The organism is Enterococcus villorum (genome assembly GCF_007990225.1).
In the GTDB taxonomy this organism is placed as follows: domain Bacteria; phylum Bacillota; class Bacilli; order Lactobacillales; family Enterococcaceae; genus Enterococcus_B; species Enterococcus_B villorum.
In genome coordinates this window covers 1-57,671 of record NZ_BJWF01000011.1, presented here as the reverse complement: position 1 = coordinate 57,671, position 57,671 = coordinate 1, and the positions used below count along the sequence as shown (strand labels likewise).

The 57,671-nt window shown below is 34.3% G+C and carries 53 protein-coding genes, 1 pseudogene and 1 riboswitch (1 of these 55 running past the window's edge); of the genes and pseudogenes, 27 read left to right on the top strand and 27 right to left on the bottom strand.

Translation table 11 applies throughout. From position 1 onward, the window contains the following. The 10 genes from EVI01_RS06150 to EVI01_RS06120 all read right to left on the bottom strand — a co-directional run. On the bottom strand, positions 1–403 hold the 5' portion of the coding sequence (locus EVI01_RS06150; protein ID WP_010750889.1) for a ParA family protein. It extends 365 nt beyond the left edge of the window; only the first 403 of its 768 coding nucleotides appear in the window; its start codon is at positions 401–403; its stop codon lies off the left edge, out of view. Between the two features lie 11 nt (positions 404–414). Next, positions 415–1,128, bottom strand: a complete 714-nt coding sequence (rsmG, locus tag EVI01_RS06145) for a 16S rRNA (guanine(527)-N(7))-methyltransferase RsmG (RefSeq protein WP_010750888.1) — start codon at positions 1,126–1,128, stop codon at positions 415–417. 389 nt (positions 1,129–1,517) lie between these two features. Then, positions 1,518–1,670, bottom strand: coding sequence for a hypothetical protein (locus tag EVI01_RS13640; protein WP_155853992.1), 153 nt, complete (start codon positions 1,668–1,670; stop codon positions 1,518–1,520). A gap of 172 nt (positions 1,671–1,842) precedes the next feature. Continuing rightward, entirely contained in the window at positions 1,843–2,877 is a 1,035-nt protein-coding gene (locus EVI01_RS06140) for an FUSC family protein (protein WP_025480634.1), read from the bottom strand. Between the two features lie 523 nt (positions 2,878–3,400). After that, positions 3,401–3,571, bottom strand: coding sequence for a hypothetical protein (locus tag EVI01_RS13635; protein ID WP_010750886.1), 171 nt, complete (start codon positions 3,569–3,571; stop codon positions 3,401–3,403). A 734-nt stretch (positions 3,572–4,305) separates the two neighbouring features. Beyond that, positions 4,306–5,037 (bottom strand): hypothetical protein, encoded by a 732-nt coding sequence (locus EVI01_RS06135; protein WP_010750885.1) that lies wholly within the window; start codon positions 5,035–5,037, stop codon positions 4,306–4,308. Next, positions 4,985–5,416 (bottom strand): hypothetical protein, encoded by a 432-nt coding sequence (locus EVI01_RS14040; protein ID WP_010750884.1) that lies wholly within the window; start codon positions 5,414–5,416, stop codon positions 4,985–4,987. Before EVI01_RS14040 ends, EVI01_RS06135 begins: the two co-directional genes overlap by 53 nt. A 795-nt stretch (positions 5,417–6,211) precedes the next feature. Then, positions 6,212–6,538 (bottom strand): hypothetical protein, encoded by a 327-nt coding sequence (locus tag EVI01_RS06130; protein ID WP_010750883.1) that lies wholly within the window; start codon positions 6,536–6,538, stop codon positions 6,212–6,214. A 36-nt stretch (positions 6,539–6,574) separates the two neighbouring features. Next, positions 6,575–6,937 carry a zinc-ribbon domain-containing protein gene (locus EVI01_RS06125; RefSeq protein WP_010750882.1) on the bottom strand — a complete coding sequence of 121 codons (363 nt, stop codon included), beginning with the start codon at positions 6,935–6,937 and terminating at the stop codon, positions 6,575–6,577. Between the two features lie 40 nt (positions 6,938–6,977). Continuing rightward, on the bottom strand, positions 6,978–7,190 hold the full coding sequence (locus EVI01_RS06120; RefSeq protein ID WP_002376334.1) for a helix-turn-helix transcriptional regulator: 213 nt from the start codon (positions 7,188–7,190) through the stop codon (positions 6,978–6,980). 129 nt (positions 7,191–7,319) lie between these two features. On the opposite strand from EVI01_RS06120, the gene EVI01_RS06115 reads away from it, so the two are divergent. Further along, the gene (locus EVI01_RS06115; protein WP_010750881.1) at positions 7,320–7,652 is read left to right on the top strand and encodes a helix-turn-helix domain-containing protein; all 333 of its coding nucleotides are present in this window, start codon (positions 7,320–7,322) and stop codon (positions 7,650–7,652) included. Between the two features lie 163 nt (positions 7,653–7,815). On the opposite strand, the gene EVI01_RS06110 is transcribed toward EVI01_RS06115, so the two are convergent. Beyond that, the gene (locus tag EVI01_RS06110; RefSeq protein ID WP_010750880.1) at positions 7,816–9,234 is read right to left on the bottom strand and encodes a TOTE conflict system archaeo-eukaryotic primase domain-containing protein; all 1,419 of its coding nucleotides are present in this window, start codon (positions 9,232–9,234) and stop codon (positions 7,816–7,818) included. Positions 9,235–9,319: 85 nt separating this feature from the next. Beyond that, the gene (locus EVI01_RS06105) at positions 9,320–9,577 is read right to left on the bottom strand and encodes a helix-turn-helix domain-containing protein (protein WP_010750879.1); all 258 of its coding nucleotides are present in this window, start codon (positions 9,575–9,577) and stop codon (positions 9,320–9,322) included. Between the two features lie 427 nt (positions 9,578–10,004). Between EVI01_RS06105 and EVI01_RS06100 the strand changes: the two genes are divergently transcribed. Continuing rightward, positions 10,005–11,168: a site-specific integrase gene (locus tag EVI01_RS06100; protein WP_010750878.1), complete on the top strand. Its 1,164-nt coding sequence runs from the start codon at positions 10,005–10,007 to the stop codon at positions 11,166–11,168. 76 nt (positions 11,169–11,244) lie between these two features. Here EVI01_RS06100 and mnmG read toward each other — a convergent pair whose 3' ends face one another. From mnmG to EVI01_RS06085, 3 genes are all read right to left on the bottom strand, one after another. Then, positions 11,245–13,140, bottom strand: coding sequence for a tRNA uridine-5-carboxymethylaminomethyl(34) synthesis enzyme MnmG (gene mnmG / locus EVI01_RS06095; RefSeq protein WP_010750877.1), 1,896 nt, complete (start codon positions 13,138–13,140; stop codon positions 11,245–11,247). A gap of 15 nt (positions 13,141–13,155) precedes the next feature. Then, the gene (gene mnmE, locus EVI01_RS06090; protein WP_010750876.1) at positions 13,156–14,553 is read right to left on the bottom strand and encodes a tRNA uridine-5-carboxymethylaminomethyl(34) synthesis GTPase MnmE; all 1,398 of its coding nucleotides are present in this window, start codon (positions 14,551–14,553) and stop codon (positions 13,156–13,158) included. Positions 14,554–14,924: 371 nt separating this feature from the next. Continuing rightward, positions 14,925–16,073: a hypothetical protein gene (locus EVI01_RS06085; protein ID WP_010750875.1), complete on the bottom strand. Its 1,149-nt coding sequence runs from the start codon at positions 16,071–16,073 to the stop codon at positions 14,925–14,927. A 348-nt stretch (positions 16,074–16,421) separates the two neighbouring features. On the opposite strand from EVI01_RS06085, the gene EVI01_RS06080 reads away from it, so the two are divergent. Then, positions 16,422–16,760: a heavy metal-binding domain-containing protein gene (locus EVI01_RS06080; RefSeq protein WP_010750874.1), complete on the top strand. Its 339-nt coding sequence runs from the start codon at positions 16,422–16,424 to the stop codon at positions 16,758–16,760. A gap of 295 nt (positions 16,761–17,055) precedes the next feature. On the opposite strand, the gene EVI01_RS06075 is transcribed toward EVI01_RS06080, so the two are convergent. From EVI01_RS06075 to rpmH, 6 genes are all read right to left on the bottom strand, one after another. Beyond that, positions 17,056–18,618: an SH3 domain-containing protein gene (locus EVI01_RS06075; protein ID WP_010750873.1), complete on the bottom strand. Its 1,563-nt coding sequence runs from the start codon at positions 18,616–18,618 to the stop codon at positions 17,056–17,058. Positions 18,619–18,799: 181 nt separating this feature from the next. After that, complete coding sequence (gene bacL2, locus EVI01_RS06070) at positions 18,800–19,411, bottom strand: BacL2 family protein (protein ID WP_010750872.1); 612 nt, start codon at positions 19,409–19,411, stop codon at positions 18,800–18,802. A 526-nt stretch (positions 19,412–19,937) separates the two neighbouring features. Then, complete coding sequence (jag, locus tag EVI01_RS06065) at positions 19,938–20,741, bottom strand: RNA-binding cell elongation regulator Jag/EloR (protein ID WP_010750871.1); 804 nt, start codon at positions 20,739–20,741, stop codon at positions 19,938–19,940. A gap of 14 nt (positions 20,742–20,755) precedes the next feature. Beyond that, a complete protein-coding gene (locus EVI01_RS06060) occupies positions 20,756–21,577 on the bottom strand; it encodes a YidC/Oxa1 family membrane protein insertase (RefSeq protein WP_010750870.1) in 822 nt (273 codons plus the stop codon). Next, positions 21,574–21,930: a ribonuclease P protein component gene (gene rnpA, locus EVI01_RS06055; protein WP_010750869.1), complete on the bottom strand. Its 357-nt coding sequence runs from the start codon at positions 21,928–21,930 to the stop codon at positions 21,574–21,576. The genes EVI01_RS06060 and rnpA overlap by 4 nt, the downstream gene beginning before the upstream one ends. Before the next feature lie 116 nt (positions 21,931–22,046). Next, positions 22,047–22,181 (bottom strand): 50S ribosomal protein L34, encoded by a 135-nt coding sequence (rpmH, locus tag EVI01_RS06050; RefSeq protein ID WP_002293121.1) that lies wholly within the window; start codon positions 22,179–22,181, stop codon positions 22,047–22,049. A 532-nt stretch (positions 22,182–22,713) separates the two neighbouring features. Between rpmH and dnaA the strand changes: the two genes are divergently transcribed. From dnaA to rplI, 11 genes are all read left to right on the top strand, one after another. Next, positions 22,714–24,048, top strand: a complete 1,335-nt coding sequence (gene dnaA, locus EVI01_RS06040) for a chromosomal replication initiator protein DnaA (RefSeq protein ID WP_010750868.1) — start codon at positions 22,714–22,716, stop codon at positions 24,046–24,048. Positions 24,049–24,236: 188 nt separating this feature from the next. Next, the gene (gene dnaN, locus EVI01_RS06035; RefSeq protein WP_010750867.1) at positions 24,237–25,367 is read left to right on the top strand and encodes a DNA polymerase III subunit beta; all 1,131 of its coding nucleotides are present in this window, start codon (positions 24,237–24,239) and stop codon (positions 25,365–25,367) included. Positions 25,368–25,583: 216 nt separating this feature from the next. Beyond that, positions 25,584–25,826: a S4 domain-containing protein YaaA gene (yaaA, locus tag EVI01_RS06030; RefSeq protein WP_010750866.1), complete on the top strand. Its 243-nt coding sequence runs from the start codon at positions 25,584–25,586 to the stop codon at positions 25,824–25,826. Further along, complete coding sequence (recF, locus tag EVI01_RS06025; RefSeq protein WP_010750865.1) at positions 25,813–26,934, top strand: DNA replication/repair protein RecF; 1,122 nt, start codon at positions 25,813–25,815, stop codon at positions 26,932–26,934. Before yaaA ends, recF begins: the two co-directional genes overlap by 14 nt. Then, positions 26,935–28,881 carry a DNA topoisomerase (ATP-hydrolyzing) subunit B gene (gene gyrB, locus EVI01_RS06020; protein WP_010750864.1) on the top strand — a complete coding sequence of 649 codons (1,947 nt, stop codon included), beginning with the start codon at positions 26,935–26,937 and terminating at the stop codon, positions 28,879–28,881. Between the two features lie 19 nt (positions 28,882–28,900). Further along, positions 28,901–31,399 carry a DNA gyrase subunit A gene (gyrA, locus tag EVI01_RS06015; RefSeq protein ID WP_010750863.1) on the top strand — a complete coding sequence of 833 codons (2,499 nt, stop codon included), beginning with the start codon at positions 28,901–28,903 and terminating at the stop codon, positions 31,397–31,399. A gap of 197 nt (positions 31,400–31,596) precedes the next feature. After that, the gene (gene rpsF, locus EVI01_RS06010) at positions 31,597–31,896 is read left to right on the top strand and encodes a 30S ribosomal protein S6 (protein WP_010750862.1); all 300 of its coding nucleotides are present in this window, start codon (positions 31,597–31,599) and stop codon (positions 31,894–31,896) included. Between the two features lie 51 nt (positions 31,897–31,947). Continuing rightward, entirely contained in the window at positions 31,948–32,460 is a 513-nt protein-coding gene (gene ssb / locus EVI01_RS06005) for a single-stranded DNA-binding protein (protein WP_010750861.1), read from the top strand. A 25-nt stretch (positions 32,461–32,485) separates the two neighbouring features. Then, a complete protein-coding gene (gene rpsR, locus EVI01_RS06000; protein ID WP_002288370.1) occupies positions 32,486–32,722 on the top strand; it encodes a 30S ribosomal protein S18 in 237 nt (78 codons plus the stop codon). A 351-nt stretch (positions 32,723–33,073) separates the two neighbouring features. Continuing rightward, positions 33,074–35,047, top strand: a complete 1,974-nt coding sequence (locus EVI01_RS05995; RefSeq protein WP_010750860.1) for a DHH family phosphoesterase — start codon at positions 33,074–33,076, stop codon at positions 35,045–35,047. A 6-nt stretch (positions 35,048–35,053) separates the two neighbouring features. Then, complete coding sequence (gene rplI / locus EVI01_RS05990) at positions 35,054–35,506, top strand: 50S ribosomal protein L9 (protein ID WP_010750859.1); 453 nt, start codon at positions 35,054–35,056, stop codon at positions 35,504–35,506. 389 nt (positions 35,507–35,895) lie between these two features. Here the strand turns inward: rplI and EVI01_RS05985 are convergent, their stop codons facing one another. Continuing rightward, complete coding sequence (locus tag EVI01_RS05985) at positions 35,896–36,339, bottom strand: hypothetical protein (protein WP_010750858.1); 444 nt, start codon at positions 36,337–36,339, stop codon at positions 35,896–35,898. Between the two features lie 463 nt (positions 36,340–36,802). Continuing rightward, entirely contained in the window at positions 36,803–37,477 is a 675-nt protein-coding gene (locus tag EVI01_RS05980; protein ID WP_010750857.1) for a glycine zipper family protein, read from the bottom strand. Positions 37,478–37,937: 460 nt separating this feature from the next. On the opposite strand from EVI01_RS05980, the gene dnaB reads away from it, so the two are divergent. The 3 genes from dnaB to EVI01_RS05965 all read left to right on the top strand — a co-directional run bounded on the left by dnaB (position 37,938) and on the right by EVI01_RS05965 (position 42,175). Then, positions 37,938–39,305: a replicative DNA helicase gene (gene dnaB / locus EVI01_RS05975; protein ID WP_010750856.1), complete on the top strand. Its 1,368-nt coding sequence runs from the start codon at positions 37,938–37,940 to the stop codon at positions 39,303–39,305. Between the two features lie 404 nt (positions 39,306–39,709). Next, the gene (locus EVI01_RS05970) at positions 39,710–41,002 is read left to right on the top strand and encodes an adenylosuccinate synthase (protein WP_010750855.1); all 1,293 of its coding nucleotides are present in this window, start codon (positions 39,710–39,712) and stop codon (positions 41,000–41,002) included. A 309-nt stretch (positions 41,003–41,311) separates the two neighbouring features. Continuing rightward, the gene (locus EVI01_RS05965; protein ID WP_010750854.1) at positions 41,312–42,175 is read left to right on the top strand and encodes a DegV family protein; all 864 of its coding nucleotides are present in this window, start codon (positions 41,312–41,314) and stop codon (positions 42,173–42,175) included. Between the two features lie 759 nt (positions 42,176–42,934). On the opposite strand, the gene EVI01_RS05960 is transcribed toward EVI01_RS05965, so the two are convergent. Further along, positions 42,935–44,551 (bottom strand): ABC-F family ATP-binding cassette domain-containing protein, encoded by a 1,617-nt coding sequence (locus EVI01_RS05960; protein WP_010750853.1) that lies wholly within the window; start codon positions 44,549–44,551, stop codon positions 42,935–42,937. 379 nt (positions 44,552–44,930) lie between these two features. Between EVI01_RS05960 and EVI01_RS05955 the strand changes: the two genes are divergently transcribed. Then, positions 44,931–45,452: an HdeD family acid-resistance protein gene (locus EVI01_RS05955; protein WP_010750852.1), complete on the top strand. Its 522-nt coding sequence runs from the start codon at positions 44,931–44,933 to the stop codon at positions 45,450–45,452. Between the two features lie 97 nt (positions 45,453–45,549). Here the strand turns inward: EVI01_RS05955 and spxB are convergent, their stop codons facing one another. Next, complete coding sequence (gene spxB / locus EVI01_RS05950; RefSeq protein WP_010750851.1) at positions 45,550–47,280, bottom strand: pyruvate oxidase; 1,731 nt, start codon at positions 47,278–47,280, stop codon at positions 45,550–45,552. A gap of 157 nt (positions 47,281–47,437) precedes the next feature. Between spxB and EVI01_RS05945 the strand changes: the two genes are divergently transcribed. Then, positions 47,438–48,256, top strand: coding sequence for a ZIP family metal transporter (locus EVI01_RS05945; protein WP_010750850.1), 819 nt, complete (start codon positions 47,438–47,440; stop codon positions 48,254–48,256). Between the two features lie 95 nt (positions 48,257–48,351). On the opposite strand, the gene EVI01_RS05940 is transcribed toward EVI01_RS05945, so the two are convergent. Beyond that, positions 48,352–48,555 carry a hypothetical protein gene (locus tag EVI01_RS05940; RefSeq protein ID WP_010750849.1) on the bottom strand — a complete coding sequence of 68 codons (204 nt, stop codon included), beginning with the start codon at positions 48,553–48,555 and terminating at the stop codon, positions 48,352–48,354. Positions 48,556–48,759: 204 nt separating this feature from the next. Between EVI01_RS05940 and EVI01_RS05935 the strand changes: the two are divergent. After that, a pseudogene (locus EVI01_RS05935) lies at positions 48,760–49,342 on the top strand (TMEM175 family protein). Positions 49,343–50,083: 741 nt separating this feature from the next. Here the strand turns inward: EVI01_RS05935 and EVI01_RS05930 are convergent. Next, positions 50,084–50,533 (bottom strand): hypothetical protein, encoded by a 450-nt coding sequence (locus EVI01_RS05930; RefSeq protein ID WP_010750846.1) that lies wholly within the window; start codon positions 50,531–50,533, stop codon positions 50,084–50,086. A gap of 493 nt (positions 50,534–51,026) precedes the next feature. Between EVI01_RS05930 and EVI01_RS05925 the strand changes: the two genes are divergently transcribed. From EVI01_RS05925 to EVI01_RS13845, 7 genes are all read left to right on the top strand, one after another. Beyond that, positions 51,027–51,446 (top strand): helix-turn-helix domain-containing protein, encoded by a 420-nt coding sequence (locus tag EVI01_RS05925; protein WP_010750845.1) that lies wholly within the window; start codon positions 51,027–51,029, stop codon positions 51,444–51,446. 18 nt (positions 51,447–51,464) lie between these two features. Then, positions 51,465–52,505: a hypothetical protein gene (locus EVI01_RS05920; protein ID WP_010750844.1), complete on the top strand. Its 1,041-nt coding sequence runs from the start codon at positions 51,465–51,467 to the stop codon at positions 52,503–52,505. 299 nt (positions 52,506–52,804) lie between these two features. Then, positions 52,805–52,938, top strand: a riboswitch (FMN riboswitch). Positions 52,939–53,042: 104 nt separating this feature from the next. Continuing rightward, the gene (ribD, locus tag EVI01_RS05915) at positions 53,043–54,116 is read left to right on the top strand and encodes a bifunctional diaminohydroxyphosphoribosylaminopyrimidine deaminase/5-amino-6-(5-phosphoribosylamino)uracil reductase RibD (RefSeq protein ID WP_010750843.1); all 1,074 of its coding nucleotides are present in this window, start codon (positions 53,043–53,045) and stop codon (positions 54,114–54,116) included. Beyond that, on the top strand, positions 54,101–54,721 hold the full coding sequence (locus EVI01_RS05910; RefSeq protein ID WP_146811572.1) for a riboflavin synthase: 621 nt from the start codon (positions 54,101–54,103) through the stop codon (positions 54,719–54,721). Before ribD ends, EVI01_RS05910 begins: the two co-directional genes overlap by 16 nt. Further along, positions 54,718–55,893, top strand: coding sequence for a bifunctional 3,4-dihydroxy-2-butanone-4-phosphate synthase/GTP cyclohydrolase II (locus EVI01_RS05905; protein WP_010750840.1), 1,176 nt, complete (start codon positions 54,718–54,720; stop codon positions 55,891–55,893). The genes EVI01_RS05910 and EVI01_RS05905 overlap by 4 nt, the downstream gene beginning before the upstream one ends. A 15-nt stretch (positions 55,894–55,908) precedes the next feature. After that, positions 55,909–56,370 (top strand): 6,7-dimethyl-8-ribityllumazine synthase, encoded by a 462-nt coding sequence (gene ribH, locus EVI01_RS05900; RefSeq protein WP_010750839.1) that lies wholly within the window; start codon positions 55,909–55,911, stop codon positions 56,368–56,370. Between the two features lie 877 nt (positions 56,371–57,247). Further along, positions 57,248–57,388, top strand: coding sequence for a circular bacteriocin, circularin A/uberolysin family (locus tag EVI01_RS13845; RefSeq protein ID WP_208595918.1), 141 nt, complete (start codon positions 57,248–57,250; stop codon positions 57,386–57,388). Positions 57,389–57,671: the final 283 nt, after the last annotated feature.

Here is a 57,671-nt window from a genome sequence, read left to right as displayed (position 1 = left end):
TGGTTAAATGCCCAAGAGAAGGTGGACAATCAATCAAAATATAATCATATTGCTCATTCACTTCAGCCAATGAACTTTTTAAACGAGATTCTCTTGCCATCATAGATGTTAATTCAATTTCTGCTCCTGCTAATTGAAGAGTGGCAGGCACAATGCTTAAATTTTCATGTTCCGTGACAAGGGTTGCTTTTGCAATTGGTAATTCATTGACTAACACATCATAAATGTCTTGGGTAACATCTGGTTTTCGAATACCGACGCCACTTGTCGCATTACCTTGTGCATCCATATCTACTAATAAAACTCTTTTACCAAGACTAGCTAAGCAAGCACCTAGGTTTACGGTGGTGGTTGTTTTACCGACACCGCCTTTTTGATTTGCAACAGATATTATTTGTGCCATCTCTTCTCCTCCTACTTAATTGGTTGCTTATTTGGCATACCAGGTTTTCTAGGGTATTTTTTAGGGGTTACCTTCTTTTTTTGTATCACGAGGATATGACGTTTATCGGAAATTTTAGGTAATTCTATCGCATATTCTTTTACAAATTTGCCTCCTAAAATAGCGATCGCATGTTTTGCTTCAGTCAATTCCTCTTCACTTTTCGCCGCTTTCAACGCATAAAAATAGCCTTCTTGTTTCACTAAAGGCAAACATAGCTCCGTTAAAACATTTAATCTTGCTACCGCACGTGCTGTCACAAAATCAAAAGAAGCACGAAATTGAGGATTTTGACCAAAACTTTCCGCTCGATCATGATAAAGAGCAGCTGTGATGCCGATTTTTTTGGTTAATTCAGTTAAAAAATTGATTCGTTTATTTAAAGAATCAACAATTGTGATCTGTAAGTTAGGAAACGCAATTTTTAAGGGAATACTAGGAAATCCTGCACCAGAACCGACATCACAAAGTGAAAGAGCACTTGAAAAATCAACATCGAAAGCTAACGTCAATGAATCATAGAAATGCTTCAAATAAACTTCATTTTTTTCTGTGATCGCTGTTAAATTCATTTTTTCATTCCACTCAATCAGTAACTGATAATATTGCTCAAATTGCTTCATTTGTTGGTCAGATAAATGAATCCCTTTATCTGCCAATGCTTGACGAAATTCTTCTGGAGTCATAATTAATCCTTTCATTGTGAAACAGATAATTGTTTCACGAAATCTCTTTTTACTTTAACGCAAAATGAATAGAGTTGCAATCTTTCCAACAGTAAAATTACAGGAGATGGGAAAAATTTAACGATGGAAATCAAAGGCTAATCCTTATTTTTTTAAATGGAGAAATCCACATTTCCCGTCTTCAAATTAAGAAGATTTTTCAACAAAGCATTCGGTTTTTCTTAAAACAAAATCTAAGGTAATACAAAACGAACAAATTTCTTAAAAGCTTTTGATAAATGACTAAAATCTCTACATTATAATTTTATTCAAAAATCATAAATATCCATTGAGCAAAATAACATCAACGGTTACAACAGTTGTGTAACGCCCCAGGATAAAGGAGGGATTTATGAAAAAATAATCACATGAATAATTGTAGAAGCAACGATTTTAGCTAGTCGATTTAGAGATGGGAGTAGTACAATGAAAAGTTGGATAAATGTGGGATCATCTAAAGGTGGCAGCTGGATGACTTTAACAGAAGAGTTTCCTATTGCCACTTTAATACGACTTCCCAAAGTCCTGTTAAGCCCCTAAACATGAATTTTCTAAAAATTTTAACTTTGTACGCTTACTTATAAACGAAATAAAAAATAAAGTGCCCCCCAGAATTAGATTTTTTTCTGACTCTGAGGGGTGCTTTTTATTTAAGTATTCTTACCTTTTACCTATTTATTTTTCTATATCTAATTTTTTTCGCACAACGTTTAGATAATGCTGCAATCCAACATTCATTATCCAAGCAACACCTAGACCGATGAAACTTCCTATGACAATTCCTAAAAAGCGGTATTCGATCAAAGAAATCAAATAAGCCCCACGAATGAGTGTAGACAGCATTAGCGCCATTGGGTTAAGAAAGATATTAGCCACAGCATAATTTCTAGCAACCAAAAATTGAGCGATACCATACAGAAGAGTAATTAAAAAGATCGTTTGCAATTGAGTGAACGGGATAAAGGATAAAACTGCTGAAACACACAAACCACCCATTGAACCAATCAAATACTGAACTTGGCGATGTTTCATTGCCTCTAAGTTTTCTGCTAAAAGAATCGATGCACAAGAAAGAGTCAACCAGTATGGATTATGCAAATTCAAACCATGGCTAACATAAACAGACAAGAATAAGGCGGCGCTATAAAAAACAGAGTCAATAATCACTAGCGGTTCTTCTTGAAATCTTTTTTTCAAAGATACCTGTTCGATGATTTGTTCTGGACGTGAATCAAGCAATTTCGTGATCACTGCAGCAATCAATGCAAAAACCACTCCCATAAAAAAATAAACAGAAATAATGGGTAGCTGGACCAGTGGCAACTGCATACTCGTGCCCATCGCAGAAAGCATCGCAAAAAATAAGCCTCCTGGTTTAGAAATATGGAACACCCTTAAGATAAACCGACTGGAAAAAGCGACCAATGCCACAGCAAAAGGTTCTAACCATAACACATATGTCGATAAAATTCCTAGTACAAAAGCCACTAAGAGGCCACAACCAATGAGAAACATCCGTTTCAACAAATTATTCATCGGTATATTTTGATAGTAGAAAAAAGTAAAGATTCCTAAAGAAGAAAAACTTGAGATCAAAAAGTTATGATTTATGTAGCCTAACCATAAGACGATAAAAATAAGTAGCATCAGATTCATGATGCGAAAAGGGTTGTCCTGAATTTTGTTAAATCGAAAATAAGTCTTGAACAAACTATCCCTCCTTTCTAAAATTGGTGATCCATAAAATAAATCATACACCTACTACTTCCTTTTAGGTCAACATTATTTAGTATAACAACTATTTCTTTATTTTCCATAAAAAAAGAAACTTCCAGGATTCTCCTCATCAGATGATGGTGGAATAGAGTTTGGAAGTTCCTATTCGCGTTTAACAAGTTTAAGAAAAAGTCGGAAGCATCCGACTTTTTTAGGTGCAAACCGAAGTAATACACCGCTATTTATTATACTTATAGTACTATAGGTAGTTTATGTAATAAAGAGTAATTTCGTGATTATTACATGTTCCATATGAAACATGGTCATGCTATAAAGCAATTATGATCTCTATTAACTTATAACAACTATACAACAGTATATAATATTTCTAAATATACAGGATCTTTTTTGATAATATTCAATATTTACCTTGACGGCACTCGCATATCCAACATAGCTTTAGCACGGTACATGTTGTTCCTGTTATTATGAATAATCACCACGTTATCAAATATTTTTATTCTTTTTCTGCAACAAGTGCCCCTGCAACGAAACCAACTAAAAGAATCCCCCAAAATATAAATCCCCAAAATGGTATATTACTTCCTTTGAGAATTTTCATTAGTATGAGCAAAGCCATTGTTATTGCAAAAATTTTACTGCTCTTCTTTTTTAAAATTTTAACCATGGTTAACTCCTAAAATTAACATTTTTCCCAACACCAACCAACGCCATAGCCTGCTAAAATACCTGCACAAGCAAAACATCCAATTCCAGCCGAAACTCCACATGCTGTCGCACACGCTGCCAAAACGATAGTCGCTTACCAATTGCCTAATAATTTATTCACACAATCAGCAATACAGCCGACAAATGAACGAGAATTCAAATTAATTTTTTCTTTATGACTAGCGATGATCTCTTTGTTTTTATTTTATTTTTAAGCAATATTCCCATTAAGTTAACTGTAACGTAGAACAGAATAAAAAGAAAATACACCTTGCTCATTGCCAATAGTTCCTTTAAACAAAAAGAACAAGTTACAAACCCTATCCAAATCGAGGATCTAATTTGCCACTCGTTCTTTTAGCCAATCTCATTTTTTTTATGTTATAAAAATAGAAATTTCATTCGTTGGATCCTTTCGCATCACTGCATTACACTTCTACTTTCGCAATCTTCCCTTGTTCGATGTAGACCCAAATTGATCTAGCAATTATTATCAAACTGAGTCATATAGAGACAAAAATTTCAAAAACGACCTATTAATTGGTCATCGAATATCATTTAAAATCAATACGACGGAGTCAGACACGGAGTCAAAACAAGCCCGCTGAGAAACAAAAAGTGATGATAAAATTAAATTTTATCATCACTTTTATATTTGCTATTTTACTTACGGGCAACTAAGTTATCTAGCAATTATTTAAATCCATTAACTAAAAAATCTGTAAATTTCATCTGTAGATATTTTTTCTCATCAATTGATGTTTCAATATTCTCTAGTTTATTGAACACTTCTAATAACGAATGCGTATTCTTTGCTGTTTCTTCTGCAATCTTATACATTTCACTTTTTGCATAGCTACTTAAACCATTCTTCCTACCTCTAGATAACTTATCAAAAATTACGCGTAGTTGATGTTCATCTAACTTATTATTAAGCCTAGCTATATCAATACCTTTAACAAATTCTTTTGATGATTTATCCAAATCTTCAAACCTGGTCAATCTACTACTTATTGTTTCGATCCTCATACCATGTGTAGCATCTAATATTCTATTACCAATTGCAGTTGCTTTAACCCTACTTTTATCTTTAATAGTATAAATTAGTTCAAAAAATATAGATTTCTCCCGTATCTCACTATTAGAGACCTGTATACCAATTTCTACTTCATAATTTTTACCTAAATTAATTGTTTTTGTTAACATGACCCTCATCTCTAAACTAGAGTCTGTTATTTTGGCATAATCAATATACGCTGGATTATTCATTTCTTTTGAATATTGATGTATAGCATTTAAAGACATGTACAATACAATATTGTTGTCATAGTTTTTATACCTACTTGAAGAAGTAACAGTCCTCAAGTAGTGTTCACCTTCGTTTTCTCCATTGATAAATTTGTCCAGTTTGTAAGCAATATCCATAAAACTTATCTAAGCGAAATAATTGATTTAAGAAAGTCGTACTGAAAGAATATATCCCTGTAGCGGTATACGCAATTTCTTCTTGATTATCTTTTTTAGTAACTCCTAATATTAATTGATCTTTATCATCAAAACCTATTAATTTAATATATTCAGAAGAAATTATTTCATCTGATTTTTTTAACTTTATTAGTTTAAATAAATCTATTACTTCTTTTGATCCTCTAACGTTACATTCATTATCTATAAAATCGATTTCATTTTTTATCAAGTCAGATATTTTATCTGTTCCCAGTATACTCATAACCTCTTTTTTTGTAGCTAAACTACTGGAGTCTTGTAATGAATTATAATAATATGTTTCCATGAATTTTGTCATGTGATCCCCCTTTTCTTGATATTGGCTTTAGCCAAGTATTAAGAAAATAAAAGGGTATTACGTACTATATTATATAAGAAAAATAATTTACGAACTTAAGTTCTATCTTTTGATTTACCTATTTATATGATAGTATACTTACATATGTGATATTAATTATTAAGTCCTATGCATGCCCGTATAGTACTAATACCTTAACAATGAATTTGCCGATTCATTGTTTTTTTATTTTCCATGGATATTATAGCACATAGTATACTTATCTACAAATTAACATGGTACAAAAACACTCTAAAATCCGTTATAGGGCGTTTTAACCTTAAATAAACAGTTTAATACTTAATTTAACAAAACTCCTTAGACGGCCCATGATGCGCTCTAAATGCTATTGACATTTTTCTGGAAATGTTATATATCACATTTCCAGAAAAAATACAATCTTACTTGTAACCATAAATATTGAAGTACCCATGATATGTGAATACTACTTTTAACTAATTTTTCAACTTTTATCATTTCAGATACATCTGAAATATTTCCATTAGGAAATATTTATTAAAAAATACACTAAATAGTAAAATAAAATTTAGTTAATGTTCCAAAAACTGTATCTTACTTATCACTATCTGAAACAACAGAAACATGTTTAAATCAATATTTACACAATTATATATTGTTTCATTTCAGATACAATTCACTTAAGCGGATTTCAAAAGACAAAAAAAGGAACCCCTAGAAAGTTAGTCTTCCTAAATGTTCCATATGAAACACGGTTCTATAACAATGGGGTGGGGTTTAGTTCAACATTAACACCTCAGTATATGGTATCTCTACATATACACGGTCTTTCTTTGGATAATACTCAATATTTATATTGATAGCACTTCCATTGTCTAACGTAGCTTTAGCCCGGTACGTGTTATCACCATTATCATGAGTGATCGTCACATCATCACATGACCGATTTAAGTTATACTGTTCTTGTAAAATCTGAGTTACCAATGGTTCAGATGGCTTCTCTAGTCCAGATGAACCCGTCATTCTTGAAAAAATGACACCTATAATAGCCAAGACAACGATACTTATAATGACAAACTTCTTGTTCATATTTACTTTATTCAACTTTCTATCTCCTATCTCCAAAATAATTTGCTCTTATCAGTACATTGACATCCCTAAAAGTACACCAAAGATTGCTCCAGCTACCCCTGCTATCATCAAAACCGTACCCATTTTTTCATCTTTATCTCGATATAAGTACCCCATAATAACAGCTACGGCACCAAACGCAACAGGAACGAATACAAACGATACCACCATAGAAACCCAACCAATAATCAAATACAGCTTCCCTGTCTCTTGTCCATGTATGATTTGTTCCTTCATTTCACTGAGTGTCTGCTCAGTACTTTTCTTTACTATTTCTATTCCGGTTACCTCAACTTTTTCTTGTGATGACCCGCAAAACTGACAATACTTACTTTCATCTGCTATTTCTTTACCACACTTCCTACAATACATGTTTTTCCCTCCTAAAATCGTGTAGTTTCTTATTACCAAACTACATTGCTTTATTAAACACCTCAGAAAACAACTCATTTATTGGTACACTTAATATTTCAGAAAGCATTTTCATTTGATAGGGTTTAGGAATTGTTCTCCCTGTTTGCCATGAACTTATACATTGTTGTGTAACGTTCATCTTTCTTGCTAACTCAGTTTGAGAAAGTCCTCTTTCTTCTCTGTATCGGCTGAGATTACTTGTTTTTTTCATATCCTCACTCCCTGTTTTTATTATATACAACGATATGATGTATTTCAACTCATAAAACACATAAAAACTTTATATATCATTACAAATACAACAAGTTGTTGTACCCTACTGAGAAAGGGGGTGTAATTATTGAAACAGAAACAATATGCAAAAATCATCAGAGAAAAACGAAAAGCTCTAGGGTGGACACAAAAAGAACTAGCTGAAAAAATCTTCTCTACACAGCAAGCTGTAGCAAGATGGGAAAATTCTGTAACAGAACCTAATCTAGAAAGCCTAACCGCTCTTTCAAAAGCACTTGGGGTTCCTGTAAGCCATTTTTTAGATGAAGAGATGATTGAAGCGGAGGAAGACTTTTTGACCTTGTATCGATCACTCAGCCCCCATGATAGAGAGAGAACAATTAATTATATGAAATTACTCAAAAAGCAAGAGTCCGAACGTAATAACTTTTTTACTTAGTAATAGATATTAAATGTAAGACCCGTATAGTCCCCCTGACAAGGTTTTAATTATGTTCCTAGAAAAACTATAATTAGAAACTTAAAGATGCTCTAGGATGCTGTCACGCTTGCAAAATAAAAAAGCATTAAAAATGCTTTTTTATACCTTGTCATAAATAGAGTTACTCCACCAAATACTTAGCATCCACTTTACGTAAAATGCGTATTTCCTCATCTGTTAAAGAAAAATTCATAGCAATCTCTGTCAAACTTACTATTCCTTCACAAGCAAAGTATTTTTTTCCATCCCTGTCACTAAAATCATTATTAATTCTATACAAATTAGGGGATTTTTTCTTTGTGACCTCTGAATATTTACCTTGGCTAATAATAACTAGAAAACCAAGGGAAGCTAACTGTTTGAGTCTTTTCAAAACACGTCCTCTATTTTTATCAACTCCGTGCTTACTTAGTTGCTCGTAAGTACAAAAAAATATTCCTTCATCATTTGCGTACCTCTTTGCATGTACTAATAGAACAAATGCTAATCTAATTAACGCAACATTCCCTATAGATACAAGGAGTTGAATCTCTTCATAACAAAAGTCTATTTTAGTATTATGGGGGCTTCGTGCTAATTTATAATCACGATCATAAACAGTCTGTATAACCCGCGCTGTTTCTTTTCTTAAATCATCCTTTGAAACACTTCGTATATATTGAGATGTTTTTTCTGATGATAACGTGTTTTCTAATACACTAAATATTTTTTTACATGTATCTTGTTCAGAATAACCTTGCTCTTTAAGAAGCATTGCCCCGTATAATGTGAAATTATTTCGGGTACCACCACATAATAAATGGTTCTCTTCAAATATTATTTTTAATTCTTCTTTGGACATTCCATCGGGATGATACTCTACATTGATTTTAGGTTTATTCTTAGTAGTTTTTGTAACTGAGCATTGACTTAGAATATCTTGACAAAATTCATCTCTATTCATGGGTTGAATATTGAGAAAATATTCTATACTCAATTCTTCAAATGTCTGATTATCCACATAATGACAAATTTGATTTGTTGCCTTATGCATCCCTAAAGGTAGTTTTACACCTTGACCAGTTGTTGGTCTACGCTCTATTCTCCTAGGTGTTTCGTTTAAGTTACGTAAAACCTCCTCATAAAAAGGTATCAATTTAGATTCTGGAATGACATCCGTAAAATACAAGTCTACATGATATCCTTTTTGTCCACTGGTTGAAACATGTATATCATTTTTGGGGATTCCATAATGATCAATCAGTAGATTAACAAGTTTGCGAGTAACATCTTGACATTCATATTTGTTATCTTTTATATCGACATCAAAAGTAAAGAACTTAGTTAACCCTCCGGCTCCTAGCTTTATACCTACAGTGAGCTGATTAGCTAAGTGCTTGTCAATAATTGTATCTGTTAAATAATGTTTAACTTCCCTATACTTACAGTCTCCTTGATTCAATTCATATTGCATCAAGTAAGTCTTTCTATAAGTAATGAACAATTCATTTATCTTCTTTATAATTGATTCCCTGTATAATTCAAAATCTAATTTATTCATCTACGTTCTCTCCTTATGTTTTTTTATTTGTTTATATTATTTTCTTGTAATAAAACAAATACTGATTATTATGTGACTATATTCTCTATCTCCTATATTCCTCGAGAAAATCATCAACGTCTGCTTTTTTGTATAAACATATCCTGTCTATGACTATTTTCTTCAATCCTAGATTAACCATCTTAGCAAGTGTTCCTTTTGATATTCCTCCCATGTATTCTTGAACTTCCTTAGTGCTAAAATATTCCTTTGTGTAAGAATTATGATTCACGTTTTGCACTATCTCTTCAATCAGCTGTTCTAAATCTTGCATGAAATCATCAAACTCTATTTTTAATTCCATCGTCACTCGACTCCTTCATTTTTTGATATCTAGACAATAAAAAAACACCTTTGCACAAGAATTCTACAAGGTGTTTTTCGATATCTCAAGTTTAATTAGATAAAACTTATTCAATATTTTTTGGCATTTTTTCTTTATTGACAAAAAACAATAGCTTTATATCAACATTTTAAAAATATTATTTTTTGTCAATAAAATATGTTAGGAAAACAGAAAAATCACTTTTTCGTTTTTATTTTACATTAAAAAATAACAACAATCAACATTAATTACTGAATTAATCAAAAACAAGATTTACTTTTTTTACTTTAAAAGATATACTCCTCTTGAAAAAAATCATTTTTACTAAGAAATGAAAGGAGGTGAATCCTTTATAGCTAACAAGCTCTCAGCGGGCTTTTGTGGCTTCGTCAAGGAGGAATTATTAATGGCAACTATACAACAGTACAAAAAAAGTGATGGTACCACAGCTTGGCTTTACAAAGTGTATATGGGTAAAGACCCAGTGACAGGTAAAGAAAAACGGACGACACGTAGAGGATTCAAAACAAAAAAAGAAGCCTCTTTAGATTTAGCTCGATTCCAGATAGAAATCGAATCTAATGGAATAAGTCAACACTCTATCAAGACATTCAGTGAGTTATATGATCTATGGATGAGCCAACACGTTAAAAATATTCGAAACACAACAGAACAACGGATCAAGAATCACTTCACGAACCAAATCCTTCCCTCTTTTGGAAAAATGAAGTTAGAGGCTATCACTCCTGCTACATGTCAAAAAATACTAACTGAGTGGTCAATGAAGTATCATTCTTACCAGAAAATAAAGAGTTACACTTCACAAGTATTCAACTACGGTATATTGATTGGCGTGATCAAGACCAATCCCATGGAACGTACCATTACACCCAAGTCTAATCATAACTCTGCTGAGATCGAAACGGAGTTTTACACGAAAGAAGAGCTTCGACAATTCTTTGATTGCTTGCAAGAGCTAGAAGATGATCGTGCTCTAGCATTTTTTAGACTAGCTGCTTACACAGGTGCTAGAAAAGGGGAAATACTGGGGCTGACGTGGAAAGACATCGACTTTGATAAAAAGACTGTGCAGTTCAATAAAACGCTAGTAGAGCTATCTGATGGCTCTCTATGTATCAATTCTACAAAGACAGAGTCATCCAAGAGAACAATCACAATAGACGACGGGACTTTGACCATACTTAAGAAGTGGAAACGTACCGTCATAAAAAAGAATCTTTCTAGAGGTATCAGAATCGATAATATGGATGATGTACCTGTTATCAGCACTATTAAAACAAATAAAAAAAGGGACTTCCTGTATAAGGGCTACCCTAATCATGTAATGAGTAAAGTAGCTAGGAAGTTCCCTGATATGAAAATAATCAAAGTCCATGGCTTTAGAAAGACCCATGCCACATTGCTTTTTGAAGCAGGGTCTCAAGTAAAAGACGTGCAAGATAGATTAGGACATTCTTCATCTAAGACAACCATGGACATCTATATCCGAGTATCGAAAAATCGACAAGAAGAAACAGTTGAATTGTTCGACTCCTACATGAATGCGTGATATACGGAGTCAAAAACGGAGTCAGTCGATACGATAAGGACTCATTTATTCTCAAGAATCCGTTCGTATCAATACTTTACACTTCGACTTTCGCAATCTTGCCTTGTTCGATGTAGACCATCAAAATACTCAAATCAGCAGGATTTACGCCACTAATACGGCTGGCTTGGGCAATTGTTTCTGGTTGAATTTTTTGTAACTTTTGTTTGGCTTCGGTAGCTAAACCGTTGATTGCTGCGTAATCGATATTTTCTGGTATTTTCTTGGCTTCCATTCGTTTCAGTTTTTCTACTTTTTCAAGGGCTTTTTTAATGTACCCTTCGTATTTGATTTGAATTTCCACTTGCTCAATTTCTTTAGCCGTTAGTTCTTCATTTTCTGGAATAAATTTTAATAAATCACTGTAACTGATTTCTGGGCGTTTTAAAAAGTCGCTCGCTAATACCCCATCTTTTAATGGTGCAGCATTAATTTGTGTTAAGAATGCTTGTACTTCTTCTGTCGGTTTAATGCGCACATTCATCAAACGTTTAATCTCTGCTTCAACAGCTACTTTCTTTTCCAAATAAGCATTGTATTGGTCTTCTCTAACCAAACCTACTTGATGACCCATTTCAGTCAAACGTAAATCGGCATTATCATGACGTAACAATAGGCGATACTCGGCACGAGAGGTTAATAAACGGTAAGGTTCATTTGTCCCCTTTGTAACTAAATCATCGATCATGACCCCGATATAACCATCACTGCGTTTCACGATTAAAGGTTCTTTTCCTTGTACTTTCAAGGCTGCATTAATTCCTGCAATCAATCCTTGACCTGCTGCTTCTTCATAACCACTTGTGCCATTCGTTTGTCCGGCTGTATAAAGATTTTCAATAACTTTAGTTTCTAGTGTCGGGCGTAGCTGATGTGGTTCCACAACATCATACTCAATCGCATAACCAGTACGCATCATTTCAACTTTTTCTAGTCCTGCAATTGAGTGAAGCATATCTACTTGAACATCTTCAGGCAAAGAGGTGGATAAACCTTGCACATAAACTTCTTCGGTATGCAATCCTTCTGGTTCTAAGAACAATTGATGGCGTGGTTTATCAGCAAAACGAACAATTTTATCTTCAATCGATGGACAATAACGAGCCCCTACACCTTCAACGATTCCTGTAAACATTGGTGCACGATGTAAATTATCACGAATGATTTGATGCGTTGTCTCACCTGTGTAAGTCAACCAACAAGATTCTTGTTCTAAGTTGTAAGCACTGTCTGGTGTACTGAAACTAAAATGGTTTGGTTCTTTGTCACCAGGTTGTTCTTCTGTTACTGAGTAATCAATTGTACTCGATTTAACTCTTGGCGGAGTCCCAGTTTTAAATCGATCAATCGCAAAACCTAACTCTTTTAAATTATTTGCTAACCCAACAGATGGTTGCGAATTATTCGGTCCAGAAGAATATTTCAATTCACCAATAATGATTTCCCCACGCAAAGCTGTTCCAGCAGTAATAACGACTGCTTTTGCACGATAGCTAGCACCTGTTGATGTCACAACACCTCGACAAATTCCCTCTTCGACGATTAACTCTTCAACGATTCCTTGACGAAGTGTCAAATTAGGTTCTTTTTCAATTGTATGTTTCATTTCTGCTGAATATGCATGTTTGTCCGCTTGTGCTCTTAAAGCCCGTACAGCCGGTCCTTTACCAGTATTTAACATTCTCATTTGAATGTAAGTTTTATCAATGTTTTTGCCCATTTCTCCGCCTAACGCATCAATTTCTCGCACGACGACACCTTTTGCTGGACCACCTACGGAAGGATTACAAGGCATAAAAGCAACCATATCTAAGTTAATGGTTAATAATAGTGTTTTTGCGCCCATTCTAGCTGCTGCTAATGCGGCTTCTGAACCTGCATGTCCTGCACCAACAACGACCACGTCATAGGCATCTGCTTGATAATGATTCAAGAAAGTTTCCTCCTTTTATTTTCCTAAACAAAATTGACTGAATAACTGAGTGATCAATTCATCTTGCACACTGTCTCCTACGACTTCACCTAAATAATCCCAGCAACGTGTCATATCAATTTGCACTAAATCAACTGGCATTCCCAATTCAATTCCTGAAATGACTTCTTCTAAGGAAATAGCGGCTTTTTCAAGTAAGGCAATGTGTCGGGTATTAGATACATAAGTGGCATCTCTTTCGCCTGTTTGACCACCAAAAAATAAGTCAGAAATTGCTAGTTCTAATTGATCTAACCCATCATTTTTGGCTACCGAAACAACAAATACAGGGTCATTAGCTACCCACTGAGCTAGTTTTTCTTTTTCTAATTTTTGAGGCAAATCTGTTTTATTTAAAAGAATGATCCGTTTCAATCCTTTTGTCGCTTCTAATAATTGTTCATCCTCTTTTGTCAATAACTCACTTTGATTCAAGACCAATAAAACCAAATCAGCTTCCGATAATGCTTTTCTACTTCTTTCGACACCGATACGTTCAACAACATCTTCTGTTTCACGAATCCCTGCTGTATCAATTAATTTTAATGGTACACCGCGCACGTTGACGTATTCTTCAATCACGTCACGAGTCGTTCCAGCAATATCGGTCACGATTGCTTTTTCTTCTTGTAGTAAATGATTCAATAAGCTAGACTTTCCTACATTAGGTCGCCCAATAATTGCGGTACTTAAGCCCTCACGAAGCACTTTTCCTTGTTTCGAAGTCGCAAGTAATTGTTGAATTTGCTGTTGGATCATTGTTGCTTTTTCAAGTAATAACCTTGTCGTTAATTCTTCAACATCATCATATTCAGGATAATCAATGTTTACTTCAACTTGCGCTAACGTTTCTAAGATTTCTTGTCTTAATGAACGAATCAAAGAAGATAGATTGCCATCTAATTGATTTAAAGCTAATCCCATTGCTTTGTCTGTCTTTGCCCGAATCAAATCCATCACAGCTTCTGCTTGAGAGAGATCCACCCGGCCGTTTAAGAAAGCACGTTTCGTAAATTCACCAGGTTCAGCAAGTCTTGCACCTTCACGCAATAATAGTTGCAATATTTGATTGACAACGACAATCCCACCATGACAATTGATTTCTACCACATCTTCACGAGTAAACGTTTTTGGTGCTAGCATAATTGAAATCATGACTTCATCCACTAATTGTTGTGTTTTTGGATCAATAATATGACCATAATGAATGGTATGACTAGGTACTTCAAGTAAGCTTTTCTTGCCACAACGATATACTTTATCGGCTATCGCTACTGCTTGATCACCACTAAGTCGGACAATACTAATTGCGCCTTCTCCTGGCGGTGTAGAGATTGCAGCAATCGTATCAAATTCTAAAGTAATCTCAGCCATCTTTTCACTCCTTTTTGATTTTACGCACAAAAAAAGTGCCCACTTCACCCTTTGCAATAAATGGTGAACTTCGCACTTTGACTGCTTGTTCTCGATTAAATTCTGGTCATAGATTATCATATCTATAAAAAGGAATCAAGTCTTTTTACAGCATGAGTAAAATAACTTTAAGAGTGTATCATGCTTTTTTTCTAAGTGTTCTGCTGAAAAAAAAACTATTTTTTTGAGTTAAATCGGACAGGTTAATCATTTAATTTTTGTGATTATCCATACTTATATCTTAAAACAACCAGACAAGCTCCTTCGTAAAAATTTTTCTAGCAATACTTCATTACAACAGCAAAAAAAGCCGGCTTTTATACACTCAAGTTCTAGCATCTGGATTGGTTCCCAAAAATTTGGTTTACTTTAGGCATATGGCTTGGTTTCTTTCCTTTGTAAATCTCAGAGATTCCCTGATTAATCTGTCTACTCTCAGATTTTCTAATTTTCATTTTTGTATTAATTTTTTTACTTCTATCAATGATAATTTCCAATTGTTTTTTTTCTTCACTATATTTTTCATAAGATTTCGTTAGATAATTCAGCATATCATTTTTATTTAGGTTCTTTTCAAAATTCGAAGTTTCAATTTCTTTTAAAAATAATTCTTTAAATTTATCTCGCCAACCTGAATCCATTTTTGCGGTAAAGAAAGGATCTATTGATGTCTTCTCTTTTGGAGCTAGCAGATATCTTAAAGCAGCATCCAGATTATTAATATGACAGTTTCCTTGCAAATATTGCGAAGTACCGACAGTATTGATAAATTCTTTTTCAGTTGCATGTTTACCAAGCTTTACTATAGGATAGCGGTCTTTTTTATAGGTTGAAAAAAGATTGAAAATATCATACCCCTTAATATGTCCTCTTCCTATACGTAAAGCTTTTGTAATTCGCTTAATATTTTCCTTTGTAGCATCAAATTTATACTGATAAATAGTTTTTATTTGTTTCTGTTCCTTATTTATGTATATTTCGTTTATATCCTCTAGAAGATATCCCGCCTTATCACAAATGCTGACAAGAATTTTCTCTTGCTCTTTTGTAATAATCGCACTTACTCCATGAAATTGATCCCCTTTGTCCTGTGTGATCTTAAGCGTAATCGGTATGACCAGAAAGCTATCTGCTTGATCGTTTTTCAGATTCTTGATATAAACATCTATTAATCGAGAGTCACAGGAACATTCGATACTTTTTTGTAATGAGTTTTGAGTCTTCTGTATATTTAAATGAGCAAATTCTTCTGGATGTTTTTGAGTCATTTTTTTGTATAAATCCATCCATTCAATAATAAAATGAGGACCAAAACCTTCTGTTTCGCCCATATTATTAGACATCAAATTCAAATGTTGTAAAAAAACACTACTCATATGCAACGGGTATTCTGGACTTTTCTTATACTTTTCCCTTGATTTCTCTACTTTTTCTTGATACTTTTTTATCTTTTTGTCTGTCTGCTTATTTAACAATCCCACTTCATTTTCTCTTCCTTTCTAACTCTTTTTTTTCATTTAGTGTGACCAATCATCCGCTTTTTCTTTGTCTAAAGTTTTCCAACCAATTATCCAATAGTGTTATCATGAGAGCTAAACAACATAAAAAAACAAGAACTATTATTTCCTCTAAAAATAAGAACTGTTTAACTCATTTTACTTTAATTATCTATAACAAAGAAATTTTATTGATTAATTATCCTCACCTTTTTTTTTCAAATTTTGAAATAATCGAACACTTTTTTTACTTCATCTTTTCTCTTTTATAAAAAAAAGGTAAACTTAAATGGTAACGCTACCTACAAGATTACTTTTGAAAGGAGAGGAATGATGAATCAGTTTAAATCTACCGCATTCCACGAGGAGAATGATTCAAGAATTGATGAGGTCACTTTATCTACAGGAAATATCAACCAAAAATACATCGTGCGTGATATTGCCTTTGTCGTTGAATGTTTTGAAGCTGACTTATGTGATCCAAACTTTAAGACAGAAGATCTATTTTTAACAACAAAACGTAAATTAAAAAAGAAAGCGCTAGAATATGGTGCAAATGCCGTAATTAATTGTCACTTTGAATACCAGCAACGTACTCGCGACAATAAACAATTATTAGAACTCTTTGCCTATGGTACAGTCATTCAATTTGTCCAAACCACCATTGGTTAATATATTTCTGATAAAATAAAGTAAATAGGATAACGAAGCAAAGTTTATCCGTTTAGCGCTTCAACTTTTTTGACCTCTTCCTATCATAACCCAAGATTTCTCTAAACTTTTTTGAGAAATCTTAGGTTTTTTACTCCTGAAAAAGTTATGATTTGAATCACTGAATGATGTCAAAATTTTCTGCCTGAGTAAGTTAACTTCTATTAGTATTCATCTGTCCAGTAATAAAAAAGGCTAGGAATTTTTAGTTCCGTAGCCTTCTATTTATTTAAACATGGTTTCGTTTAACTATTCGCTATTCAATGGTTCCAAATGTCTCACCATTTTGTACTCGCCATGCCACGTAACGACGCAATCCAGAATAAGCAACATAACTTAACCAAACATAACCATCATTGACCACATAGGAATCATACACAAGGCTATCTCCGCTCGTATACTGGGCTAAAATATTCCCTTTTGTACTTGGATAATCACGCACATTGATAGTCATAGCTGGAAAGAACTGTCCACTTTCAGGAATACGTTCAAAATCACCGGTAGCTCCTCCTGGTATCGTTCCAAAAGTTTCTCCCCCCTCTACTCGCCACGCTACATAACGTCGTAATCCGGAATAAGCAATATAACTCAACCAAACATAACCATCGTTGATCACATAGGAATCATACACAAAGCTATCTCCGCTTGTATACTGGGCTAAAATATTTCCTTTTGTACTTGGATAATCACGCACGTTCAATGTTGTATTAGGATAAAAAGTACCGATCTCGTTGATTCTAGTAAAACTTTCATTTGTCCCTGGATTATTAATTTCTGGGTCTACTATTCCAGTCGTACTACTATCAATCGCCTCTAATTTACCTGGATTTTGTTTTTCGAGGGCGTTGTAAGTTGGAATTAACAAATTACGGTAATTATCGTAACCCGTAGCAGCATAATCACTCGATGCCCCGCCCACACGAAACAATCCTTTACAAAATTCTTCAATCATTGTTTTTCCTTCAACATTATATAATCCATTTCGTTTAGATAATATAAATGTATAAGCTTTGAAGTAGTCATTCATTGTTTCAAAGTGGACATAGTATCCTCCTTCTCCAACTGGACGAGCTGTCCCTCTACGCATGTTAATCCCAAGATCACTTGGTGCGGTAAATGGTTCTGATACTCCACTCCAATTATTATCCACGCTTCCTACCGTTGATGTATTTGGATCCCCCCAATGACTTTCAATAAACATTTGGGCAATTAAAAAGCTTGGTTTTATATTGTATTTTAATGCATGTTCTATCACCAGACGGATATTGTTTTGGGTAAGAGTATAACCTGCATTTACTAATGATCCAGAATTATATACTGAGCTTCCAGAACCAGAGTAGCTAGGGCGTGCAAAACCACGGATATAGCCATTCCCGACACTGTAAGTATTTCGACGAACTGAACTTCCTGAGTTCCCTTCAATTGTGGTAATTATATTTCCTATAACACTTTCTACAATACCGATATGATCGCCCCAAGCGTTATTTGGTTGAAAATTTTTACTCCAAGCAAATGTAATAATATCGCCAGGTTTTGGAATGATGGTTCCATCTTCAATCCAAATCCCTAGCTTTTTAAAAATTTGAATATGTCGCTCTACTCCACATTCTCTTCCGATTAAATCTGTCGCACCAGTTTTTATCGCTAGAAAACTTACAAATGTATCACACCAATCATCGTAATAGGTAACCTGATAACCTTGTGGCAATGGCTTAATACTGTTATACGTATTAACAATGGAATGATGTTCATCCGATCCTTGTACCACACCTACGTATTTTCTTGCTTCATTTAGCATTTGTTCTGCAGTTGTTGTCATGATTAAATTCTCCTCTTTTTCAAAATTTATATTGTGCAATAAATCACTTGTTTTTTCTTTATAAAATACTTTCGATTGTTTTTATCGGCTCTTTCCCCCTTTCTTTTTCTAATTAGTGATTTCCATACACGTCTTATATGTCTATCATTTCTAATTTTTGTGACAAAAAAGAAATGAAAGACTAAGAGATATATTTCAAAAAAGATTCTTTAATTCGCTGACATTTTTTCCTTGTCTTAGCATCATAAGTCTGACTAATTCCTAGAAGGAGACAAATTTCTTTAGGTGAGTAACCTAAAGAAAGAAGTTCAATAAAAGTTCCTTTAAAAGGGTCTAATTTTTTAAAATTTTCTATTAATAATTTTTCTTCAATAAAAACCTCTGCGTTGTCATAGATGGTGTACTGTGTATTGTTATTCAATGTTTCAAGTTCTTCCCATCTTGTCACTCCATAAGTTACTCCGTTTTTATCAAATTTTTTATTTCCTGTTTTCTTGTATTGATTCCAAGTTTTTTTCTCAGCAATGAAAATCCTTCTTAAAGCCACATTTTTAAAAGTAGAGGTACGAATATTTCTAAAGTCTTCTATTCCCTGCCAAATGGCAAGCATAAGATTGCTATAAAAATCTTCAAAGGGAATGAATACACCATTCGATCGTGCTTTAAATACAAAATTATGTGCGCAAGTTTTGATATAAGGGTCTAATTTTTTGATCATTAATTCTAAAATCGCTTCATCATTTGTTTGATAATATTTTTTTAATGCATCCTCTACTGTTTTCCAATCAAGCATTTACGTCACACTTCCTTCACTTTTTTGAAAAGTATGTCGTTGCTATTTGGTACTTTGTGACATATAAATTGTTATCTAACAAAAAACAAGCTAATTCCGTTATTCATACACGAAAAAACTAACCTCAAAAACCTTAGTTATCAGGCCTTGAGGTTAGTTTATTTAGGCATATGTACCCATTAGAATGAAATAAAAAACAATAAGTTTAAGTTTTTTCAGGTAAGTCAATTTTTATTTTTGAAATGGACATCTGTGACCAAACTTATAAGATAATGGAAACAACAACTATACTGCTCATCAAAAAGCGAAGAAAGCCTCAGTTGACACTCTGTATTTTTCTCTCAAGTCTTTACTGAAACAATCCTCAAATTTTTAAAAATAATTATACAAAAAAAGCGCATGAAGCCAGGCTTCATGCGCTTTCTTGTACCAAAGTAAGACTACTTAAACATCGTATACTCCGATAAGAATGATTTCTACTAAAATATACTTTGTTTAAAAAAGTTTGTCAATGTTTAATCCTTTGTTAACCTAAATCGTCACTTACTGTTAGACGCTTTTTAACAGGCTCTACAACAAGGTAACGATAAGGTTCATCCCCTTCAGAATGAGTTTTAACATATTCATTCTTACTTAAAACTGCGTGAATTTGTTTTCTTTCAAAAGCGGGCATCGGTTCTAAAAATACCGGTTGTCCAGTTCGAATTGCCTTTTCGGCGGTACGATCTGCCAGACGTTGAATAATTTCTTGTCTTTTTTCGCGGTAGTTCCCGACATTCACAACCACAGATAATTTATTTTTGGCCATACGATGGATAAAAACTTGTGCTAAATACTGTAATGCATTTAATGTTTTTCCATGTTTCCCAATTAAAATCCCCTGTTTTTGCGTTTCTAATTGAAAAACGATGAGATTTGTCTCTCGCTTTATTTTTACTAATGCAGGAGCTTCCAATTGTTTCGTAATGTTCGTCAGATAGACTGCTAATTCCGTTAAAGCTGCTTCATCACCTAACTCACTTACTTCTTCTTGCACTTCTTTTGATTTTTCTTCAATGAAGGTTTCTGTTGTTTCTGTTGTTTCAGTTTCTTCTAAAGTTTTTTCTGAAGGTTCTTCTAAAACTTCTTCCACCGTTTCTTCAATTGCTTCTGAAATAGTCTCACTAATAGAAGGTTCTATCTTAAGTTGGGCGTTTTTCCGTCCAATTCCAAGAAATCCCTTCTTGCCTTCATCAAGTATTTCGATTTCTACTTCTTCTTTATCCAACCCTAAATCTTTCAACCCAAGTTGGAGCGCTTCATCAATTGTCGCAGCTTCATAAATCGGCATTAGCATTCCCTCCCTTATTTTTTACGTTTTTTCTTTGGACTCATTGCTTTTTTCAATGCTCGTTCTTTTTCACGAATACGTTGTGCTTCTTCTTCTCGCTCTTTTCTAATTTTAAATGGATTATTAATAATGAGCGTTTGCACGACTTGAAAAGCATTTGATATTACCCAGTACAAGGACAGACCACTTGCTAGATTTACCCCCATGACTAAGATCATCACCGGCATAGCAAAATTCATGATCTTCATTGACGCATTGGATTCAATTTGGCTCATACTACTTAAGTACGTACTTGCAAAGGTAAATACTGCGGCAAGAATTGGTAAAATAAACGTTGGATCAGCTGTTCCTAGGTTTAACCATAAAAAATGACCTTGTTTTAATTCTGGTACCCGTGAAATAGATTGCCATAACGCCATCAAAATCGGCATCTGTACTAATAACGGTAAACATCCAGCATAGGGATTGACGTTGTTTTCAGCATACAATCTTTGCTGTGCCTCACGTAATTTACTTTGTGTTTCAGGATCCTTTGAGCTGTATTCTTGTTGCAGTGCTTTTAGTTTGGGTTGAAGTTCTTGGGTTTTTCGCATGCTTTTTGTTTGAAAATGCATCAAAGGCATTAAGATCACACGAATGATTAAAGTAAACAAAATAATCCCAATTCCTGCATTACCAAAAGACAGCGCCTTAATCGCCTCTGCAAAATAATAAACGATGTAGCGATCCCAAATTCCTGTACTTTGTGCACTTACTTCCCCAGTTCCACAACCAGACAAGACGATGACTAAACTAATAATGCCTGCCATTAAAAGTAAACGTTTGTATTTCTTCACTCACTCTTTTCCTCTCTATCGATTATTTTTGCAAGTTTTAAGACATGGACTAGATTGGAACGAATTTCATCGTAAGTTAGTCCCTTGACACTTGGTCTTGCAATCACGATAAAATCCAATTCCGGATCGATCCTATCTTTTATAGAATAGATCGCCGCACGAATCTTACGCTTTACATCATTACGGTACACAGCATTGCCTACTTTTTTACCGACTGAAAGCCCCACACGAAAATGCGGCTGTTCTTTTTTTTCTAATCGATAAACAACAAATTTACGATTGGCAAATGATGTCCCTGTATGAAATACGTTTTGAAATTCTCGTTCTTTCTTCACTCGATACGCTTTTTTCATTCGCTTTCTTTCCTTTACTATCTCTCACTTACGTCCATAATCATAACATATTCCTGTTGTTCGTTCATCATTTCCCTAAAAAAGGACATAAAAAAAACCACTGTAACCCCAGTGGCTTAAGCTGAAAGAACTTTTCTTCCTTTACGGCGACGACTAGCTAAAACACGACGACCATTTTTAGTGCTCATACGTTTACGGAATCCGTGAACTTTTTGACGTTTACGTTTATTTGGTTGGTATGTTCTTTTCATGTATTCCACCTCCAAAATTTCTTATCTACTGTTTAAACACAGACATACTTTGATAGTATAACGACAAATGAGCTATTTTGTCAATATAAAATAAAAGGAAACTTCTCAAAATGATCCTTTCGTTTTTCCACAATTCTTTTTTTTCGCGTGTGATTTCGTTGTGGAAAAAGTTATACACAATAAATATCCACAACGAAAAACACCCCCTTTTTACACAGAATAAACAGCTGTAAAAAAAATAATCCACAACCTCCTATTTTCTTGTGAATTAACGCTTAAAACTATTGATAAATTCATGTTTTTTATCCACAGTCACATAAGTAAATCTTTACATTTCTCCTAATTATCCACCTGTTAATTACTCATGTGGATAACTATTTTTCCTCGTTGTGATTTTTTCTTTATTTGTTCCTTTTAATTTTGTGGATAATTGTAAATAAAAAATTTTTTCCTTTCTTTCTGTGGAAAACTATAAAGAAAAATGATAAATTAGTACTAGTTATTCACTTTTTAATGAAGGAGGAAGCCTTATATGGTATCCCTCGATGCTTTATGGAACGAATTAAAGACAAATTATCAAAAAGATCTTTCTCCAGCGAGTTATAATACGTGGATTGAAACTGCTCATCCTCGTTCGCTGGATCAGAGTCAATTAGTGGTCGAAGTCCCAAGTAAAATTCACAAAGAATATTGGGAAAAAAACCTGACAACAAAAATTGTTGAAGTTGGCTATATGTTAACAGGAAAAGAGATCATCCCACGTTTTGTCACGGGTGATGAAGTCGAGCAAGAAATCGTTGAAGAAATAAAAAGTCCAAAAATCTCTATAGCTAATCCAATAAAAAAGGCGATGTTAAATTCTAAATACACATTTGACACTTTTGTTATTGGAAAAGGTAACCAAATGGCACATGCTGCAGCTTTAGTTGTAGCAGAAGATCCCGGCTCTATTTATAATCCTTTATTCTTTTATGGTGGTGTCGGGCTTGGTAAAACACACTTAATGCATGCAATCGGACATCAAATGCTATTAAGCCAGCCTGATGCAAAGGTCAAATACGTTAGTAGTGAAACATTCGCCAATGATTTTATTAACTCGATCCAAAACAAAACAGCGGAAGAATTTCGCCAAGAATACCGAAATGTTGATCTTTTACTAGTAGATGACATTCAATTTTTTGCTGAAAAAGAAGCCACTCAAGAAGAATTTTTCCATACTTTTAATGCACTTTACAATGAAGGAAAACAAATCGTCTTAACCAGTGATCGCTTACCAAATGAGATACCAAAATTACAAGAACGCTTAGTTTCTCGTTTTGCTTGGGGGCTATCCGTAGACATCACGCCACCCGATTTAGAAACTAGAACAGCTATTTTACGGAAAAAAGCGGCGGCTGAACGTTTAGAAATTCCTGATGATACACTTAGTTATATTGCTGGTCAGATTGATTCCAATATTCGTGAATTAGAAGGAGCATTGGTTCGAGTACAAGCATTTGCAGCAATGAATAGTGAAGATATATCAACTAGTCTAGCAGCTGATGCACTAAAAACGCTAAAATCTGGCAAAGGGCATCCACAGCTTTCTATCTTACAGATCCAAGAAGAAGTAGCAAAATATTACCATATCCAATTAAAGGATCTAAAAGGAAAGAAACGAGTAAAAACAATTGTAGTACCCAGACAAATTGCTATGTATTTAGCCAGAGAATTAACCGATAGTTCTTTACCAAAGATTGGAGCCGAATTTGGAGGCAAAGATCACACAACAGTGATTCATGCTCATGAAAAAATCCAACACTTAATTGAATCGAGTGTCAGCATGCAAAACGAGATATCGGAAATCAAAAATTTTCTTCTAAATTAATTAAAAAAACGAAAAAACGCTTTGTGGATAAAAAGAAAAAAAGAGCAAAAGTTATGCACACCTTTTCCACAGCTGTTTTTTCTTTTATTTCTTACGTTTTCCTAGTTTTCCACAGAATCAACAGTACCTAATACTTTTATTATTTTATATTAACTAATAATAAATCAATAATCTAAAGGAGAGTTCCTATGAAAGTTACTTTAAACCGCGCAAGTTTTATGCAAGAACTGCAAACTGTTCAGCGAGCTATTTCAAGTAAAACAACCATTCCCATTTTGACTGGAGTAAAAATTACTTTGACACAAGAAGGATTAACTCTGACAGGTAGCAATGCAGATATCTCTATTGAAACCTTATTGTCTGTCGAAAATGAAAAAGCTCAAATGCAAATTGAATCCACTGGTTCAATCGTATTACAGGCTCGTTTCTTTAGTGAAATCATTCGACGATTGCCTGAAGATACCTTCACTTTGGAAGTTTTAGAAAACAAACAAGTAGCTATTACTTCAGGAAAAGCAAACTTTTTAGTCAATGGGTTAGATGCAGAGAACTATCCTCATTTGCCTGTAATTGAAAGTCATAATCAAATGAAATTACCTGTTCATGTTCTAACAAAATTAATCAATGAAACAGTTTTTGCTGTTTCTCAGCATGAAAGCCGTCCAATTCTGACGGGAGTTCATTTTATTTTAGAAAATAATTCTCTTTTGGCTGTAGCGACTGACTCACACCGTTTAAGCCAACGAGTGATTCCAGTAGAACAAGCAGCTGATCAATTTGATATTGTCATTCCAGGAAAAAGTTTGACTGAACTTTCTCGTTCTTTAGTCAACGAAGAAGAAATTGTTGAGATCAGCATTATGGAGAATCAAGTGCTTTTTAAAACAGAAAATATGTATTTCTATTCTCGTTTGTTGGAAGGAAACTATCCTGATACCAATCGTCTGATTCCTTCAAGTTTTAATACAGAAGTTGAGTTTTCTGTTCCAAGTTTCCTTGCAGCCATTGAACGTGCTTCCTTGTTGTCTCATGAAGGTCGTAACAATATCGTTCGTTTATCTATCCAATCTGATGCAGTGGTTTTATATGGAAACTCACCTGAAATCGGAAAAGTAGAAGAAAGTTTAAATTATGTAGCAAGTAGTGGCGATCCTTTAGATATTTCATTTAATCCAGATTACATGAAAGCTGCATTACGTGCATTTGGAGACATGAGTATCAAAGTGAAATTTATTTCCTCTATCCGCCCGTTTACCTTAGAACCAACAGAAGAAGGCGAACAATTTATTCAATTGATCACACCAGTACGTACAAATTAAACGAACTTTTCTTGAATATGAAAAGAAAATGAAAAAACAAAAAAGAGAAACAAAAAGCCATAAAATCAATTTTAAGGCTTTTTGTTTCTTTTTGTTTAAATCACCTTTTTTCGCTTAAATCGTCTCATATGGAAAAATATATGGATAAATTTGTTTTCTTCCTTAAAAAAAGGTATAATAGAGTATACATTTATTAATGAAAATGAGGGATGAACATTGAAACAACAAGTCATTCTAAATACAGAATTTATGACGTTGGGTCAAATGCTAAAAGAAGTCACAGTTATTAGCAGTGGTGGACAAGCAAAATGGTATTTAGCTGAAAACACTGTCTTGGTAGACGGCGAACCGGAGAATCGTCGTGGACGAAAACTTTATCCCGGCATGATGGTTGAAGTTCCAGAAGTAGGGACTTTTTTTATGGTAAAAAAAGGAATAAATGATAATGAGGCTGAATAAGCTTTATCTAAAAAATTATCGAAACTATCAGGAATTGCAGATCGAATTTTCTAAAAATCTTGTCATTTTTTTGGGAGAAAATGCACAAGGTAAGACGAATCTTTTAGAAAGCATCTATGTCTTGGCTATGACTAGAAGTCACCGTACAAGTAGTGAACAAGAATTAATTGGATGGTCAGAAGAACAAGCATTGATTCAAGGAGAAGTCAGCAGAGGTTCCTCTAAAATCCCTTTAGAAATTTTACTTTCAAAAAAAGGTCGCAAGACAAAAATTAATTATATTGAACAGAAAAAATTAAGTAGCTATGTTGGGCAATTAAATGTCATATTGTTTGCACCAGAAGACCTTTCGCTTGTGAAAGGTAGCCCGCAAGTCAGACGAAAATTTCTTGATATGGAATTGGGACAAATCAATCCAATTTATCTTTACGATTTGGTGCAATATCAAGGAATCTTAAAACAAAGAAACCAATACTTGAAACAACTAAATGAAAAAAAGCAAACAGATTTACTTTATCTAGATATCTTATCTGAACAGCTGGCTGATTTTGGTAGTAAAGTGCTGAAAGCAAGAGAACAGTTTGTTCAAAGGTTGGAATTTTGGGCGAACACATTGCATCAACAGATTACACAGGAAAAAGAACAGTTAAAGATTGAATATGTTACTGTGTTTTCTTCTTTAAACACGCAGTCACAAGAAGAAATCCAGACACAATTTTTAGAGTTGTTGAATCAAAATAAAAAGAAAGATATGTTTCGTGGAACGACAACGATTGGACCACATCGTGATGATCTTTCTTTTTTCGTCAATCAGAAAAATGTGCAAACTTATGGTTCTCAAGGACAACAAAGAACCACCGCTTTAAGTGTCAAATTGGCTGAGATTGATTTGATCAAAGAGGAAACAGGAGAATATCCAATCCTCTTACTTGATGATGTGATGAGTGAATTAGATGACAATCGACAGCTACACTTATTAAACACAATTGAAGGGAAAGTACAGACGTTCTTAACAACGACGACTCTTGATCATGTAAAAAATAAAATGACCGTTGAACCAGAAGTTTTTTATGTTCAGCAAGGGGAAATAAAAGGAGAAGAAAGCTAAATGGCAGATGAAAGAAGTTTAATCGAACGCGCAAAAGAATATGATGCCAGTCAAATTCAAGTTCTTGAAGGACTTGAAGCCGTTCGAAAACGTCCAGGTATGTATATTGGCTCCACAAGTTCGGAAGGATTACATCACTTGGTATGGGAAATTGTTGATAATTCAATCGATGAAGTACTAGCAGGATTTGCAACAAAAATCCAAGTAGTGATTGAAAAAGATAACAGCATTACGGTAATTGATGATGGTCGAGGAATCCCAGTTGATATTCAGGCGAAGACTGGTCGTCCTGCAGTGGAGACGGTGTTTACTGTGTTGCATGCAGGAGGGAAATTTGGCGGAGGAGGCTATAAAGTATCAGGTGGTCTTCACGGCGTTGGTTCTTCTGTTGTTAATGCACTTTCTACTCAATTGGATGTGAGAGTCTATAAAGATGGAAATGTTTATTATCAGGAATACCGACGTGGTGCTGTGGTAGATGATTTAAAGATTATTGAACAAACTGATCGTCATGGTACAACTGTTCATTTCACGCCTGATCCAGAGATTTTTACGGAGACGACGATTTTTGATTTTAACAAGCTAGCAACACGTGTCCGTGAGTTAGCTTTCTTAAATCGCGGAATGAAAATTTCGATTGAAGATAAGCGCGAAGAAGCCCCTGTTATAAAAGAATATCATTATGATGGTGGAATTAAGAGCTATGTTGAATATTTAAACGCCAATAAAACAGTTATTTTTCCAGAGCCTGTTTACTTAGAAGGCGAACAACAAGACATCACGGTAGAAGTTTCTATGCAATATACAGATGGGTACCATTCGAATATCATGAGTTTTGCCAATAACATCCATACTTATGAAGGTGGGACACATGAATCAGGATTTAAAACAGCTTTGACACGTGTTATTAATGACTATGCACGTAAACAAAAATTAATGAAAGAAAATGATGACAACCTCACTGGAGAAGATGTTCGTGAAGGATTGACAGCTGTTATTTCTATTAAACATCCGGACCCTCAATTTGAAGGCCAAACAAAAACAAAACTTGGTAATTCAGAAGTACGAACTGTAACGGATCGTTTATTCAGTGAGCATTTCATGAAATTCTTGTTAGAAAACCCAAGTGTCGGTCGCCAAATTATAGAAAAAGGGTTACTTGCTTCTAAAGCACGTTTAGCTGCTAAACGTGCGCGTGAAGTAACGAGACGAAAAGGAGCACTGGAAATCAGCAATCTCCCTGGTAAATTAGCAGATTGCTCAAGCAATGATCCAGAAAGATGCGAATTATTCATCGTCGAAGGAGATTCTGCCGGCGGTTCTGCAAAACAAGGAAGAGACAGACAATTTCAAGCAATTTTACCAATCCGTGGGAAAATTTTGAATGTCGAAAAAGCAAGTATGGATAAAATACTTGCCAATGAAGAAATCCGTTCGTTATTTACGGCGATGGGCACAGGCTTTGGTGAAGACTTTGATGTCTCAAAAGCACGTTACCATAAATTAGTCATTATGACGGATGCCGATGTCGATGGTGCACATATCCGTACATTATTGTTGACGTTATTTTATCGTTACATGCGTCCAATTGTGGAAGCAGGCTATGTTTATATTGCGCAACCTCCTTTATACGGAGTGAAACAAGGAAAAAAAATCACGTATGTACAGCCAGGAAAAAATGCTGAGGAAGATTTGAAGCAAGTAGTAGCTTCACTTCCAGCGACACCAAAACCAAGTGTACAACGTTATAAAGGGTTGGGTGAAATGGATGATCACCAACTATGGGAAACAACGATGGATCCAAGTAAACGTATGATGGCGCGTGTCAGTGTCGATGATGCGATTGCAGCTGACCAAATTTTTGAAATGTTAATGGGCGACAGAGTAGAACCTCGTCGTGCCTTTATTGAAGAAAATGCCCATTACGTGAAAAACTTAGATATATAGTCATGAAGGAGGAAAAAAGATGAGTGAAGAAATCAGAGAGAACATCCATGATGTCAATCTAACTAGCGAAATGAAAGACTCCTTCATCGATTATGCGATGAGTGTTATTGTAGCTCGTGCACTACCGGATGTTCGAGATGGTTTAAAACCCGTGCATCGACGTATTTTATACGGGATGAATGAATTAGGTGTGACACCAGATAAAGCCCACAAAAAATCTGCCAGAATTGTTGGGGATGTTATGGGTAAGTATCATCCTCATGGAGACAGTGCCATATATGAATCCATGGTACGGATGGCACAACCATTTAGCTATCGTTATATGCTTGTCGATGGTCACGGAAACTTTGGTTCTGTCGATGGAGACGGAGCAGCGGCCATGCGGTATACCGAAGCTCGGATGAGTAAAATTGCAACAGAAATGTTACGTGATATTAATAAAAATACGGTAGACTTTCAAAGTAACTATGATGACACAGAAAAAGAGCCAATTGTACTTCCTGCACGCTTTCCGAACCTGTTAGTGAATGGTACAACCGGAATTGCGGTCGGAATGGCGACAAATATTCCCCCTCATAATTTATCTGAAGTAGTAGCGGCGATTGATTTATTAATGGATAATCCAGAGGTGACGACGAATGAATTAATGGAAGTCCTACCTGGTCCAGATTTTCCAACAGGTGGACTGGTGATGGGGAAATCTGGTATTCGTCGAGCTTATGAAACAGGGAAAGGTTCCATTACTGTTCGTGCAAAAGTAGAAATTACAGAAATGCCTAATGGAAAAGAACGTATTATCGTTACAGAACTTCCTTATATGGTGAATAAAGCAAAATTAATTGAACGTATTTCTGAATTACACCGAGACAAACGGATTGAAGGTATCACAGATTTACGAGATGAATCTTCTCGTGAAGGCATGCGTATTGTTATTGATATTCGGCGTGATGCAAGTGCATCAGTTATCTTAAATAATTTATATAAACTAACTTCTTTGCAAAATTCATTTGGATTTAATATGTTGGCGATTGAAAAGGGTGTTCCTAAAGTATTAAGTTTAAAACAAATACTTGAAAATTATATCGAACATCAACGAGAAGTCATCACTCGCCGTACAATCTTTGAAAAAGAAAAAGCAGAAGCACGTGCACACATCTTAGAAGGTTTACGGATTGCCTTAGACCATATTGATGAAATTATTGCGATTATTCGTGGTTCTAAATCGGATGATGAAGCAAAATCAACAATGATTGAACGTTTTGAATTATCCGATCGTCAAGCACAAGCGATTTTAGATATGCGTTTACGTCGTTTGACTGGTTTGGAACGTGAGAAAATTGAAAATGAATACCAAGAATTATTGCGTTTGATTGAAGATTTAACAGACATCCTTGCCAGACCAGAACGCGTGACAGAAATTATCAAAACAGAACTCGCTGAATTGAATCAACGTTTTGGTGATAAGCGCCGTACGGAACTACTCGTTGGTGAAGTATTAAGTCTTGAAGATGAAGATTTAATCGAGGAAGAAGAAATCGTTATTACATTAACGAATAATGGTTATATCAAACGTCTAGCAAATAATGAATTTAGAGCTCAACGCCGTGGAGGTCGTGGTGTCCAAGGAATGGGCGTTCATAATGATGATTTTGTCAAAAATCTCGTTTCTTGTTCAACCCATGACACTTTATTGTTCTTCACAAATAACGGAAAAGTTTATCGTGCAAAAGGATATGAAATTCCAGAATATGGGAGAACAGCCAAAGGGATTCCAATTATTAATTTACTTGGAATTGACTCTAGCGAAAAAATCCAAGCAATCATTGCTGTAACTGGGCAAGCAGAAGAAGGACACTATCTTTTCTTTACTACTCGTCAAGGTACTGTTAAACGAACAACAGTCACAGCATTTGCGAATATTAGAAGTAATGGATTGATTGCGATTGGCTTAAAAGAAGAGGACGAATTAGTCAATGTCCTACTTACAGACGGCAAGTCGAATATTATTATTGGTACTCATAATGGCTACTCGGTCACGTTTGCAGAAGAAGCCGTTCGTGATATGGGACGAACAGCATCTGGTGTTAGAGGCATTCGTTTGAGAGAAGATGATTATGTAGTGGGCGCTGCCTTAATGAACGAAGATCATGAAGTCTTAATTATTACTGAAAAAGGATACGGTAAACGAACGAAAGTCACTGAGTATCCAGTGAAAGGACGCGGTGGTAAAGGAATCAAGACTGCCAATATCACTGAAAAAAATGGTCCACTCGCTGGATTAGCAACGGTAGTTGGGAAAGAAGATATTATGATCATTACCGATAAAGGGGTCATCATTCGATTTAATGTATCCACCGTTTCTCAGACAGGACGTGCTACATTAGGCGTGCGCTTAATCAAGATGGAAGCTGATACGAAAGTGGTCACAATGGCGGCAGTTGAACCAGAAGCAACGGAAGAAATAGGTAATTCGACAGAAGTTGTCGGCGAAATATCACCAGATCAACCAGAAGAATAGTAGATGAGAAAAACCTAGAAAACAAAAAAGAAAGGGAGAAACGATCAAAAAATCGAATTTCCCTTTCTTTTTTTGATATCTTGCTTTTTTAGTGACATGCGTGTATAATCAAAGCTTGTGAGTAGTCTAATTTATTAGAAAACTCTCCTTGCTCTTGGGAATCTAAGAGCCGAAAGTCCATAGGGAGGTGAAAATCAATGGAAAATACGAAATATGAAATCATGTACATTATTCGTCCAAACATTGATGAAGAAGCAAAAACTGCTTTAATCGAACGTTTCGATGCAATCTTAAAAGATAATGGAGCGGAAGTTCTAGAATCTAAAGATTGGGAAAAACGCCGTTTAGCGTATGAAATGAACGGTTACCGTGAAGGTATCTATCACATCGTTAAAGTGTCTTCTCCATCATCAGCTAACGCAGTCAATGAATTTGACCGTTTAGCTAAAATCAATGACGATATTATTCGTCACATGATTGTTAAAGAAGAAGCTTAATTTATTGTTTCATGTGAAACAATAGAAAAACGATGAGAGGAGATGATCTTTTTGATTAATAATGTTGTACTAGTTGGACGTCTAACTAAAGATCCGGATTTGCGATATACATCAAGTGGCACTGCAGTAGCAACGTTTACTTTAGCTGTTAATCGTAATTTTACTAGTCAAAACGGCAATCGTGAGGCTGACTTTATTAATTGTGTGATTTGGCGTAAATCAGCAGAGACATTAGCAAACTATGCACGTAAGGGAACTCTCTTAGGCGTGACTGGACGCATTCAAACTCGTTCTTATGATAATCAACAAGGACAAAGAGTATACGTCACAGAAGTAGTTGCTGAGAACTTCCAATTATTGGAAAGTCGTGCTGCATCTGAAAATCGTCAACAAAGTGGCGGTTACCAAAGCTCTGGTCAATCGACAAATGATTTTGGCGGAAGTAATAACTATAATCAAACATCTCAATCATCCAACGGTATGCCTGATTTTGATCGTGATAATTCTGACCCATTTGGTTCAAGTTCAACGATCGACATTTCAGACGATGATTTACCATTCTAAACGAATTTGATAGGAGGGAAATAGAATGGCACAACAAAGAAGAGGCGGACGTAAACGTCGTAAAGTAGACTATATTGCTGCTAACCATATTGAATATATCGATTATAAAGATATTGAATTACTAAAAAGATTTATCTCAGAACGCGGTAAAATCTTGCCACGTCGTGTAACAGGTACTGGCGCTAAAAACCAACGTAAAATTACTGTTGCTATCAAACGCGCACGTATCATGGGCTTACTACCTTTCGTAAGCGAAGACTAATTGAAACAATGAATGAGCCAATGATTCTTGTAATCAGAGGCTCATTTTTTATTTTTTATTAACTAACGATTGGACCTTTTATATGGATAAAATTGATAGGTATTTTATTTGCAAGATCACTTAAATAACGAAAAATGAATCAATTTTTAGTAGCTTCTATCTAGTTTTTACTTTCGAATAAAAAAGATAATTCACTCAACTTTTTACTGACTTCTGAATTATGGAGTACTGTTTCCATCTTTGATTTCCTTGCTTGAATAAGTTGTTAACTGAAAGTTCAAACACTGGTTTAGTCGCTTGAATGATGTGTGTTATGGTAGAATGAAACTAATCAATTATGGGAGGAAAACAATGGAAAAAGAAAAAGAAAACTTGACCCCTAGACCTCTCTTCATTTTTTTGTTCCTACTGTTTGAAGTACTGGTTGTCTTATTTACACCATTTCGTTTTGTTAGCGCTTTGGTCATTCTTTTATTGAATTTATTAGGGATCCGCTATTGGTTTAAATTAAAACAGTGGTTGACGATAAAAAACCGAGAAAAAATTCAACAGGCTTCGACGGTTGCTGAAACGAATCTTGCATATGTATCAGAAGTTATGCCAGTTGGTGTAATTGCTTATCAGCCTACAAGCCAAAAAATCGAATGGTTAAACCCGTTAGCATTAACAATTAAAGATCAAAGTGGGTTAACAGAAGAAGAATTATTGGAAGTTTTTTTTAATGCGAAAGAAAAAAAGAAAAAACAAGTATATCTTGCAGATAAAACCTTTCAATTTGAAATGGATACAGTAAAAGGTGTCATCTATTTCAATGATATTACGCAAAATCAACTATTGAAATTGCATCAGATAAATATCCAACCAGTTATTGGAATTGTTTCAATTGATAATTATGCCGATGCAATTGACAAATTAGATGATAAAGAAATTTCTTATCTAAATTCGTTTATTACTACGCTGGTTTCTGATTGGATGAATGAATATCATGTCTTTTTCAAGCGTATCAATGCAGAACGTTTTTTCTTTGTATCACAGATGGCTGATTTAAAAAAAATGATGGACAAGAAGTTTGACCTATTGGATCGCTTGCGTGCAGAAGCTGAAAGACAAAATTTACCGATTACGTTAAGTATGGGGATCGCTTACGGACAAGAGTCACTGGCTGAAATTGGTAGTGAAGCCCAAAATAACCTTGATATTGCTTTAGTGAGAGGAGGCGACCAAGTCGTAGTCAAAGAACTGCGTGAGGGAGCCAAACCGGTTTATTATGGTGGTAAATCAGCGAAATCAGTGAAACGAACGCGAGTGAGATCACGAGCGATGAGCACAGCGCTTCGTAAAATTTTTGATGAAACTGGGGACGTCTTTATCATGGGACATAAATTTCCTGACATGGATGCGATTGGCTCTGCTTTTGGTGTCAGTTGTTTAGCTCGTTTCAATCAGAAGAAGGCATATGTTGTACTTGATGAAACTGAAATTATTCCAGACGTAGAACGTTGTCTAGAAGAGATCCATAAACATCCGGAACTAGAAGCGCAGTTAATCTCGCCAAAAAGAGCGATGGAACTAAAAAAAGAAGAGGACTTACTTGTAATGGTTGATTACCATAAACCATCGCTATCAATCTCACAGAGCCTATATGAACAATTTGATAAAATTGTCATTATTGATCATCATCGACGTGGGGAGGAGTTTCCAAGTAAGCCTTTATTAACTTATATCGAATCTTCCGCCTCTTCTGCTTCTGAATTGGTAACTGAACTGATCCAGTACCAAAGTAATCGAACCAATCGGCTTGATCGTTTTGAGGCGACGCTATTACTTGCAGGTATGACTGTCGATACCAATAGCTTTAACGTCAGAACGACTGCACGAACTTTTGACGTTGCAAGCTATTTAAGGTCTTGTAGTGCGGATGCTTCCCTAGTACAATATTTATTGAGTTCAGATTTAGAAACCTATTTGGAAATTAGCCACTTGATTGCCCAAAGCGAATATGTGACTTCAGATATTGTTGTGGCAGCAGGTACCGATGAAAAAGAGTACAATAGTGTGATCGCTGCAAAAACGGCCGATACGCTTTTGTCAATGATCAATATCAATGGTGCGTTTGTCATTACCAAACGCACAGATGGACTTGTGGGAATCAGTGCCCGCAGTTCTGGTACGATCAATGTTCAGGTGATTATGGAATCCTTAGGCGGTGGAGGGCATTTTACCAATGCGGCGACCCAATTAGAAGGTGTCACAGTAGAAGAAACAAAACAGCGGCTATTGGCTGCAATCAATGAAAATAGGAATCAATTATATGATAAGGAGTAATGAATTATGAAAGTCATTTTTTTACAAGATGTAAAAGGTAAAGGAAAAAAAGGCGACATAAAAGAAGTACCAACTGGTTATGCACAAAATTATTTATTAAAAAATAATTTAGCAAAAGAAGCAACTAAAAGTAGTATTAGCCAGTTAGCAGGACAAAAAAAGGCGCAAGAAAAACAAGAAGCTGAAATCTTAGAAGAAGCAAAAAAATTAAAAGATTTCTTAGAAAAAGAAGATACCGTGGTTGAATTAAAAGCAAAAGCTGGTGAAGATAGTCGTTTATTTGGTTCAATTCCATCAAAACAAATCGCAGAAGGTTTAAATAAGCAATACAAAATCAAATTAGACAAACGTAAAATTGAATTGAATAATCCTATTCGTACATTAGGGTATACAAATGTGCCAGTAAAATTGCATCATGAAGTAACTGCTACAATCAAAGTGCATGTGGTACAAGAATAAAACGAAGAGCGTGGGGCAAAAGTAAAGCATACTTTTACTCCACGCTTTAAATATATGTAAATGGTGTTCACAGCATTTCTTCTACGGAATTAAGAATGAAAAATTAAAAATATGAAAAGCTATTTTCAATTTTTCATTCTTAATTCTTGAAGCAGATCACGTTATTCAAGCCCTCTTTTCCCTTTTATGATATGTAATTATACTGTTTTTTTTAATAATTAAATATAGTTTTTTAACTAAAAGACTAATTTATATTAAAAAAAATAAATTAATCCCACTTACTATTACTATTTAGCATTCGGACATTTAAATACGCAAAAAAAATTCTCTAAAAAAATACATATTTTCCTTATTTTATAGGTGTTTACTCGCTTTGAAAAATATAAATTTTAAATAAATTGCACAGAAAATCGTAAATGTTCTCCATTATTTTCCTGTGTTTTTTTATTTTCTTCATCGATTTGAGCATAGCAGTTTTTTATTTTTTTATTATATGTTTGAAATAATTCGTTTTGTTCAGGTTTATTATCTTCTTTAGTAAAATCATTTGCTAACAATTTTTTTATTTGTTCCTTTTCGCTATCGGATGTAGCAAGTTTAGCAGGATCTTGATTAATATTTTTAGATAATTGAATTTCTTTGAAAATTTGAAGCGTGCCAACTTTTAATTTGTAAGTACCTCTACTTTGAAGGGTACCACCATTTGTTACTTGGTTTAATTCAGCATTTTCTATTTTCTTTTGATTAGCAGACTTACAACCACTCAGTAGGACAATAAGTAAAACGAAAAAAATTTTAAAAATAACAATATTTTTTTCCTCATAACTACTCACTCCTTTTCTAAGTATAATAATATAGAAAAATAAAAACAACAAACAATAACGTAAAAATAATGAGTAAAATATTTTCTAAGAAAATTTTTATAGGATAAATTTTATTTTAGTAGGCTTTTATATAACATTTTTAAATTTATCTTAACTTTAAAATAACAATTGTATATTAAGTGGAATAACCCAAACTATATTTATAAGTACGTAAATCATAGTGGAGATTCAAAATTTGTTTAATAGATTATTAAAATAACACTTTTTAAGTATAAAGATGAACACAAAAGTTGTGAATTACAATTATTTAAAAATGAAAAAACATACTAAGGCAAGTGGGAGTTTTCACCAATCTCTCACTTGCCTTAGCATGTTTTTCTATCATGTAACTTTGATTATTTTTTTTTGCGATATTTCAAAAATAGTAATACCACCACAAGAACGGTTGAATAAATCAATAGGGTTCCTAGTCTCATATAGCGCACTGCGTTTGTGACGTTAAACTACAGATAGGAAATTCTGCTGATAAAGTCATACGCACTCCTCCATTCGATCTACCTTTGTTAATCATTGATTTTACATCACTTTGTCCTTGTTCGCAACGTTTTGCTAATACTCCAGCACCAATAATAGTCCCCACTACAGCACCGATAACACCACCAATTAATGCACCGTATCCAGCGCCATTTACTGCTAGACCTGCAGCACAAAATCCTAAATAATCTCTTAAATTAGCTAATCCTGTCTTACTAGTCGCGTAGTCATTAATCCCACCATTAACAAATTTTTCTGACCATCCCGTAGTATCATAAAGTCCTCGTGCGAAATTATTGTTTCCATAAGCATAGCGGACCTCAGCTCCATCATATTTTAGGATAAGTGACTGGATCAAATTTTTTGTTTCTTCTGAGTTTGGCTGATTCAGTAACTGTTGTTTGATTTCTGGACGATTCACTTCTTTCACAAAAGCTTTGTATAATTCATTAGATTCGACAATCGTGACTTGAGCTAGTTGAAAATGAGTTTCAGTTGATGTGCTAATAGCAGTTTCCTCAGCAGCATAAACGATTTGTGTTACTCCTGGTACTACAGCCCCAAATAAAGTTAGAAAAGAGAATAAAATAGCAATGAGTTCCTTTTTTTTCATGATAAACTACCTCCTAAAAATTTTTTGTGTAGATTAGAAAATATTTTCTGAAATCGATTCTAGCACAATTAATAGTATAGAGGGTTAAGTAATCATAAGTGGTCCATTATTTTACAAAAACGAAAAAAAATGAACAATATAAATTTCATTTCCCCTTTTTTCCTCTTGGATTATAGCAACATCTATTGAACACATAGCTTGTTTGGTACTGACGTAAGGAATAACTTAACTGAACTACTTTTTATAGCTATTCATTTTATCAATGGTTTTTCTTTCTCAAATTTTTTGCTAATTTAATTTTTTTATGAATCAAAGTGTGTATTTTCTATACTTATTCTTGGAAAGAATGGTCTCTTTTCTTGTTTTCAGAAGATAAACAACTATTAAACTCACTTTTTTAAAGTGACTTTTTCGCGATTTTCTTGTAAAATAAAGCAATTGAAGACAAGGAGCGAGATAGATGAATGAAGTGTGGCAGGATCGAATACCACCGCAAAATATTGAAGCTGAACAAGCGGTTTTAGGGTCTGTTTTTCTAGATGCTGAAACGATCATTGATGCCATGGAGTACATAGAACCGAAAGATTTTTATCGTCGGGGGCATCAAATTATTTTCGAAACAATGATCGAGTTAAATGACCGAAATGAAGCCATTGATGTCGTGACGGTAAAAGATCGTTTGGAACAAGCCAATTTATTAGAAGATGCGGGTGGATTAAGTTATCTTTCAGATTTAGCTTTAGCTGTACCGACTGCGGCTAATATTGTTTACTATGCGAAAATCGTCGAAGAAAAATCATTGCTTCGTACATTGATTCAAACTGCGACAGGCATCGTGACGAAAGGTTTCGAGCAAGGGGAAGAAGTTCAAACTATTTTAGATGATGCTGAACGCAGTATTTTAGAAGTATCTGAAAAAAGAAACCGCAGTGGCTTTTTATCAATTGCAGAAGTCCTAAATTCGACCATTGAAAATATTGACCAGTTAGCTCAAAACAATGAGGAAATTACAGGTCTTCCTACTGGTTATCAAGGTTTAGATAAAATGACAGCGGGTTTCCAACCAGAAGAATTGATTATTCTGGCGGCTCGTCCTGCGGTAGGGAAAACAGCCTTTGCATTAAATATTGCTCAAAACGTGGGTACGAAAACGGACCGTTCAGTCGCTATTTTTAGTTTGGAAATGGGGGCAGAATCACTGGTTAATCGGATGCTTTGTGCAGAAGGATCTATCGAAGCAAGTCATTTACGTACGGGACAACTTTCCGAAGAAGAATGGTCAAATTTGATCGTTGCGATGGGAAGTTTATCAAGAGCAAATATTTTTATTGATGATACTCCAGGGATAAAAATTTCTGAAATCCGAGCAAAATGTCGGAAACTAGCACAGGAAAAGGGAAATCTTGGGTTAATTTTAATTGATTATTTGCAACTGATTGAAGGAAACGGTAGAGAAAACCGTCAACAAGAAGTTTCAGATATTTCTCGTCAATTAAAGAAACTAGCGAAAGAATTAAAAGTCCCTGTTATTGCGCTGTCTCAGCTTTCTCGGGGAGTCGAACAACGGCAAGATAAACGTCCTGTCTTAAGTGATATCCGTGAATCAGGGTCAATTGAGCAAGATGCAGATATCGTTGCTTTCTTATATCGGGACGATTATTATGAACGAGAAGGCGGCGAAGACAATGAAGACAATGAGCCGAAAAATGACAATGTTATTGAAGTAATCATTGAAAAAAACCGTAGTGGTGCTCGAGGCACAGTTGAGTTACTTTTTATCAAGGAATACAATAAATTTTCTTCCTTGTCACCGAGAGAAGAATACTAAGAAGAGACTATTTTAGAGACCTTTTTGAAGGTCTCTTTGTTTATACATAATCGTATTCTTTTTGTTTATGATGGAGTGAAAGCCTAAGATACTAGTATTTGCTGTAATAAACTGAAAGAAATTAACAACATGGCTATAAAAAGGCAAGGAAGCCTTTATTTTTTTCTCCAAAATAGTGAAATAAATCAGATAAAAGGTTGTTCTAAGCTCAAATTACGAGTTTGAAATAGCTCTCATCTCATCTATAGGTAGAGAAATTAGTAAGTTCTTTTTTATACGTTTATTGTTCGCTTTTCAAACGCTTTTATAAAAAAAATAAAAATATCATTCGATTTTAGTTGAATAAAAGATTGGTTATTGTTACAATAATTCAGGATTAAATAATATTAAAACGAGGTGTTCAGATGTCATCTGTAGTAGTAGTAGGTACACAATGGGGCGACGAAGGAAAAGGAAAAATTACTGACTTTCTTAGTGAAAATGCTGAGGTGATCGCACGGTACCAAGGTGGCGACAATGCAGGACACACAATCAAATTCAACGGTGTTACTTATAAACTGCATTTGATTCCTTCGGGGATTTTCTATAAAGATAAAATTAGTGTGATTGGTAATGGTGTGGTAGTCAATCCAAAATCATTAGTCAAAGAGCTTGCTTATTTACATGAAAAAGGTGTGACTACTGACAATTTACGTATTTCTGATCGTGCGCATGTCATTTTACCTTATCACATTAAATTGGATCAATTACAAGAAGACGCAAAAGGCGAAAATAAAATCGGCACAACGATCAAAGGGATCGGACCAGCCTACATGGATAAAGCTGCTCGTGTAGGTATAAGAATTGCTGACTTATTAGACAAAGAAATTTTTGAAGAGCGCCTACGTTTAAACTTAGATGATAAAAACCGCCAATTTGTAAAAATGTTTGACTCTGAACCAATTGATTTTGATTCAATTTTTGAGGAATATTACGAATACGGTCAACAAATCAAGCAATATGTAACAGATACATCTGTCATTTTAAATGACGCATTAGATGCTGGAAAACGTGTCCTTTTTGAAGGTGCTCAAGGCGTTATGTTGGATATCGACCAAGGGACATATCCATTTGTTACTTCTTCCAATCCAGTAGCAGGTGGTGTAACAATTGGTAGTGGCGTTGGTCCATCTAAAATTAATAAAGTCGTCGGAGTATGTAAAGCTTATACTTCTCGTGTTGGAGATGGCCCGTTCCCTACAGAATTATTTGATGAAACAGGGCAACAAATACGTGAAGTAGGTCGTGAATATGGCACAACAACAGGTCGTCCACGACGAGTTGGATGGTTTGATACGGTTGTTATGCGCCATTCAAAACGTGTATCAGGTATTACAAATTTATCTCTTAATTCGATTGATGTATTAAGCGGATTAGAAACAGTAAAAATTTGTACGGCCTATGAACTAGATGGTGAGCTGATTTATCATTACCCAGCAAGTTTGAAAGAATTGAAACGTTGTAAACCAGTATATGAAGAACTACCTGGATGGTCTGAAGATATTACGAAATGCAAGACACTTTCTGAATTGCCAGAAAATGCACGTAACTATGTAAGACGTATTTCTGAGCTTGTAGGTGTACGCATCTCCACATTTTCAGTAGGGCCTGACAGAACACAAACAAACATCTTAGAAAGCGTCTGGGCACAAATATAGACTTTACAGCTAACTTCGTTAAACAGGACATTCTTTAATTTTAAGAATGAACGAATTTGCTGAAAGAATCAAAAGTTCTTATACAATGAGGAATAAAAGCGTCGAAACTACGAAATTTGGGTTAAAATTTTGGTTAGTTTCGGCGTTTTTTCTCGCAAATAGTAGAACAGGGATGGCAAAAACTTATGAATGTCTCCGTGATATCAGAGAGCAAAAGGCCTATTTAAATAGTTAATGTTATTTTGTATGTCATAGATTTGCTATAATAGGGAGCAGAGTTAAAATGAAACGTTAAAGGGGTTGAAGTTTGTGTATCAAATCGTAACAGATTCATGCTGTGATTTGCCTTACCAAGTATTACAAACAGCAAATGTCGAGTATTTATCAATGAAGCTTCAATTAGAGGGACAAGAACTAGTAGATGATCTTGGAAAAACATTTAATTATGATCATTACATAGCACAATTAAAAAACGGAGCGACACCAACGACTTCACAAATTAATGTAGGGCAATATTTAGAGTTTTTCCGTCCCTATGTTGAAAAACAAGTCCCTATCTTGTATATTGCCTTTTCAAGTGGTTTAAGTGGCTCCTATAATAGCGCCTTACAAGCGGTAGAAATATTGAAAGAAGAATATCCAGATCCTCAAATACAAGTATTTGATACGAAAGCTGCGAGTATAGGCGAAGGATTGTTAGTATTAGAAGCTGTCCGCTTAAAAAATGAAGGAAAGACGATCGAAGAATTATGGGAATGGTTAGAAAAAAATTATTTAAAAGTGCATTCCTGGGTAACGGTCGATGATTTAAAGCATCTTGAACGTGGAGGCCGTATTTCCAAGACAAGTGCTACATTGGGGAGTATTTTAAATGTAAAACCAATCATTACAGTTGATAAAGAAGGTCGATTGACAAACATTGGTAAAGTAAGAGGAAGAAATAAATCGATTCAAAAAATTGTTGAAGAAACTGTCAAAACGATTGTGGCGCCATTAGAACAAACAGTCTATATTGCTTATGCAGGAGACTTAGAAAGCGCCGAAAAAACAAAACAATTACTAGAAGAAAATATTAAAATGAAAGAAGTCAAATTATATCCTTTAGGTCCTACTATCGCTAGTCACACGGGTTATGGTTGTATTGCCATTTTTTCAATGGGGGTTACTCGATAAAATGGCGTGGACTATCCATTGAAGAAAATAAACTTTTAAAAAAGGGATGTTCAAAGAAAAATATTTTTTCTCTGAACATCTCTTTTTCACGAATATAAAATAACAAAATTATTTAAATTTTAAGTTATTGTCTATAGTATGAATGACTAAATTTTGATACAATAATTATCAGTAATTGGTGGGTGTAAAAGATGGTAGCTAATCTCTTAAATAAGAGGTGATGCTTATGGTTATACGCTTTATCCCTAGAAAGGAATAAAGTTGTCTGTATTTGAATCTTTACAACTGATGCTCGCCTTTGCGACATTGGTGTTGCAGATAATAGACAAAAAAGACCAAAAAAAATAACCATCTAAACACACTTTAGCGAAGTTTTTAGATGGTATAGCAATCTAAAATAAAGCTACCGTCTTTAACGGCACTGGTTACTGATCAAAGGGGTTGTTGACGCAACTCCTTTTTTCAGTTTCTATTATAGCGTATTTATCCATGAAAATAAAGAGATCAATAATAAAAAAGAAGAAGGATTGAGGAGACTACTTACTAATTTTCTCAAATTCAATAGATGTCTATAAAAAAATTATCTTTTGCTAGGAGGTGTCTTTGAGATTTAAAACAAAAAATCCCAAAACATAAAGATGTTTCAGGATTTTTTATTTGCTGTTGCTACGTTTTCACTTCACATTAAAAAAATTGAGGAGTACGATCTAGTCGTGCTTTTTCTTTTTATAGGTGTTCCTAAAAAGTTTTTTTCTAATTCTACAGTTCATTCAGTTGTTTTTGAATATCTTTATTTTCTAAGAATTCATCATAGGTTGTATCTGCACGATCAATTACCCCTTTATCAGAAACGGCAATAATGCGGTTTGCAAGGGTTTGGATAAATTGGTGATCGTGAGAAGCAAAAAGAATAGAGCCGGTAAATGCCATTAATCCATCGTTCAATGCAGTAATAGATTCTAAGTCTAAATGATTGGTAGGATCGTCTAGAACTAAGACATTGGCTTTAGAAAGCATCATTTTAGAAAGCATACAACGCACTTTTTCTCCACCAGATAGAACATTGACTGGCTTCAACACCTCTTCACCAGAAAAGAGCATTCGTCCTAAGAAACTTCGTAAAAAGGTATTGTCATCTTCTTCTTTACTTGCATATTGACGCAACCAATCCAAAATTGTTAAATCATTTTCAAATTCTTTCGTTGTATCTTTTGGTAAATAAGAATTACTGGTTGTAACACCCCATCGAACCGTACCAGTGTCAGGAGTGATTTCGCCCATGATGACTTTAAATAATGTGGTTGTTGTAATATCATTTTCAGCGACAAAAGCAACTTTATCTTCTTTGTTTAAGTTAAATGATATATCATTTAATATTTTCTTACCATCAATCGTTACACTCACATTTTCTACTTGTAAAAGATCATTCCCAATTTCACGTTCTGGTTTAAATCCAACAAACGGATAACGACGTGAAGAAGGTTGAATATCGTCTAAGGTAATTTTTTCAAGCATTTTTTTACGAGAAGTTGCTTGTTTAGATTTTGAAGCATTTGCGCTAAAACGAGCAATAAATTCTTGTAACTCTTTGATTTGTTCTTCTTTTTTTGCATTTGCATTGGCTTGCAATTTTGCAGCTAATTGGCTAGATTCTAACCAAAAATCATAGTTGCCAACATATAACTTGATTTTACCAAAATCTAAATCTGCCATATGGGTACATACTTTATTTAAGAAATGACGGTCATGAGAAACAACAATAACAGTATTTTCAAATTCGATTAAAAATTCTTCCAACCAATTGATTGACTGAATATCTAATCCATTCGTTGGTTCGTCAAGAAGTAAAACATCTGGTTTACCAAATAATGTTTGTGCTAAAAGTACTTTTACTTTTTGTCCACCAGTCAGTTCACTCATTAATTGATGATGCAATTCTTCTGGAATGTTTAATCCTTGTAGTAAAACAGCAGCTTCCGGTTCTGCTTCCCAGCCATTTAATTCAGCAAATTCTCCTTCTAGTTCTGCCGCACGAATGCCATCTTCGTCTGTAAAATCTTCTTTCATATAAATGGCATCTTTTTCTTTCATTACTTCATAAAGACGTTTGTGTCCCATAATAACAGTTTCTAAAACCGTATATTCTTCGTAGTCATAGTGATTTTGTTTTAAAACGGCCATCCGTTCGTCTGGTCCCATTGAGACAGTTCCAGTTGAAGGTTGCAAATCTCCAGATAAAACTTTAAGGAACGTTGATTTACCTGCACCATTTGCACCTATTAAGCCATAGCAATTTCCTGGAGTAAATTTAATATTAACATCATCAAATAGTTTGCGGTCTGAAAAGTGCAAACTTACATCATTTACAGTAATCAATTTTTTTCCTCACTTTATTTTTATAGTATTTAACAAGTCTTCTAGCATTATATAGGGGAAAGAAGAAAGTTTCAAGGCAATCGATAATTCTTTGTGTTTCACGTGAAACACCGTAAAAAAAAATAGTTAAAGAACCTATAAAACAAAAAGAATTTACTATGATAATGAAATATCTATGGAAATTTTAAAATGACTCGCTTTTTCTATCTAGCGAAGGGAATGTTGAAAGTAAAGTGAGTAAATTTTTTATTAAATGATCAATCATTTTTTTTTAAATATAGCCTACGTCAGACTGATTTTTCATATCAGCATATATTTTGACGTTATTTAAATAGAGCGTTACTATGAATAATAGATTAAAATGAAAGCTGGGATAATAATGAATGAAAGAAAAACGGTGGATTGGGGATCATTACTTTTAGGGATTTTATTTGTCTTTGTTTCTCTTATGTCTTTTCAAGATCCTGTAGGGAATCTAGTAGCGATTGTACTTGTATTTGCTATTTTTGCATTTTTAAAGGGGATTTTTGAATTATTTCTTCGCAATTGTATGAAAGAATTAACTGGGTATAAAGGGAAAATGCCTTTGGTTATTGGGATTATTGATATTTTAATAGGGATTTTCTTTTTATTTAATATTGGTGCTGGGGTCATAGCTTTACCATTTGTCTTTGCCATCTGGTTTATTGCAGATTCTGTATTGGCTTTGTTTACAGCTGATTTGGCTAAAGGTATCAGTACAGGCTATTATTGGTTTACAGTAGTTATAAATATTTTAGGTATTTTGCTAGGCATCATGTTATTATTTAATCCTATTTCTTCTGCTTTAACTTTAAGTTTTCTTGTTGGTTTTTACTTTATGATTTTTGGGATTAATCATATTGTTTATGCTTTTAGATAAATAAAAAAAAAGAGATAAAAAGCAACCATGTCCTTCTGGTTGCTTTTTTATCTATACTTATTTATGGAACAATGTGCTTTATTACATAAAAAAACGTTTAATTTTTATTTTCATATAATTCATTTAATACAGGTAAATCATGTACTTCATATTTTTCTTTGAATTGTTTGATGTCTTCAACTGTATATTTACTTGGATCTAGATGGAGATCTTCTACAGGTAGAGGACGTTTATTACCAATTTTAACATCAATAACCACTGGACGATTGGATCGTTTTGCTGCATCAAAAGCAGGGCGTAATTGATGATAATCGGTAATGGTAAAACTATCAGCGCCTAGTGCTTCACTAGCTTTTCCAAAATCAGCATCTTCTAAAAGTACACCAAATTTCTTTTGTTCGGTATCTTCTTGTTCTGCTTCGATAAAGCCAAATGAAGAATTGGAGAAAACAACATTAATAATAGGAAGTTGGTATTTTACTTGTGTAATGATATCTTGCATAACCATTGCAAAACCGCCGTCACCGCTTAAGGTAAAAACTTGCTTTTCAGGGAAGCTTAATTGTGCAGCAATTCCTCCTGGGATACCATTTCCCATTGTTGCAAACCATCCAGACGTTGTATGTTTTTGTTGGCCATTCATGTTCAATAAACGAATAGAGTGGATCGTTGTGTTCCCAACATCTGTTACAAAAATGGCATCTTCTTCTGCAATACGATTGATTTCTTTGTATACAGCTTCTGGACGGAGTGGTTTGTCTTTTCGATCTTCAAAAGAGTGTAACCAGTTAACCCATTTTTCTTTATTTTCTTGGTTAGCCAAATACCAACGATCTTCAGGGCGAGGTTGCCCAAGTGAGGTTAATTTTTCTAAAGTTGTATTTGCATCGCCTAAAATAGTCAGAGAAGGCGTGTGTCTTCGGCCAAATTTTGAAGCATCAATATCGACTTGGATAAATTCTGCATCGGGATTAAAGAAGGCACGGCCAAATGGAAAATCGCTACCCACAAATAAAATAAGATCCGCTATTGCTAAAGCTTCATTGGCTGGTTTTGTGGCAACACGTCCAGCAAAACCAAGAAAGTTTTTATAATCGTCTGGAATAATTCCTTTAGCTAAAACGGAGGCTACGACAGGCATAGAAAAATGCTCAGTAAATTTCTTGATTTGTGTAAAACCATTACGTGCTCCTTGACCAATGTAAAGTACCGGTTTAGTTGCTTTTTCAATAAAAGGAATAGCTGCTAGTAGGTCTTTCTCATCTGGTAAAATCACGCCTGTTTTATGCGTAGATGCAGTCGATATGGGTTCTTCTTCGATCTCTTCAAAACCTAGATCAACCGGAATTGTCACAATAGCAACTCCTTTATATTCGTAGGCGGCTTTAATTGCTTCGTCAACAACGTGGGGCAAGCTTTGAGCAGTCATCACGGTGCGATTATAAACACTTACATCAGCAAAAATTGGGTTTTCGTTTAATTCTTGAAAAGAATTATAGTTCATAGCAGTAGAAGCTACCTGACCAAGTAAAGCTACTACTGGTACATGATCCATTTGCGCATCATAAAGTCCATTAATCAGATGAGTGGCACCAGGTCCAGCAGAACCAAATACAGCGCCAACTTTTCCTGTTAACTTCGCATCGGCAGCTGCAGCGAGTGCACCGACTTCTTCATGACGAACTTGGATGTATTTTATTCGATCTTTTTCATGGTATAAAGCATCCATGATGGAGTTAAATGAACCTCCAGGAATCCCATAAATGTGATCGATTCCCCAACTTTCCATTACTTTTACCATAGCAATACCCGCGTTAATTGTTGACATCTTCTCCACTCCTTTATTGTTCTATAAATAGTATTTATTAATTAAAGTATAGTGCTTCCCCGTTTAAATCCCAACTAATTCGCTTTTTCACAAAAATAGTAGTCATGGTTTTTTCAATATGCTAGAGTAATAATTGAAGGTATGAAAGGAGGAAGTCATGGCTGAGTGGCTATTAAAGTTGGAACCGTGGCAACAAGCATTGACAGGGACCGCTTTTACTTATTTTATGACAGCTTTTGGAGCTGGCTTGGTATTTTTCTTTAAAGAAATTAAGAAAGAAGTACTGAATTTAATGCTGGGTTTTGCATCGGGCGTGATGATTGCTGCTAGTTTTTGGTCTTTGTTAGATCCCGCCATTACGAAAGCAGAAGAAAACGGAGATATTGCTTGGCTCGTTGTGAGTATTGGTTTTGGCTTGGGAGGTTTATTTCTTTATATAGCAGATAAGACACTTCCCCATATGCATTTTGGACCAAAACACGAAACAGAAGGACTACCGTCCCATTTAAAACGAACCATTTTATTAGTGTTTTCGATTACTTTACACAATATTCCCGAAGGATTAGCTGTTGGGGTGGCATTTGGTGCGGCAACATCAGCCGATAACCCAACAGCGGCTGTTTTGGCTGCTGTTTCTGTTTCGTTAGGGATTGGTATCCAAAATTTCCCAGAAGGAGCTGCAGTCTCTATTCCTTTAAGACAAGAGGGTTTGAGTCGAAAGAAAGCTTTTGTTTATGGACAGGCTTCAGGTATTGTCGAACCGATTGCAGGCGTCATTGGTGCGATCCTTGTAACAAGAGTAACTACTTTATTACCTTATGCACTGGCTTTTGCAGCGGGTGCCATGATTTATGTAGTGGTAGAAGAATTGATACCTGAGGCGCAACAAACATTATCAAGTAAACGTCATTTTGCTGTTTTCGGGGTGATGTTAGGATTTATCCTCATGATGGTTCTTGACGTAGCTTTAGGTTAATTTCAAATGATATATCATTTTTGAGCAGCAAATAAAAAGCAGATTAGATATCGTTTGTTTACGATATCGTCTGCTTTTTTATTATACACAATCTATTAGTAATTTCTTCTATGATGGTATCGGTTTGCTCCAGAAATTGTACGAATCAACCAGATCACAATAGCTAAAGGAATCAATAATTTGATTGCAAACCATAAGATACTGCTTACAACACCGATAAATAAACTAATGACAAAACTTGCTACAATCAATAACATAACCAACATGAATAGATTCAAAAAAGTATTTCTTTGACGCATGGAAATCCCTCCATTTCTTTTTTATACACGTGATCAAAATATACTTAATAATATTTTCCTTAAAATAGAGAAAATAAAGGTTTAAAAAGCTTTGTTTTGTTAAGTATAGCAATTTCAAATAGTCGTTTCATCCAACTATAGACTGATTTAGTTGCTTTTTTTTCTATTTATTTACTACAATAAGTCAGAAAAGGAGGCCAAAGTATGCCAAAAAATCGTTTAGAGGCATTTACAGATGCAGTTATAGCAATTATCATGACAATCTTAGTTTTAGAGCTTCACAAACCTGAAGCAGACACGTGGCAAGCCTTAACAGCATTAGGTTATCGTTTTTTGATTTACATTGTTAGTTTCTTTACCTTAGGAATTTATTGGAATAATCATCATCATATGTTTCAAGTCGTTCGTAAGGTGAACGGGCGAGTTATATGGGCAAATAGTTTTTTTATTTTTGCGTTGTCGTTGTTTCCTTTTGCTACTTCTTGGATTAGCGAATACAGCCATAGTCTAGTACCAGAAATTACGTATGGGGTAGTGACCCTAGGAGCCAACATTGCTTATTATCTTTTAGCAAGAGAATTGGTTCACTCTGATCCAACCAACAAAAAAAAATATAAAAGAGTTGTTAGGGAATTATCGAAAATCTTATTGGTCGATTGGTTTAAATGTCTTAGGGATCGTTTTAGGATATTTGATTACTCCGCTAGCTGTGTTGATTACCAATGGGGTGATTTTGTTGGGTTGGCTAATACCAAGTCGTAAAATTGAATCTCAATATGGCAGTTAACAATTAAATTGTCTAGTGTAAATTAAGAGAAATATAACAAAAAGTTAAAAAAATAGTCGAACTTCTAGAGGAAAATAGTACTCAAAGAGGGATGCTTATGATGGACAAGAAAAAATTGAATATAGGAATGACTACAAGCATTGTAACGATACTTATCTATTTAGACCGACAGCAATGTGGTTTCTTGGTTATTGTGTTGACCTTATTGGCTCCATTTTTTGTGGCGCTAAGAAAATAAAAAGATGCATGGAAAGTTTACACCCAAACTCTTCGAATATATTTGAGAGTTTGGGTGTTTGTTTATTTAAAATAATTCGAGTAATCGAACGAGGATACTAAACATTTTAAAAAATCTAAGTTTTCCACTGTGGAAAACTTAGATAAATAGAGAACTAAAAACATTCCAGAACTACCGTATACATATTTCGTGCATAAATATTAAAGGAAATATGTGTAATAAATAGAGAGCACAACTACCTAATAAAAAAATAACTTTTTATTTTACCTCAGCTGTTATTTTATTGTTTTTAAATAACATCATAACGATTGGAAGATATTATAGCTAATTAGAGGAATTTAAATAGAAGAGCAATAGTTAGTGAAGAGAAATGTTTTTATTCAATTTTATCTAATAGAATAATCAAGGCGTTGATTGTTTTCTTTGTCAAAAAATGTGTGGTAAATAAGGTGATCGTATTGGAATAAAAACTAAAACGATATACCCCTGCTGGGTATGTCTTTTTAGTTAGTGGTATGAGTCGCACCTGCGAGGGGGTGATTTCTCTTATAAGCAAAATACTTAGCTGATTTTTTTGCTAAACCAAATGAATCGGTCAATTGCAGATTTTGGGGAGAGAATTGGATGGCAGGAATAGAAAAAGTCTTTTTTTGTTTATCTAATATAGAGATGGAAAAATTGATTTCTTCATTATTATCATTGAGCAAGGTGATATGTGGTTGATCGTCGAAACTGATAGAAACCACTTCATAAAATCCTAAAAATTGAAGTTGATCGCCCTCTAATTTCAATAATTCATCTTCAGTTGGAACATACTCCATTTTTGTTTCATTATCGATTTTCATTTCAGCTTTTGAAGTAACGTCTCGTATAGGAGATGTCAAAAAATCCACAACAAAAAATAAAACAATTAACCCTAAAAAAATACTGATAATAATAATCGTTTTTTTCATTTTTACACTCCTTTTAAACAGTTATGATGTAAAAAAGCTCTTTTAAGGCAAAATTATTTTTTTGACTTAAAAAATGGTATAATATATAACATTTTTAATGTATTTTTGTTATTCATTGTGTGCTTTAAGGATAGTATAGTTTTAAATGAATAAAAAATAAAGTAGAAAACATCCTTGGTTTAACATTGTTTTTACATAGATAATTCAATATGTAAGATAAAATTTTCGAATGTTTCCTTAGTTATTTTTTACATTTATAAAAACTATTTCTTTTTAATATTTGTTATTATTAATTAATTACAAAATAAAAAATAATTATTTAAGATAAACAAATGCGCCCTCTCGTTATTTTTCATACCCATTTTTACTGATTTTTTGAAAAAAAAATTCTAAGTAGCTAAAAAATTTCTTTAAAATGAATAGTAGAAGCAATTAAACAGATGAAAGATATTGGAATATTCTTGTTACAGTTGTTGAAGAGAGGAGGAAGTAAATGTTAGATATTTTATCCAAAAAAATGAAACGACAATTACTTCTACTAAAGCTACTTTTTGAAGGAGAAACATATCGATTTCAAGAGTTAGAACATCAATTGAATTGTTCTTCAAAAACATTGAGGAATGACTTGATAGATATTGATTCATATGCAAAAGAAATTAAGATACACACGGATCGAGAAAGTGGTGTATATGCAGAGATCGCACCACATGTGACGGAAGAATATGTTTATCGTACGATCATGAATGAATCAATTGAATATCATTTTTTAGAATCAATTTTATTAAATAGGTACACAAATTACTTAGAATTAGCTGAACAATTATTTATTTCGGAAAGTACGTTGCGGCGAATGGTCAATCGAATCAATCTTGTGTTAAAGCATTATCACTTAAGAATTAGAGGATTAATTTGACTGACGGGAGAAAAGCAGATGATTGAGAAGTTAACGATTCATTTACTTCTAGAAAAGTATATCTCTTTGGAAGAAGCTTTTTCTGAAGAAATTTGTAAAAAAGCTCGCCAGTTACTTTCTACATACATAGAAAAAAACCAACTTCAAGAATTAATAGCTAAACTCGGACATAGAGAACATGATCAACTTTTATTTTTTACTGCATCTCAGCTGTATCAACTAGAAAATGAAAAACAATTTCTTGAAAGTGATCAAAATAAGTCTTTTTCTGTTGAAACAAACGATAAAGCAACAAATTTCTCACAAAAAGATGTAAAAGATAATAACGAATATCTAGAAAAACTTCTTTTTGAACAACCATTTGTTCGCTCTATTTTGAGTTCGGAGAAAAATAGACAAGAATATCAACAAAATAAACAGTTAGTGGAAACGGTCTGTGTGTTCATTGATTATTTAGAAATGAGCTATCAAGTTGCGTGTCACACCCGCCAAGAAGTCATAGACAAAGTGATCAGCGAGAAAGATTACGTGGAAAATTTATCCTTCGTTTTGTATGATAAACATCATCAATTTTTAAAACAAATACTTCCAGAAATAGAAATTATACAAGTAGGATTGAAAAATTACGTCATTCAAAACCAACAAAGAAACTTATTAAAACAAATGAATAATGATGAATTTAGTCGAAAATTAGTTACAGTCCTATTAGTTTGCTGGCCTGCTCTATTAAAAAAAATTGAAATGAGTAAACAAATTAGCGCTTTAATTGTCACAAATTCAAAAGAGTATGCGAGTTATATTATTGAAAAACTAGAGTTGTATTTAGGTGGTCGTTATCGTTTTGTCGTAAACTCTACGCCCTTAGTGACAGAACAACTGGTTCATAAAGAAAAGTATGATTGTATCGTTTCTAATACGATGTTAAACAAACAATTCAATATACCAATATTTGGCATTTCTATTTACCCTAAATCAAGAGAAATACAAAATTTAATCTTTTTTTACCAACAAAAAAAAGTAAAAATTGCGGATAATCGCAGTGTGAAGTCAATAAAATAATGAAAGATTAATGATTCAATAGATATAAAAAAGGTGCAGAAATTTTTATTTTGTATAAATTTGTTTTTTTATGTAAACATAGTATAAGAAGATAAAAAAGTCATTTCTTGATGGGATAAAATCATTTTATTTAGTTATTTTATTAATAGATAGTCAATTTTTTATTTTGTAAATAAATGAGTTCTTTCAATGAGCTTAATGAATTTTTGGTTTGCTATAGGATTGGAGTACGTGTTGTAATTTTTATATTCTTGTGGTTGACACTATTAATTATTAAGAATATACTCTAGTCGAATTGAATATTTCTTCGGGGCAGGGTGTAATTCCCGACCGACGGTGACGAGTTTACTCGAAGTCCGTGACCCACGTTATCGTGGTTGAGCCAGTGCAACTCTGGCGCCGACAGTTAAAGTCTGGATGGGAGAAGAAAAGCTAATGTAAGATCGTTTTGTTGTTGAAAACGTTTTTTTAAGCTTGTTTAGTTATGCCCTGTGATTAAATTCACAGGGCATTTTTCATTGAAGGGAGGAGATAACTATGCACCATACTTTTATGCTAGCTGCGATAGAGGAAGCGAAAAAAGGAAAAGGGAATACCTTTAAAAATCCTTTAGTAGGAGCTGCAATTGTAAAAGATGGAAAACTGATTTCATTAGGTGCACATTTATATTTCGGCAAGGCCCACGCCGAAGTAAATGCCATAAATAACTGTAAATCTCCCGAAGAACTTTTTAATTCAATCTTATATGTGACGCTTGAACCTTGTAACCATCGTGGGAAACAGCCTCCTTGTACGCAAGCAATTATTGATTCTGGTATAAAAGAGGTAATCATCGGACAACTTGATCCTAATCCTTTAGTATCGGGAAAGGGAAAAGCATTTTTAGAAGCACATGGCATAAAGGTCACTGTGGGGGTTGAACAAGAAAAATGCAGACAATTAAATCCTCATTATAATTATTTTTTTGAAAATAACCGTCCGTATATTGTTCTCAAACAAGCACTTTCACTAGATGGAAAAGTATCATTGAAAAATGGATACAGGTATTCAGTAACTGGAAAAGCAGCAATTTCTAGTGTTCGAAAAGAAAGAGGGGATTATCAAGGAATTGTTGTAGGAAGTGAAACCGTACTAATTGATAATCCAAGTCTTTTACCGATACCACAAACAGCCTTTTTACCTGTGCGAATTATTTTAGATCGTAGAGGACGAGTACAAGAAAGACCAGAGCTTCATATCTTTCAAGAGACACATAGCCCGGTATGGATATTTACCGAAAATGCCAATTATCAGAATTTACCTCAACACGTAAAAATGATTTATACACCAAACTTTTCCTTTGATTTCTTTATCGAAACGCTGAAAAAAGAAGGGATACAATCTTTGTATATTGAAGGTGGACCCAAAATTCATGATGCATTTTTAGCAGAAAATCTATGGGATGAATTAATAAGTTACATTGCCCCCAAACTATTTGGAGGAAATAGCCCGACAGCCTTCAATAGTGACCGTTTTGTTTTACAGGAACAGCTCCTAGAATTTGTGGAAGTCAAGCAGATTGGAAAAGATATTCGTGTGAGGGGGAAACGGATGCCATGTTTACAGGACTAATAGCAGAAAAAGGTGTAATCAAAGAGATTCAGCGTAATAAGCAAATGATCCAACTAACTTTTCATGCTTCTAATAAGTTATTACAAGATTATAAAATTGGTGATAGTATGGCGGTTAATGGCGTTTGTCTAACAGCGATTGAAGTTTCTAATCACTTGTTTAAAGCAGAAATAATGCCTGAAACATTTAAGCGAACGACTTTTGCTACTGCCAAAATTGGAAATTTAGTGAATCTAGAACGAGCAATGAGGGGAACACAACGGTTTGAAGGCCACTTTGTTTCGGGGCATATTGATACGGTGACAAGAGTGGTAAAAAGAAAAGAAAATCAAAATGCATTAGTCTTGACGTTTGCTTATCCTCCGAAACACGCAGGTGAAATTATTCCTCAAGGTTCAATAACGATCAATGGCGTCAGCTTAACCGTGACAGAAACGACTGCTTCATATTTTTCAGTAAGTTTGATTCCCCATTCAAAAAGTCTAACTAATTTAGGGAGTTTATCTGTAGGTGATTTTGTCAATATCGAAACAGATATGATCGGAAAATATGTAAAAGCACAAGAAAATAAATTTCAGATGTATAAGGAGAAAGACTTGCTATGAAAAAAATAATGGATGCCATCAAAAAACTTAAAAATGGTGGTTTAATCATTGTCGCTGATGATGAAGATCGAGAAGCAGAAGGCGATCTTGTGGGTTTAGCAGAATTTGTGACACCAGAAGCCGTTAATTTTATGACTAAATATGGTAGAGGATTGATTTGTGCACCGATATCTGAAAAGATTGCGTATCAATTGTCATTAGAAGAGATGACTAAAAACAATACCGATACTTTTGGAACCGCCTTTACGATTAGTGTAGATCATAAAAATACGTCAACTGGTATTTCTGCATATGATCGTGCGTTAACGATTAAAGAACTAGCTAATCCTGAGGCAGTAGCAAATGATTTTCTTAGACCCGGTCATCTCTTTCCACTGTTGGCTGTTAATGGCGGAACGCTTAAGCGAAGAGGGCACACAGAAGCTGCTGTTGACTTAGCCAAGATTGCCAATAGTGTAGAGGCAGCTTATATCTGTGAAATTCTTAAAGAAGATGGCACCATGGCTCGTATGACTGATCTAATTCAATTATCTGAACAATGGGAATTGCCATTAATTACTATTGACGAGTTAGCTAAATTTTTAGCAAAAAAGGAGCAGATGACAGTTCATTTGCCAACAGCCTATGGCGATTTTTATTTGACAATTTATGAAGAAAATGAAAAGCTTGAACACCTATTATTAACAAAAGGCGACATTCAAAATAATTCCCAACCTTTACTAGTTCGTATTCATTCAGAATGTTTGACAGGTGATGTGTTTGGTTCTCATCGTTGTGACTGTGGTGAACAATTGCAAGAAGCAATGAGAATGATAGAAGAAGAAGGAACTGGAGCGATCCTTTACTTGCGTCAAGAAGGGCGGGGAATCGGTTTGAAAAACAAATTAAAAGCTTATCAACTTCAAGAAGCTGGCTTTGATACCTATCAAGCAAATGTTGAATTAGGCTTTTCACCTGACGAACGGGAGTATCAGTTTGCGGCCGATGTACTAAAATCAATCGGTGCCAACGCTATCCGTTTAATAACCAATAATCCAGAAAAAATAAATGAACTTCAAGAAGCTGGGATTCGAATCGTAGAGCGTATCCCAATAGAAATATCTCCCCAAGAGGAAAATCAAGCCTATTTAAAAACCAAAAAAGAGAAGTTCCATCATTATTTATCAGTTTAAAAAGGAGAGAAAAAGATGACGATTTTTGAAGGAAACTACTGCCTAAAAGAGATGCGAGTAGGGATAGTGATTGCTCGGTTTAATGAATTTATTAATCAAAAACTATTGCAAGGTGCTTTGGATAATTTGACAAGACATGGGGTAAAAAAAGAACAAATTGATATTTATTGGGTACCAGGAGCGTTTGAAATTCCTTTTATCACTAAAAAACTAGTGGAGGCAAAGAAGTATGATGGCATTATTACGTTAGGCACAGTCATCCGAGGCGCTACCACTCATTATGAATTAGTGTCAAACGAAGTAGCTAAAGGAGTGGCGCATATTAACTTAGAATCAAACATTCCTATTATGTTTGGTGTTTTAACTACCGAAACGATTGAGCAAGCCATTGAACGAGCAGGAACAAAAGCTGGGAATAAAGGAAGCGAAGCGGCGCAAGGATTAATAGAAATGGTCTCTCTTTTGCAAAAAATATAAGACGAGAAAATTAGGAAAAATGACGAAATGTTTCATGCTGATTGTCACATAAAATCCTTTTCTATTTTTTTGTTATAAAATTTGTTTGTTAACAAATGAGTATGAGTAACTATAAAAATAAATAAGAAAAAAACATAAAAAATGGATCTAGAACATAAATTTAAATGAGCATATTATCTATGATCTGTTCTATTTTTTTAAATTCTATCCCTGTCAGTGTAAGGCTAGAAAGGGATTTTTTAATGCTAGAAAACAAATCAAATAATGTTCCCAAATGAATAAAACAAAGTAGTTGTGTGAGAATAAAATAAGTGATGAAAATGACTTAGTGAAAAGAAAAACATTTTATGCTAGACTTACAAAGAAGGATAATTACACGTTTAAAAAAATAATTATGGTACATTTGTTCACATAATTTCCTAAAACATTTATTTTTGTTTATTCTATAGACATTATAGGTTGGAGGTGAATCATATGTATCATGGTTTATACTTTATCATTCCTGTCCCAGGTGGTTGGTGGAAACATATAGGTGGAATAGATGGCGTATAGCGAATAAATTCCACTAGAAAATAGCCAAATGCTGGCGATGGAAGTGGGATATGTATAGGAGGTGTCAGAATGATTTCTAAAGTAATATTTGTGGTCCTAAATTTACTTGTCTTATTCTTTTTTATTCATAAATTTGGTTTCACGGAATATAGCATAACGAGGATTATCATTTGCATCTTCATCTATCTCGCCTTATACATTGTCACTAAAAAAATACGACAAAAAAAGAATTAGGAGGAAAATAGAATGAATCTTTTACAAGTAGCTAGTAAGTTTAACATTTCTCAAGGTATTGCGACTGGTATTGTAACAACGGTATTAAACAGTGCTTGCTGTGATTGGCGCTGTAACTGTTGCGTTGTCTGGTGGTATTGATGCGATTTTAGAGGTAGGTTGGACAGCATTTATTGCAGAAGTAAAAGAACAAGCAGCAGCAAGAGGTACAGCAGGAGCGGCCGCTTGGTAAGGATATAGAAAGTAAGGAAATTAATTTGTGATCTAAATACGGATAGACGGTGTTCAAAGAGCTGTCCTTCGGTAATAAGTCAAAAAATCTCAAAATATGAGAAAATATTTCGAGATTTTCATCCTTATTACTCAGGACAAAACGCTCTTTTCACAACCTTTTTTACGGTGTTCACAGCATTGCTTCTGCGGAATTAAGAGCGAAAATGCAAAAATATGGGAAGCTATTTTCTCATTTTCGCTCTTAATTCTTGAAGCAGCCCATGCTGTTCACAACCTATTCA

Coding starts and splice junctions, on each gene's coding strand:
- EVI01_RS06110 (WP_010750880.1), bottom strand. CDS start 9,234: ATGAATAAATTAGATTTTGAATTATACAGGGAATCAATTATAAAGAAG.
- EVI01_RS06135 (WP_010750885.1), bottom strand. CDS start 5,037: ATGGATATTGCTTACAAACTGGACAAATTTATCAATGGAGAAAACGAA.
- EVI01_RS06120 (WP_002376334.1), bottom strand. CDS start 7,190: ATGAAAAAAACAAGTAATCTCAGCCGATACAGAGAAGAAAGAGGACTT.
- rpsF (WP_010750862.1), top strand. CDS start 31,597: ATGGAAAATACGAAATATGAAATCATGTACATTATTCGTCCAAACATT.
- EVI01_RS05980 (WP_010750857.1), bottom strand. CDS start 37,477: ATGAAAAAAAAGGAACTCATTGCTATTTTATTCTCTTTTCTAACTTTA.
- gyrB (WP_010750864.1), top strand. CDS start 26,935: ATGGCAGATGAAAGAAGTTTAATCGAACGCGCAAAAGAATATGATGCC.
- mnmE (WP_010750876.1), bottom strand. CDS start 14,553: ATGGCTGAGATTACTTTAGAATTTGATACGATTGCTGCAATCTCTACA.
- EVI01_RS05970 (WP_010750855.1), top strand. CDS start 39,710: ATGTCATCTGTAGTAGTAGTAGGTACACAATGGGGCGACGAAGGAAAA.
- spxB (WP_010750851.1), bottom strand. CDS start 47,280: ATGTCAACAATTAACGCGGGTATTGCTATGGTAAAAGTAATGGAAAGT.
- EVI01_RS06105 (WP_010750879.1), bottom strand. CDS start 9,577: ATGGAATTAAAAATAGAGTTTGATGATTTCATGCAAGATTTAGAACAG.
- dnaN (WP_010750867.1), top strand. CDS start 24,237: ATGAAAGTTACTTTAAACCGCGCAAGTTTTATGCAAGAACTGCAAACT.
- rnpA (WP_010750869.1), bottom strand. CDS start 21,930: ATGAAAAAAGCGTATCGAGTGAAGAAAGAACGAGAATTTCAAAACGTA.
- EVI01_RS14040 (WP_010750884.1), bottom strand. CDS start 5,416: ATGACAAAATTCATGGAAACATATTATTATAATTCATTACAAGACTCC.
- gyrA (WP_010750863.1), top strand. CDS start 28,901: ATGAGTGAAGAAATCAGAGAGAACATCCATGATGTCAATCTAACTAGC.
- EVI01_RS05920 (WP_010750844.1), top strand. CDS start 51,465: ATGATTGAGAAGTTAACGATTCATTTACTTCTAGAAAAGTATATCTCT.
- EVI01_RS13635 (WP_010750886.1), bottom strand. CDS start 3,571: ATGGTTAAAATTTTAAAAAAGAAGAGCAGTAAAATTTTTGCAATAACA.
- EVI01_RS06100 (WP_010750878.1), top strand. CDS start 10,005: ATGGCAACTATACAACAGTACAAAAAAAGTGATGGTACCACAGCTTGG.
- dnaB (WP_010750856.1), top strand. CDS start 37,938: ATGAATGAAGTGTGGCAGGATCGAATACCACCGCAAAATATTGAAGCT.
- EVI01_RS05930 (WP_010750846.1), bottom strand. CDS start 50,533: ATGAAAAAAACGATTATTATTATCAGTATTTTTTTAGGGTTAATTGTT.
- jag (WP_010750871.1), bottom strand. CDS start 20,741: ATGCCGATTTATGAAGCTGCGACAATTGATGAAGCGCTCCAACTTGGG.
- dnaA (WP_010750868.1), top strand. CDS start 22,714: ATGGTATCCCTCGATGCTTTATGGAACGAATTAAAGACAAATTATCAA.
- EVI01_RS05940 (WP_010750849.1), bottom strand. CDS start 48,555: ATGCGTCAAAGAAATACTTTTTTGAATCTATTCATGTTGGTTATGTTA.
- rpsR (WP_002288370.1), top strand. CDS start 32,486: ATGGCACAACAAAGAAGAGGCGGACGTAAACGTCGTAAAGTAGACTAT.
- ribH (WP_010750839.1), top strand. CDS start 55,909: ATGACGATTTTTGAAGGAAACTACTGCCTAAAAGAGATGCGAGTAGGG.
- EVI01_RS05955 (WP_010750852.1), top strand. CDS start 44,931: ATGAATGAAAGAAAAACGGTGGATTGGGGATCATTACTTTTAGGGATT.
- rpmH (WP_002293121.1), bottom strand. CDS start 22,181: ATGAAAAGAACATACCAACCAAATAAACGTAAACGTCAAAAAGTTCAC.
- EVI01_RS05995 (WP_010750860.1), top strand. CDS start 33,074: ATGGAAAAAGAAAAAGAAAACTTGACCCCTAGACCTCTCTTCATTTTT.
- ribD (WP_010750843.1), top strand. CDS start 53,043: ATGCACCATACTTTTATGCTAGCTGCGATAGAGGAAGCGAAAAAAGGA.
- recF (WP_010750865.1), top strand. CDS start 25,813: ATGAGGCTGAATAAGCTTTATCTAAAAAATTATCGAAACTATCAGGAA.
- rsmG (WP_010750888.1), bottom strand. CDS start 1,128: ATGACTCCAGAAGAATTTCGTCAAGCATTGGCAGATAAAGGGATTCAT.
- bacL2 (WP_010750872.1), bottom strand. CDS start 19,411: ATGCTTGATTGGAAAACAGTAGAGGATGCATTAAAAAAATATTATCAA.
- EVI01_RS05945 (WP_010750850.1), top strand. CDS start 47,438: ATGGCTGAGTGGCTATTAAAGTTGGAACCGTGGCAACAAGCATTGACA.
- EVI01_RS06080 (WP_010750874.1), top strand. CDS start 16,422: ATGAATCAGTTTAAATCTACCGCATTCCACGAGGAGAATGATTCAAGA.
- EVI01_RS06075 (WP_010750873.1), bottom strand. CDS start 18,618: ATGACAACAACTGCAGAACAAATGCTAAATGAAGCAAGAAAATACGTA.
- EVI01_RS05925 (WP_010750845.1), top strand. CDS start 51,027: ATGTTAGATATTTTATCCAAAAAAATGAAACGACAATTACTTCTACTA.
- rplI (WP_010750859.1), top strand. CDS start 35,054: ATGAAAGTCATTTTTTTACAAGATGTAAAAGGTAAAGGAAAAAAAGGC.
- EVI01_RS05910 (WP_146811572.1), top strand. CDS start 54,101: ATGTTTACAGGACTAATAGCAGAAAAAGGTGTAATCAAAGAGATTCAG.
- EVI01_RS05905 (WP_010750840.1), top strand. CDS start 54,718: ATGAAAAAAATAATGGATGCCATCAAAAAACTTAAAAATGGTGGTTTA.
- EVI01_RS06125 (WP_010750882.1), bottom strand. CDS start 6,937: ATGTATTGTAGGAAGTGTGGTAAAGAAATAGCAGATGAAAGTAAGTAT.